This is a genomic window from Croceitalea rosinachiae (genome assembly GCF_031846445.1).
Classification (GTDB): domain Bacteria; phylum Bacteroidota; class Bacteroidia; order Flavobacteriales; family Flavobacteriaceae; genus Croceitalea; species Croceitalea rosinachiae.
This window is the reverse complement of record NZ_JAVRHR010000002.1, coordinates 519,041-576,711: the sequence shown is the minus strand read 5'-3', so window position 1 is coordinate 576,711 and position 57,671 is coordinate 519,041. Positions and strand designations below refer to the sequence as shown.

Genomic DNA, 57,671 nt, shown 5'->3' with positions numbered 1-57,671 from the left:
GGATGGCGATTTGGATGTTTATATATTGAACAACTCATACAAACCCTTAGCAGCTTTTGATCAACGACAAAATGAACGAGCAAAACGAAATCTTCTCGGAGGGGATAAACTCATGCGAAATGAAGGAAATGCATTTATTGATGTCAGTGAAGAGGCAGGTATCTATGGAAGTGAAATTGGCTTTGGATTAGGGGTAGCCATTGGCGATATTAACGGCGACAATTGGGAAGATATTTTCGTCTCAAACGATTTTTTCGAAAGAGACTATCTATACATCAATCAACAGGACGGTACATTTAGCGAGGAGCTTACCGATTATTTTCAATCCATCAGTCTCAATTCTATGGGTGCTGATATAGCAGATGTCAACAATGATGGCAAAAATGATTTGTTTGTCACGGACATGTTACCAAGAGACGACGCAAGAATAAAGTCAAAAATCACCTTTATGGATTGGAACAAGTCGGAATTCAATAGAAGATATGGCTACCATAACCAATTTTCTCGAAACGTATTCCAACTAAGTTCGCCCGAAGGGTATAAAGAAGTCGGTCGGTTGTCTAATCTTGAAGCTACGGATTGGAGTTGGGGAGCCTTGATTTTTGACTTAGACAATGATGGCTTAAAGGACATTTTTGTTGCGAATGGTATTTATCAAGATTTGACCGATTTAGATTATATCAACTACATATCAAATGAAGCGTTGATGAAAGGATTAATTTCTCAGGACGGGTTTGATTATGATAAACTTTCCAAACATATTCCGTCCAGTCCGATTCCAAATAACTTTTTTAAAAATGTGGATGGTTTAGCATTCAAAGAAGCCTCAAATGAGTTTGGGTTAGATCTAAAAGGTTTTTCAAACGGTTCAGCATATGGAGACCTCGATAATGACGGGGACTTGGATCTTGTTATCAATAATGTAAATGGGGTAGCCTCAATATATCGAAATAATACATCAGGAAACAGCATTAGCCTCATTTTGAAGGGAGAGACCAACAAATACGGTATCGGAAGCAAAATATTTATTCAATCAGATTCTAATGAGTATTATTATGAACAGCAACCTGTTAGAGGATTTCAATCGAGCATGGACACAAAACTTGTTGTAGGTCTCAACACAGCTGCACCGATTAATATTAAGATTCTATGGCCTGAAGGGAAAGTATCCGTTTTAAAAAACATCGATGTCAACCAAACCATTCAAATAAAGGAGTTAGAGGCAGAGGTTCCGAATTTGAAAGAAGTAGCATCAAAGGGTGAAACGATTTTTCAACCAATTAACTTATTGAATGTACAACACAAAGAAAGTCATTTTGTAGATTTTGATCGAGATCGATTTCTGTACCATATGGTGAGTGCCAAAGGACCAAAGCTTACGCTTACAGATTGGAATCAAGATGGCATTAACGATTTATTCGTTTCAGGTGGTAAAGAAGTATCCTCTCAAATCTTCGCTATTGGAGGTAAGTATGAAAGCCTAAAAATTGATGGTAATTTTGAAGCCACCGAAGGAATATTCCTTGACGTTGATGGTGATAAAGACTTGGATTTTATTATAGGTAGTGGCGGAGTAGAAACCGAAAAGGGCTCAAAAATTTTAAAAGACAAGCTCTACATCAATGAAGATGAGTCTTTTATAAAAAGTATCGATAATCCGTTTGGGTTAACAATCAATACCTCTTGTGTGGCCACTTCTGACTTTGATGGAGATGGAGATTTAGATGTTTTTGTGGGAGAAGGTTCAAGACCAACACAATATGGATTACCCTCTGACGGGTATTTGTTTGAAAATAAAGGAGAAGGTGCTTTTGAAGATGTAACCAAAACTTGGCTTCCGAGTCTAAAGGGAATTGGGATGATTTCAGATGCTATTTTCGCTGATATTGATGGAGATGGGCGCCAAGACTTGATTGTTACGGGAGAATTTATGGGTATTCATTGTTTTCTACATTCGGGACAAGCATTTGAACCAAAGGAGAATGGCCTTGATAATTTAAAAGGTTGGTGGAATACACTTCACATAACAGATTTAGATGCTGATGGCGATTTGGATATTGTTGCCGGTAATCATGGTCTAAACAGCATTTTTAAGGCCTCTATAACCCAACCCATCGCGCTTTTTGTCAATGATTACGATCAAAATGATTTTATAGACCCTATTTTGACCAAGTATAATAAATTAGGGGAAGCTGTCCCTTATGCCATTAGAAATGATTTAATTGACCAAATAGCATCCATAAAAAAAGTATTCCCTGATTTTAAGTCTTATGAAGGTGCAACTGTTCAAAAGATGTTTTCAAAAGATCAATTGGATAATTCTGTTGTAGCGAAGGCAACACATCTATCATCAATGCTTTTTATAAATCAAGGAGATGCAACTTTTGCAATAAAACCCTTACCAGCCGCTGCCCAATTGACTCCTATATTTGCCATCTCCTCAGGTGATTACGATCACGACGGTGATAAAGATCTAGTACTGGGGGGCAATCTTTTTGGAGTGAAACCACAAGCCGGTAGATATGATGCTACAGATGGAATCTATCTCAAAAATGAAGGAGGATTACAGTTTCAAGCGGAAGATGGGGGTTTTAAAGCCCCAGGCGAAATACGGGACATTGTAACCAAAGATAGCCTTGTCATCGTTGCTCGAAATGATGATACCGTATTGTTCTTTAAATTTTAATTTTTGATAATATGTTTATTAAGGTAGTAAGCCGTACTTGCTTATTAAACAGTTTATTTTCATCGGTTTTGCAAAGAGATTTAAAAATATTTTAATTCAAATCAATAATTTTTTCTTCTGAGATAAAACCTCCATTGGCCAATACACCTTGAATATTCAATTTTATGCTATCCAAATCTGTTATAGGAATGGTAAATATTACTTCTTTATTACTATCTAAACTAAGATTTGGGAACCAACCTATAACACCATAGTTTAAATATGATTCATTGGAATACGAACTATATAAGGGAACTACATATGAATCAGGCGTATCAAAAGTCATGGGATATTCAAAATCTAAATACCGATATGGCTTTTTAGAATTGTCTAAATAGTCACTTCTTGTAAAGATACGAATGGCTCCACCTGCACCTCTTACCCCTTCACCTAAACCAAACCTATTAATTTCAATATAAGCTATATCTGTAGTTCTTAACCTTTCTAATAGTGACAAATCATTTAATTTCAATATGGGACTTTGGAGGGGAGCACCATCTAAATAAATTGTCGGTAATGGCATGTTTGGCAGAGCATTAAGAATTATTGTTTCTCCAGACTCGTTATTTCGAATTTTAAAACCCTGTTGCATCCCCAAAAAAGAAATAACATTAGGCCATTTTTTCCTTTCCTTATCGTCAAATACAGTTACTTCACCAAAACTGAAATCTTGAAGGTTCTTAAGTCGTAAATCTTCCGTTCTCTTTTCAGAAACGACAACTTCTTCAAGCGTTATGGTTTTGCCGTCAAAAGGAAGCGTAAGATCTAGTTTTTCATCTTCAACTAAAACGGATTCGTTCTTTTTACTTTTTTTGGAAAGTATCTTACCAAACAAATCAATTTCTGGTATGTTGACCGGTGAGAATTCAAATTCACGATTAAAAAAGGGTTGTGTAAAATCGCCTCTATTATTTATCTCGCTGACTCGAAGTTTATCATTTTGGTATGGAAATAGGGAATCAATGGCATAGGTCATCCCTTCATTAAAAGACTGGAATTTTTTTAGGGATATTCCTTTATGCGGAAAAACAACCCAATTTTTTGCCCTTTTCTTCTTATTGACAACACTCACTTTTATCCCCTTCTCAAATTCAAATTTCGTTTTTGGTAGAAAATACATGATGTTTGCCCAATCATAAGCACTCCAACCTTGGGTCAACAATAACAAATCTAAATCTTTCTCGACCAAAACCCTCTCTTTGAAATAATAAGAACCGTCTTCTATCGCCGAGTTTAAGTAAGAACTTAGAATATTGAAAGAAGTAATACTTTCATCTGAATTATTTGAAATAGTTTGTTCAGGTAAAATCGAAATACTCAGATTGCCAACTTCATTGATGTCTTGGTAATTAAGACTAATTGTAATTGAATCGTTTTTTAGCTCTTGTTTATATGATTTTACGTAATTAACTTTAGATTTATTTGAATAAAAATAAAGTCGTTCCGCAAGGGGTAAATTTGTTTCATCTAAAACGGTTAAGATATTTACTCCTTTAAACAAATCACTTTTAGGAATATTATAGGCAATGGATGTTCTATCAAATTTAGGTAACCTTAACAATTTCAATTCACATCCATTGTGAATGGCCAATTTGTAATTATTTTCTTTTATCAAAGGCAATGAAACAGGGTTGGTATTCAAGTTAAAAAGTAAACTTTTTTTTCGATTTGATACGATTAATCCTAAACCACGCCCTTCTGCCATAGGTAGATTATAAATTTGTTCTATTCCATCGTATTTCATCGAAAGCTTGAACCTGACTCCCATTTTAGGTTTTACCAATACTTTTGCTAATCCCTTTTTATTTAATTTTATGATTTTCATGAGCTCATTCCGTTCGTTCAATAGTTTAACAGTAAGATTCGGTACAGCAAACCCATAATTGTCCTTAACCATGATTCCCAGAGAATTCAATGTGTTACCAATAAAGTGACCTCCCTCTGGCGTAAAGGATACCTCAAGGTCAGTGTTCAAATCCTTGATTTCCTGTGCTCTGTTTTTATTAATGTCTATTACGCTTATCACCTGTTCAAAGTTATTGGGTTCATCAAAATTTCTAGACCAATTGGTAAAGGCCTTGATGATATAACTCTTAAAATCAAAAAGCTCATCTATTTTAAAGGTGCCATACGTAGTACCATTCCTTACTTGAAGTAATTGTTCTTTAACAACTTTATTGTTTTCATCAACTATTTGAACGTATAAATTAGATGTATTCAATGCAGGCTTACTGGAAACCTTATCCATAATATATGCCTTGAAACCTAGCTGTTCCCCTTTAAGAAAATCGGTTTTATTTAGATGCAAATAGATAACTTCCCTTGGCAAAGACGTATATAAATTATATATGTTCAATAACTCTTTGTCTTTTTCGGATTGTGTATAGCTAAAATTTATTGCCAGAATAATAGCAATAGCACTTAATAATTTTTTTTTATTTAAGCAAAAGAGCTTCATAAGACAGTAGTTTTAACCATCAGAAAATCCATATGCAGGTTCAAAATTCAAAGCTTGTTTTTTGCCGTCTTCTGAGATTGATTTATAAATAGCTTCGACAATCATCATGTCTCGTTTGCCCATTTCACCTGGGGCTAGATTAGGGGCATCAAAAAGAATATGCATTGCAAAATCATCCATCTGTAATTTCTGTTGACTTTCTTGTTTAAAATTCAATCCACCATTTGAGGTTCTGCCGGCTAAGGGTATATAGGTACTTGCAGGGTCTAATTCAAACCATCCTCTCTCACATTTTGCATGTAACCGATTGGCATTGACATTGTGAGAGGTCATAATCGTGCCGAACGCGCCGCTATCGAATTGAAACTGTGCGGTAATGGTCTCATCAGTTTCTTTAAAATAAGCTGGTCGAGTACTAAATTCTTGGGCTGAAACCGAAATAGGATTTTCTCCAGTTCCATAAATAAGACTTTGAATGGCGTACACTCCCATATTAACTAAAGCTCCACCGCCAGAAAGTTTGCGATTTAGCCGCCATTGACCAGGGCTGCTGCCAGAATAATACCCGGCATCTGCCGATATGTATCGAATATTTCCAAAGGTTTTCTCACGAACAAATCTTTTTACTTCTTGCGTATAAGGCTCAGAATGGAGTCGATACCCCATACCTAATTTTACCCCTGCTTTCTTACAAGCATCAATAATGGCATCACATTCTTCAACATTCATGGCCATTGGTTTCTCACAAATTACATGTTTACCTGCTCGTGCAGCTCGTATTGAAAAATCGGCATGCATACTATTCGGTAACACCACATAAACTATATCAATAGCTTTGTTGTCTTTTATGGAATCGAAGTTGTCATAATTATAAATGTTCTCTTTAGGAATATTATATTTATTTACCCATATTTTTTCTTTTTCTGGGGTTCCGGTTACCACACCAGCTAAATAACAGTGTTCTGTATCTTGCAGTGCGGGGGCTAGTTGATAGGTGCTGTACCCACCTAAACCTACTAGGGCAATACCCAATTTCTTTTTATCTTGATTAGTACCCATTGCACAAGCCATAGGAACATTTGAGGCTAAGGTGATACCACTTGCCCCTAAAGCCAATGTTGAATTAAATTTCCTTCTATCCATTTTAATACTCAATTATTCTGAATTGTCTTAAAGATAGAAAACAATCATCTTCAATGAGTGGCATTTATAATTTCTTAAACAAAATCCTTACTTTTAAAGACGGACGAATTACAACCTGAAAAATGAAAAAATCACTTCTTGCGTTATCACTTTTGCTTTCATATGCTACACTTATTTCGCAATCAAGAAAGCTGACCCTTGATACTACGGTTACCACCCAGCATAGCGTAACTATTAATGGAGCTCCTATAAATTATACGGCTACTGCGGGCACGCAGCCGGTATGGGATGAAATGGGAGAGCCTATCGCATCGTTACACTATACGTATTATACTAGAAACAATGTAAAGGATAGAGCTTCAAGACCACTTTTAATTTCTTTTAATGGTGGGCCAGGTTCAGGTTCGGTTTGGATGCATTTAGCCTACACAGGGCCTAGAGTGCTTAAAATTGATGATGAAGGGTATCCAGTACAACCTTATGGCGTAAAACAAAATCCCTTCTCCGTTTTAGACGTTACGGATATTGTCTATGTGAACCCCGCCAATACCGGGTACTCTAGAACTATTCCTGAAACTGGTAAGAAAGTGGACAGAGAAAAATTCTTTGGAATCAATGCAGATATTAAATATTTGGCAGAGTGGTTAAATACCTTTGTAACGAGAAATAATAGATGGCGTTCACCCAAATATATAGTGGGCGAAAGTTATGGAGGTACTCGAGTTATGGGACTCTCTTTGGCGTTGCAAAACCAGCAATGGATGTATTTGAACGGGGTCATTATGGTTTCTCCTGCTGATTATAAACTTTACAACACAGGCGGAGCTGTCGAAAATGCAATAAGCTTACCTTACTATACCGCAGCTGCATGGCATCACAAAGCCCTTCCAGCCGAGTTACAACAAAAGGACTTATTGGAAGTTTTACCAGAATCTGAAAATTATGCTGTTAACACTTTAATTCCCGCATTGGCAAAAGGTGGTTTTATTGGTGAGACTGAAAAAAATTCCGTTGCTGAGAAAATGGCCTATTATTCCGGACTTTCTAAAAAAGAAATTTTAGACCAGAACTTAACGGTACCGGTTCAATATTTCTGGAAAAACCTTTTAAAAGAACAGGGGTATACCATAGGAAGGTTAGATTCGCGTTATCTTGGCATAGACCGTCAAATGGCAGGTATGCGTCCTGATTATAGCGCCGAACTCACCTCATGGTTGCATAGTTTTACCCCAGCGATAAACTATTACTTACAAGAAGAACTAAAATTTAAAACAGATATTAAATACAATATGTTCGGACCTGTGCATCCATGGAACAATGATGATGACGATACGAGGGATAATTTAAGACAAGCTATGGCTCAAAACCCTTATCTCAATGTATTGATACAATCTGGGTATTACGATGGTGCGACCACCTATTTTCAAGCTAAGTACACCATGTGGCAGGTTGATCCTAGTGGGAAAATGAAAGACCGATTTGAGTTTAAAGGGTATCGCTCAGGACATATGATGTACCTGCGAAGAGAAGACTTGCAAAAGGCTAATGATGATATTCGTGCCTTTATAAAAAGAACAGCGAACACTGGTAAAAGTGCCAAATATTAAATTTTGAGATAATGAAAAATCTACTAACCCTATTGCTTTTAATTTTGCCTTTGATCACGCTCAAAAGTCAAAAAATTCCTTCTGCAGATTGGCAAATAAAAACCGCCTTGATGGCAGTTCCTTTAGATTATAAAGATGGAGCTAAGGTATATGGTTATGACAAAGCTGGGAGTTTTGTAACTCTTAAAGAAGGTACTAATGATTATATCGCCTTGGCATCTCACCCAAAACAAAATAAATTTTCTACCGCAGCTTATCACAAAGAGTTAGATGAATTTATGGCACGTGGTCGAGAACTAAAAATGCAGGGGAAAGAGTTTCAAGAAATATTTGACATTAGAGAAGCGGAAGTAAAATCAGGAAAGTTAAAAATGCCCGATAAAACCACACTATGCGTTTTTACGGGCGAAGTGAACCCAGATACCAACGAAATTGACAATGGGTATGTGCGTTACGTTTTTTATGTGCCATTTGCTACCGGCGAAAGTACTGGCTTGCCCACTACCCCAACACCACCTGGTCATGCTTGGCTTATGAACCCTGGAACACATCGTGCTCATATTATGATCACACCTCCTAAAAAATAACTAAGTTTCTATGTTTTTAAAAAAGATTTCCTTGGTTCTACTCTTCGCATTTTTTTCTTTTTCAAATTCTGCAAAAGCACAAGATTGGGCAAACTTGGCTAAATATCAAGCTAATAATGAAAAAATTGGAAGTCCAATAGCAAATGAAAATCGGGTAGTTTTTATGGGTAATTCTATTACTGAAGGATGGTCAAAATCATTCTTCGAAGGTAAACCATATATTAATCGGGGTATAGGCGGTCAAACCACTCCCCAGATGCTACTTCGGTTTCGGCAAGACGTAATTGCATTAAACCCAAAAATTGTACTGATTTTAGCTGGAACCAACGATATTGCCGGTAACACGGGCCCAATGACCTTAGAACAGATTAGAGATAATATCTTATCAATGGTAGAATTGGCAGAAAGCAATGGTATTTTACCAATTGTCTGTTCCGTGCTTCCCGCTTATGACTATCCATGGAGACCTGGATTGAACCCCAATATAAAAATTCCTGAACTGAATAGCATGTTGTCTAAAATGGCTGAAGAAAAGAAAGTGCCCTACTTAGATTATTTTAAGATCATGGCTGATGACAGAAATGGATTGCCTAAAGAATTGACCACCGATGAAGTTCATTTGACTGAAAAAGGCTATGAGATACTCGGAAAACTAGCTGAAGAAGCTATTGATAAAAGCCTTAGTATGGTGAAATGAAAAAGCTTTTAAAACCTGCTTGTCTTCTTTTCAACGTACTAATGTTTATTACATTCTTTTTTGTGGGAATATCCTATGCGGGTATAATTGAGGCTGGTAAAGGGCAAATGTTGGCCGGCGGTGCCATAGTTTTGGGGTATGGGGTGATTTTTGCAATTGTTGCCTTCATTGCCTCATTCTTTATGACGTACAGATTGAGACATCAATTTATTGTAATGTCAAATATTGTTTTGACTTTGGTGCTTTTAACTTTCATAGTTTATTTTAGATATCAATATCAAGAAAGACAAGAACTAAAGAAAAAAGAGAACCATGCTCTTTCGACAAAAACTTTACCAATTTGGACTTGCATAGTGTGAATAGACTCATTAGTATTCTCATTCCCTTTAAAAACACCGCACATTTCTTACCAGAATGTTTAGATTCTATTTTAACTCAAACTTATCAAGATTGGGAAGTTATTGCGGTTAATGACCATTCTACAGATTCGAGTCTAGAATTAGTAAAATCGTACTCAAAAAAAGACTCTAGAATAAAGGTTTTTGATAATCAAGGTCTAGGAATCATTCCTGCCTTACAAACGGCTTATTCAAATTGTAAAGGGGAATATATTACCCGTATGGATTCTGATGATATGATGAAACCTAATCGATTAGAACATATGGTCAATTCTTTAAACGAATATGGGAGAGGTTACATATCAGTAGGACAAGTGCGCTATTTCTCAGAAAGAGGTATTAGTGATGGTTATTCTCGTTATGAAAAATGGTTGAATAAACTGACTTCAAACGGTAGTAATTATGCTGAAATTTATAAAGAGTGTGTTATTCCATCACCATGTTGGTTAGTATATCGTGAGGACTTTGAAGCCTGTGGGGCCTTTGGACCAAACCGTTACCCAGAGGACTATGATCTTACCTTTCGTTTTTATGAAAAAAGATTAAAAGTGATTCCTTGTACTGAAATTTTACATTTATGGCGTGATTATGATACGCGTACCTCAAGAACCCATGAGCATTATGCGCAAAACTATTTTCTAGATATTAAGATTCACTACTACTTAAAGTTAGATTATGATAGCAGACGCCCCTTAGCTGTATGGGGGGCGGGCTTTAAAGGGAAATCAATTGCCAAAGTTCTAATAAATAGTAAAATTCCATTTACATGGCTATGTGACAATCCTAATAAAATAGATAAAGAAATATATGGTCAGCCGCTTAACCATTTTTCAGTCTTAGCCAGTATGGACAAACCGCAAAGTATCATAACGGTAGCAAATGGGGATGCTCAAAATGAGATTACCTCATATCTGAGCGCCTTAAACCAGAAGTCGATGTCAGATTATTACTTTTTTTGTTGAAGGATATAGCACAAAATTATCAAACTCTTAACAGCTGACATTCTTGAGTCAAAAGAGACAATAGCTTATATTTACATAATTAAATTGAGGAATGCAGTTTAAACATCCAGAATTACTTTGGGCCCTTCTATTACTGTTAATCCCAATCATTGTTCATCTTTTCCAACTCCGTCGCTTTAAAAAAACAGCTTTTACCAATGTTGCGATGTTGCAAAAAGTAGTTGCTGAATCACGAAAGAGCAGTGCCATAAAAAAATGGTTGTTATTATTAAGTCGTTTAGCATTATTGACTTGTTTAGTACTTGCTTTTGCCCAACCATTTTTTGCTAATAAAAATGCACTCAAAGAAAAAGAGACGGTTATCTATTTAGATAACTCCTTTAGTATGCAAAGTAAACAGGACGGCCTAAGCTTATTGGATAAGTCAATTCAAGATATTTTAAAAACTGTACCGCCCACTTCTGAACTTACACTTTTCACAAATGATGAAACTTTTAGGGAAACCACCTTAAGTGCAATTCAAAATTCTCTTTTATCACTTCAACATACTGAAAAACAACTTTCATTTAACGAGATTGTATTTAAAGCTAAAAACTTTTTTAACAATGATGACTCAAGTATTAAAAACACCATCATAATTTCAGATTTTCAAAACCGCATAGGGTCATTAACTGAAACTGATTTTGAGGAATTAAATATTCACCTAGTTCAATTAGAAGCGGAACAAAGCCCTAATATTTCAATAGATTCTGTTTATTTGGGAAATACTCAAAACAATCAAGCTGATCTGCATGTCGTTGTATCTGGGCTTAAAAATGAAGAAAGTTTGCCAATTTCTCTTTTTAATGGCGATAGACTGATTGCAAAAACTGCTATAGTATCTAGCGGTAAACTAAAAAGTGAGGTGATCTTTTCAATACCAGAAAGAGAAAGAATCAAAGGACGCATAGTTATAAATGATAACGATCTTAGCTATGACAACCAATTTTATTTTAATGTTAATGAACAAGAAAAAATTAAAATACTTAGTATCAATCAAACCGATGCTGATTTTTTAAGTCGAATATTTACACAGAGCGAATTTGAGTTTTTAAGTTTTGATTTGAATGAGCTTGATTATAGCCAAATCGAAACACAGAACCTCATTATTTTAAATGGTTTAGAAGAGATTCCAACAAACTTACAGACCATATTAGAGTCATTTGAGCAAAATGGAGGGAATTTGGTCATTATTCCTGCAGCAAATAGCGATTTAGCATCGTACAATACCTTTCTTACCGGTTTTAATAGTTTACAACTACAAGAACGAATTGTTTTAGAACTCAATATTTCAGCGATTGCTTTTGAGCATCCTTTGTACAAAAATGTATTTGAAAAAAAAGTCACAAATTTTGAATACCCTAGTGTCAAAAACTTCTATAAGTCTAATAAAAAGGCTACCTCAGCAATTTCTTTTGCTAATGGTGAACCGTTTTTATTAAATACCGGAAACCTCTTTGTATTTACTTCAGCATTGGAAAAAGAAAACTCCAATTTTATAGCTTCCCCGCTTATAGTTCCCACATTCTATAATATGGGGCTGTTAAGTCTTAAGAAGAGTGAACTATATCTTAGCATGAATACCCAAAATCAAATTGATATAGCTGCCACTCTTGAAAAAGATAATATAGTACGTTTGATAAAAGATGATGCTGAATTTATTCCGAGGCAGCAATCTTTCGCAAATAAACTAAGCTTGGCTTTTGATGATAACCCAAATGAAGATGGAACTTATGTGGTAATCACTAAAACAGATACTCTAGGGCTTATCAGCTTTAATTATCCACGAGAAGAGAGCAATTTAACCTATCAAGATGCAAGTCAAATGGAAGCTGCATCGTTTCAAAATACAGTACCCAAACTTTTTGCAGAATTAGCAGAAGACAATTCAATTTACAACTATTGGAAATGGTTTGTTATTTTTGCCTTGGTTTTCGCTCTGGTGGAATTGCTGATTCAAAAATTTCTTGCATGAACATACTTCTTAAGTCTGCCAAAATTAGTGCTCCCTCTAACCCTTCCATTCATCAAAAAAAGAGGGATATTCTCATTAAAAATGGTACAATTGAAAAAATTGCTATGAATATTGCACTTCCTGGCAATACGAAAGAAATCGAACTAGATAACCTACATATTTCTATTGGTTGGTTTGATACCAGTGTAAGTTATGGCGAACCAGGTTATGAAGAAAGAGAAACTATTTCTGATGGTTTAAAAGTAGCAGCAAAAAGTGGATTTACAGATATTCTATTAAATCCAAACACAAATCCATTGCCCGATTCTGGTTCAGACATCATTTTCTTAAAAGATAGAGCCAATGGCAGCACAACTAATTTGCATCCCATTGGAGCGCTAACTGTAAATAGTGAATGTAAAGCACTTGCCGAACTGTATGATATGCAAACTATGGGGGCAGTTGGGTTCTATGACTATAAAAAGGCTCTCTCAAATAGTAATCTATTAAAAATTGCACTGCTTTATACCCAAAATTTTAATGGTTTAGTGTTCTCTTACCCAGAAGACGTAGCCATAAGCGGAAAAGGAATAGTTAATGAAGGTGAGGTTTCAACTCGCCTTGGCTTAAAAGGAATTCCTGCATTATCCGAAGAGCTTCAAATAGCGCGTGACCTCTTTATTTTAGGGTATACCGGTGGTAAACTACATATTCCCACAATTTCAAGTGCTGGGGCTGTAAAGTTAATTGCCGACGCTAAGAAAAAAGGACTTGACGTTACCACAAGTGTTTCAATTCATAATCTTTGCCTAACAGATTCGGAACTTGAAACCTTTGATACAAACTATAAAGTAAAACCACCTTTACGAACTAAGAAAGATAGCAATGCCCTCTTAAAAGGACTCCAAAACGGCACCATAGATTTCGTAACCTCAGATCACCGTCCTATGGATATTGAGGAAAAGCGAATGGAGTTTGACAATGCTCAATATGGTTCTATTGGTTTAGAAAGTGCCTTTGGCGCGCTCCATAATTTACTTGGTCTCGATGAAACCATAAGCTTACTTTCAAAAGGGAGGGAACGATTTGGAATTCCAACTCCAACTATTGAACAAGGGGCGATTGCCAATCTAACTTTGTTCAATCCAAATAGTACGTATTCTTTTAAAGAGGAGCACATTTTGTCAAAATCTAAAAATGCAATCTTTTTAGATCAGGAAATGAAGGGCAGTGTTTATGGCATTATCAACAAAGGCAAAATACACTTGAATGACTAAAGATGATGTCACAGCCGGAAAAACAGCAGCTATAGTTGCGTATTTAACTATTGTTGGTAGTTTAATTGCCATTACGATGAACCTTGAGCCAAAGAATGCTTTTGCTAGGTTTCATATTCGTCAGGCGTTCGGAATTCACCTATTTTTTCATGCTCTAGCTATTGGATTGACCTTTACCGGCATTGCTTATGCATCTTTAGTATTGTTCTTATTGTATCTATTTCTTTGGGGGTTTGGTTTTATGCAGGCTTTAAATGGTAACAAAAAGGAAATACCTATTGTAGGTAGCTATTTTCAAAAATGGTTTACATTTATTAGCTAAAATCAAATTACTTATACTTAAAAATGTCCCAAATTCCGCTTTCTCTAGAATATCTTATGCGTTCCCCTAAGCATAAAACGTTAGATACCCCTGTTCTCTTTATGCTTCATGGTTATGGAAGCAATGAAGAGGATTTATTCTCATTTTCAAGTGAGTTACCTGAAGAGTTATTTATAATTTCAGTACGTGCACCCTATGATTTGGAACCTTTTGGGCATGCATGGTATGCTATTAATTTTGATGCCCAAAATGGGAAATGGAGTGATGATGGGCAAGCCATCGAGTCACGAGATAAAATTATTGCCTTTATAGAAGAAGCTTGCACGGCATATGGATTAAATGGTTCTAGAATATCTTTATTGGGGTTCAGTCAAGGTACTATATTGAGTTATGCAGTTGCTTTATCATATCCTGAAAAAATCAAAAATGTCATTGCCTTGAGCGGTTATATCAATGAAGGTATTTTGGTGGAGGGCTATAAAAATAAAGACCATACCAATTTGAATATTTACGCATCCCATGGTCAAGTGGACCAAGTAATACCGATAGAATGGGCTCAACGTGCGCCAGCAATTCTTAATAAATTGGGAATTGAACATAGGTTTGAGGAGTTTCCCGTAGGTCATGGTGTAGCACCCCAAAACTTTTACTCTTTTTGTACTTGGCTGGAAAATATCATGAACTCAAAATAACATACACAAAATTGTACTATTCGGAATTTTGTTTTTAGTTTTAAAGGAATTAACCAAACTTAACTAAAATTGATGTCAAAATTCTTTATTCCCATTATTGCTGTTGGTCTTTTAGTTTCTTGCAATTCTTCTAAGAAGACAGATGCAGATACCATCAGTTCCAGTAAGGAAAAAGAAGGTCAAAGTTGGACTTACCTATTTGATGGTAGTTCCTTAGAAGGTTGGCGTGGCTATAATTCAGATAAGCTTCCGCCTGGCTGGGTCATAAAAGACAGCACACTTACTTTTGATACTCAATTAGGCTTAGAACAAGACTATACTGGTGGAGAAGATATTATTTTTGGCGCTAAGGAGTTCGACAATTTTGAACTATACTTAGAATGGAAACTACCTAAGGGCGGAAATAGTGGGATTTTTTATCATGTACAAGAAGGTTATGACGGTCCGCCGGTAGTATCACCTGAATATCAATTAATTGATGATGAGAACTATGCCAATATACATGATTTAACTGCTTATAATACAAGTCTTGGGTATACAAAAAAACCTAATGAATTAAAGCCTTTGCAGCGAACAGCTTCTGATTATGCAATGCACCCTGCAGATTCCACAAAAAAGAATTTATATCCGGCCGGAGAATGGAATTCTTCTAAAATAGTTTTTACCCCTGATAAAGTTGAACATTGGTTAAATGGCAAACAAGTACTTTCATTTATACCTTGGTCAGATGACTGGCACAAAAAGAAAAATTCTGACAAATGGAAAAACAGTCCTGATTATGGCAAATTCAAAACAGGGTATATCGGCTTACAAGACCATTCAAGTCCAATTTGGTTCCGAAACATTAAGATCAAAGAATTGTAATTATATCATACTTCAACCATGAAAAAAAGAGACTTCCTTAAAAAATCAGCCATCCTAGCATCATCTACTGCTGTGATGCCTTCTATTTTTTTAGCCTGTAAAGAAGAAGAAAAAAGTAAATCAATCGCTGCTCCTAAAATGGAAAGACTCAGAACGGCACATATTGGTGTTGGAAATATGGGGGGAGAAGATTTGAGGGATATTTCTTCACATGCAAAAGTTGATGTCGTAGCCCTTTGTGATGTCGATGCCTCTAATTTGGCTGCTGCTAAAGCCTTGCATCCAAATGCAAAGACTTTCACCGATTACAGATCGATGTTTGAAGAAATTAAAGATGAAATAGACGCTGTAATAGTGTCAACACCTGATCATACACATGCTCCCGCCTCATTAATGGCAATGAATATTAACAAATCTGTTTACTGCCAAAAGCCCCTTACGCACTATGTTTCAGAGGCACGTGAAATGAATAAAGTAGCCGCTGAAAAAGGATTGATAACCCAGATGGGCATTCAAGTGCATTCATTCTATGACTATAAACTGGCAACATTATTAATTCAATCTGGTATTATAGGAAAAGTGCATACGGTACGGGCCTGGTCACCAAAAAATTGGGGCTATGATGGTCCTATCCCAGAAGGGGAAGATACTGTTCCTGAAACGCTTGATTGGAACCTTTGGCTGGGAACATCAGCTGAAAGACCATATAAAGAAGGGGTTTATCACCCAGGTAACTGGCGTAAACTTATGGACTATGGTTGTGGAACTTTAGGTGACATGGGCGTTCATATTTTTGATACTCCTTATAATGCATTGGCATTAGACGTGCCAATTACCATCAAAAACGAGTGCAGACAATCCAATGGATTTGGGTTTCCAGAAAACAATATGGTGACTTATGAGTTTCCAGGCACGGCGTATACCGCTCAGACCTTAAAATGGATTTGGTCAGATGGACCTGGAGCTCCATCTGGGCACGACGATTTAGAACTGCCCGGTGCTGCAGTTCAAACTAATGATGAAAGTGAAGAGGCTTCTATGGAAGATAAAATGTCTTTAGAAACCAAAACTGCTTCTGAAGGTCAACTGCCTGAACAAGGTGCTATGTTTATTGGAGACAAAGGCCGCTTGCTCCTACCCCACTTTATGCAATTACCTCAAAAAATTGTTGATGGTCAATATGTTGATATATCTGCCGAAATAGAAGCTGTTGAAAAGGCCAATAACATGGGCAAACCAATTCGCGATTATGCTTCTGAAGGTCCAAAACATTACCATCAATTCGTTGATGCGTGCTTAGGTGAAGATGAATGTACGGCTCCATTTTCTTATGCCTCAAGGTTGACAGAAACTATTTTATTAGGTGTGATTGCAGGTCGCTTTCCAAATCAAACATTACACTGGGATAGTGAAAATGCTAGATTTTCTGAAGAAGAAGCGAATCAATATTTAAGCGGTGATTATCGAGTGTTTTAAAATACGCTTTTTACTTAATTGCTGCGGGTATATAGTAAGTGATCTAAGAGTGTGAAATCAACACTTAAATCGTCTTTGAGTTCATATTTAATAACTATATCACCCCAGTATTGACCATCAGAGAAGTCAGCAACGATCCATCTGTGGTTCATTACTTTGATTTTGTTGATTTTAAAGTCGCTTTGCATTCCTTCATAGGGTATTAAAGGATTATCACCTTTTTTTTCATTGGTTTCTAAAAGCTTGTCCTCAATATATCGGGTAGGTTTTTTCAAGTTCAAATGGTCGTAATAGGCCAAGGCATCATCATTGTTTTCCAATGAAAAATACTGCATATCCAGCACCATTAATTTTTCTTTTTGAACAGAATCTTTTAGCGTCTCTACTTCGCCCTGCAACTTTAGGATAGCTGCCTCATTTTCTTTCTGAATTTTATTACCGGTAACAAGTGAGTACAACAAAATGAGTGCCGCAAAAACAAACAGGTATAAAAAAATATTTTTTTTCATTTAAATCGTGATTTTTAAATTATCATACGCTAAAAACACATTTTCAGGCAAATTCTTTTCAACTTCCTCATGAAAGCCCAACAAATGGCTAATATGGGTAAAATATGTACGTTCTGCCCCTACTTCTTCGGCAAATTCTAAGGCTTCTTCCAAATTAAAATGAGAATGATGGGGATCAATACGTAGGGCATTCACTACAAGCACCTTACAGTTTCTAAGCTTTTCCATTTCTGATTCTTCCACTCGTTTTACATCAGTCAAGTACACAAAATCATGTATGCGATACCCCAAAACTGGTAATCGATTATGCCATACTTCAATTGGCGTTACTTGTAAACCAGAAAGCTCAAAAGAAGTTTCCTTGTCCACCAAGTTTATAGTTACTGCCGGGGCACCTGGATACCTATCCTCATTGGCAAAAATATAATCAAAGCGTCTTTTTAAAGCAATAACTACCCGTTCATGGGCATAAATTGGAATATCGCCTTGACGAAAGAAAAAGGGGCGAATATCATCAATGCCTGCAGTATGGTCAGCATGTTCATGGGTAAAAAGAATACCATCTAATTTTTCTATAGGATTGATCAATAATTGTTGTCTAAAATCAGGGCCGCAATCAATTACATAATTATAATCACCCCAAGAAACCAACACAGAAACGCGAAGCCTCTTATCCTTTGAATTGTTACTTAAACATACAGGATGTTTACTGCCTAAAATAGGGATTCCCTGAGAAGTGCCAGTACCCAAAAAAGTAACATTTAAGCTTTGTTTCATTTAAATCAAAATTATAACTTATTTGTGTAAAAGATTTTCTTAACTTCTTAACTTTGTTAACAACAAATGACTACCCATGAGCACTATTGCCAATAAGATTAAAGAGTTTGAGAACATACCCTCAATCAAGGCTAAAACGCTGCGAATAAATCTACAGCCTGATATCTACGGAACTTTTGCAGAGATAGGGGCAGGTCAAGAAACAGCACGTCATTTCTTTAGGGCCGGCGGAGCTTCAGGCACCATTGCAAAGGCGATGAGTGCTTACGACAAGTCATTTAGTGATGCAATTTATGGGGTCGAATCAGATGGTCGTTATGTAACCCAAGCTAGGTTAAAAACAATGCTCAAGCATGAAATGCGTTTAGTTGAAGAACGTATTGATAGAAAAAACAATCCTGATTACCTATTTTTTTCATACGCGAATACAGTTGCTACAATTGATTTTTCAAAACGCTTTAAAGGTCATGGCTGGATTGGGCTTCGGTTTCAATTAGACCCAAAACAAAAAGAGCATGATGAAATTATTCTGCATGTGCGTTTTAAACAGAATGAAGCACGATTACAACAAGAAACCCTAGGTATCCTCGGCGTAAACTTAATTTATGGAGCATTTTTTAAGTATCATAAGCCACGAAAATTATTAAAATACCTGTATGACCATATCGATAAGGATACCTTAGAAATTGACATGATCAATTTTACAGGTCCAAGTTTTAGTGATGTGGATAATCGATTGATGAGCCTTCAGTTGATTCGAAACGATATGACCGATGCAGTAATGTTTGGGCCTGATGGTAATAACCTGCTCCCAGCCTCAATCCTCTACAAGAAAAATATTTTAGCCCTGCGAGGTAGTTTTAGACCGGTGACCAAGGTCAATATGGATATGTTTCAAAAATCGTACGACATATTTGTACGTGAACAGACCGTTGATTATGATAATACCATTGTAATTTTTGAAATTACCCTATCAAACCTTAGAGCATCAGGTGAAATTGATGAACAAGATTTTATGGATCGAGCAGAACTTTTATGCTCTCTAGGGCATACGGTAATGATCTCAAAGTTTCAAGAATATTATAAGTTGGTAGAATATCTGAATAATTATACTAAATCGCGTATTGGTTTGACCATGGGTGTAAATAACCTGGTAGATGTATTTGATGAAAAATACTATCGTCATCTAAGCGGGGGTATTCTAGAGGCCTTTGGTAAACTATTCTTCAAAGATTTAAAGGTATATCTCTACCCAATGAAGGATGCAAATACTGGTCAGATAATGACCAGTAACAATGTGAAGGTCCATCCAAGAATGAAAGAATTGTACAAATTCTTTAAGTACAACAATAAAGTAATGGATATCATTGACTATGATCCGGATATTATGGACATTTTTTCACGCGAAGTACTCAAAAGAATTACTAACGGTGAAAAGGGATGGGAAGAAATGTTACCTGAGGGCATTTCCGAAATTATAAAAGAAAAAAACCTCTTTGTACGTAAAGAAATTGAGGCCGAAGAGGTAGAAGTTGATGAAGAATAAAATATGTATCCAATAGGTGTCAGTTCGAGTGATTTTTTGATAAAAAATCGTATCGAGAACTGTTTTAGAAACTAAAATTCTTATTCTCGATACAAATTTTACGTACTACGATTGTAAAACCGACTCGAATTGACAACATTTTATCAAAGGTACAACGGGTGAATTAGAGCACGATACTGCTCATACTTTATAAGTATTACCCTTCTAAAATCTGAGCCGCGTGATTTTTTGTTTTAACCTTTGAAATAACACGTTCCACTACCCCATCATTGACTATAAAAGTAGTTCTGTGCAATCCGTCATATTCCCTGCCCATGAATTTTTTAGGTCCCCAAACACCAAAAGCATCAATTACGGTATGATCTTCGTCTGCCAGTAACGGAAATTGAAACTCGTATTTATTTCTAAAATTGGTCTGTTTTTTTTCTGAGTCTTCACTGACTCCCAATAAGTGATACCCTTGAGATTGTAATTCGGCATAATTATCTCTTAGATTGCAAGCCTCGGCAGTACAACCAGGTGTATTTGCTCTCGGATAAAAGAAAACAACCAACTTTTTACCGCCGTAATCAGAAAGATTAATAGTATTACCGTCTTGGTCTTTTGATGAAAATTCAGGTACTTTATCGCCTGCTTTCAATGTATTCATATCAAAAATATTTTGTTTAGACTATTTTTGATAAAATTAAACAAAAATGACCAAACAAGATAAAGTTGACTTCACAATTAAAACGTTAAAAGAGCTTTATCCCACTATTCCAATCCCATTACAACATAAAGACCCATATACCTTATTAATTGCTGTTTTGATGTCTGCGCAAAGTACTGATGTTCGCGTAAACCAAATCACACCCTTATTATTTGAAAGAGCAGACAACCCTTATGATATGGTTAAAATGACCGTTGAAGAAATTCGTGATATTATAAGACCTGTAGGGTTATCACCCATGAAATCAAAAGGAATTCATGGATTATCCCATATTTTAATTGATAAGTATGACGGAAAAGTACCAAAAGAGATTGCACTGTTGGAAGAATTGCCAGCCGTAGGTCATAAAACGGCAAGTGTGGTTGTTTCTCAAGCTTTCGGAATTCCTGCTTTTCCTGTAGACACACATATCCATCGTTTGATGTACCGATGGGGATTTACCAATGGAAAAAACGTGGTTCAAACTGAAAAAGATGCAAAACGATTGTTCCCAAAAGAAATCTGGAACGATTTACACCTTCAAATTATTTGGTATGGCCGTGAATACTCTCCTGCACGCGGCTGGAATTTAGAAAAAGACGTAATTACCAAAACAATTGGTCGAAAATCCGTGCTTAATGAGTATTATAAAACTAAAAAAACCGCTAAATAGCGGTTTTTTTAATCTTTAAAAGTTTGTGGCCTAATTTAAGACCGTTTCAAACTTCATATTGTTGTAATCAATGACTCTCATTGACTTCGAGAATCCTAGCAAAAACGAAATTGTCTCAGGTTTAGCCTTTGCGATTCTACAAACTTTTTGTTCTTCAGAGTAAATTTCTTCCATATTCTAGCATTAATGTTATGATAGGATAACGCCGCTAAAATGGAAATATTGCTCTGTTCGACCTAATGCAGATTAATTCGTTAAAACGATATTATGCTTGTCAACTATCTTTCTAAGGTTGATCAAGGCATAACGCATACGCCCCAAAGCCGTATTAATACTGACACCAGTATTCTCAGAAATTTCTTTGAAACTCATATCCTTATAGATACGCATCATTAAAACTTCACGTTGATCATCTGGCAACTCATCAATCAATAAGGTCAAATCACTATCAATTTGATTCTTAATCAATTGTTTTTCAGCGTTTAACTTGTCATCTTTGATTACCGAGAAAATATTGAAGTCATCACTGCCTTCAAACTTGGGCATTCTTTTATTCTTACGAAAATGGTCTATGATAAGGTTGTGCGCAATACGCATCACCCAAGGCAAGAACTTACCCTCTTCGCTGTAAGAACCACGTTTCAGGGTTTTGATGACCTTAATAAAAGTGTCTTGGAAGATATCTTCAGTAATATCTCTGTCAAGTACTTTCGAGTAAATAAAGCTAGAAATTCTTTGGTTGTGGCGGTTGATTAAAACCTCAAGGGCTTTTTCGTCTCCATCAATATAATTCCTGACCAATATCGAGTCTTCGATTTGTAGTTCCATACAAATTACTTTTTGGTTAAAATTAGAGCCAATCCACCAGGGGATGTGACTTTGAGTTATTAGTATAATTTTAAAAAAGTAATTATTTCTGTATAGGCCTATCAGGTTTTTAATTACAGCTCAAATATAGTCCAATGCAATAATCTTGAAAAAACTATGTTGTGAGATGCGGATTTAATGATGTCAACTGCTCCAAAAATAGACATTAACTCACTTGAATCGTATCTTTGAGCAAATTTTTTCGATGAATGACAGCTATTAAAGACGTAAATCCTAAGGAGAATATTATCATAAAAGGTGCCAAACTGCACAATCTTAAGAATATTGATGTTGTTATTCCAAGAAATAAGCTTGTGGTCATCACTGGATTGTCGGGTTCGGGAAAGTCAAGCTTGGCTTTTGACACCCTGTACGCCGAAGGACAACGCCGCTATGTTGAAAGTCTTTCTTCTTATGCCCGCCAGTTTTTAGGCAAACTGGATAAACCCAAAGTAGACTATATAAAAGGTATTGCCCCGGCCATTGCGATTGAGCAAAAGGTGAATTCTACCAATCCGCGTTCTACAGTAGGCACCACAACGGAAGTTTATGATTACCTGAAATTGTTATATGCAAGAATTGGTAAAACTATATCGCCCGTCTCTGGTAAAGAAGTCAAAAAAGATAGGGTGACCGATGTAATCGATTACGTAAAGACTTTTGAAGAAGGTACTAAACTCTTATTGCTTGCCCCGATTGTTATTAAGGAGGATAGGGATTCTCTAAAATCACTGGAACTTTTTTCAAAGCAAGGATACGCTAGAATTAAATATAATGGTGACGTACTCAGAATAGACCAAGTGCCAAACGATATTGGAAAAGAATTTGATTTGGTCGTAGACCGTATTGTGGTCAAAAATGATGAAGATTTTCTGAACCGTTTGGGTAATGCTGTGGACAATGCCCTATTTGAAGGTAAGGGCAGGTGCGCTATCGAAAATTTAGAAACCAAGACGCAACAAGTTTTCAGTAATCAGTTTGAATTAGATGGCATGAAGTTTTTAGAACCCAATGTGCATTTGTTCAGTTTTAACAATCCATATGGGGCCTGCCCTAAATGTGAAGGCTATGGTGATGTCATCGGTATCGATGGAGATTTGGTAGTGCCCAATACGGCACTATCCATATATGAAGAAGCAGTTTTCCCTTGGCGAGGCGAAAGCATGAGCTGGTACAAAGACCAATTGGTGAATTCAGCCTATAAATTTGATTTTCCAATTCATAAACCTTGGTTTGAGTTGTCTGATGAGCAAAAACAATTGGTCTGGGATGGCAACGAACACTTTATCGGTATCCATAAGTTCTTTGAGCAATTAGAAGAAAAGAGCTATAAAATTCAGAATCGGGTCATGCTTTCGCGCTACCGCGGAAAAACAAAGTGTTCCGTCTGCAAGGGCAAACGACTTCGTGTTGAGGCTGATTTTGTAAAAATGAATGGAAAATCCATTTCTGATATCATTGAATTGCCCATTAAAGATTTGGTCGTCTTTTTTGAGGAAATGCAACTTTCAGAACATGACCAGACCGTCGCCAAAAGGTTGCTAAAAGAAATTACGACACGTTTAGACTACCTCAGTAAGGTAGGATTGAGTTATTTGACCCTTAACCGTAAATCAAATTCTCTATCGGGTGGTGAAAGCCAACGTATCAATTTAGCCACCTCATTGGGCAGTAGCTTGGTTGGTTCTATGTATATTTTGGATGAACCCAGTATTGGTCTGCACCCAAAAGATACCGAGAATCTGATTGATGTTCTAAGATCCTTGAGGGATTTAGGCAATACCGTTATTGTAGTAGAACATGATGAAGATATTATGAAAGCTGCTGATGAAGTTATTGATATAGGCCCTGAAGCCGGAACCTTAGGAGGTGAAGTGGTTGCGACGGGAACGATGGATGCCATTCTAAAATCAGATTCCTTAACGGCATCGTACTTAAATGGCGCTATGGAAATTGAAGTACCCAAGGAACGTCGAAATTCTAAAAACTACATACAGATAGTTGGGGCGAGGGAAAATAATTTAAAGAATATCAATGTCACCTTTCCTTTGAATATGCTCACTGTGGTTACAGGAGTTTCTGGAAGCGGAAAAAGTACTTTGGTCAAAAAAATATTGTATCCCTCCATATTAAAAGAGTCTGGAGGTTATGGTGAAAAAGCAGGACAGTTTACCAAAATTAAAGGAAAGTACAGCCAAATACAGCATGTAGAATTTGTGGATCAAAACCCTATTGGTCGGTCTTCACGATCCAACCCCGTTACCTATATAAAAGCATATGATGATATTCGTGCCTTGTTTGCTTCCCAAAAATTAAGCAAGATACGTGGGTATCAAGCCAAGCACTTTTCTTTTAATGTGGATGGCGGCCGCTGTGAAAAGTGCAAGGGCGAAGGCGAGATTACTGTAGAAATGCAATTTATGGCTGATGTACATTTAGAATGCGACGTCTGTAACGGTAAACGCTTTAAAAAAGAAGTACTTGAGGTGCATTTTGAGGGTAAGAGCATCAACGATATTTTAATGTTGACCATTGATGATGCCATCACTCACTTTAAGACTTATAAACAAGATAAGATTGTCAACAAGTTACAGCCCCTGCAAGATGTTGGTTTGGGCTATGTTACCTTAGGGCAAAGCTCCTCTACCCTATCTGGTGGAGAAGCACAGCGTATTAAATTGGCTTCATTTTTAGTGAAAGGAAACACCAAAGAAAAAGCCTTGTTTATTTTTGACGAACCCACAACAGGACTTCATTTTCATGATATCAAAAAATTGTTGAAGTCATTTGATGAATTGCTCGCCAAAGGACATTCGATTGTGGTCATCGAGCATAATATAGAACTCATTAAATGCGCGGATTATATTATTGACCTAGGCCCAGAAGGTGGTGCAAATGGAGGACATTTATTGGCTGAAGGTACCCCTGAAGAAGTGGTTAAAAGTAAAGCTTCATTTACGGCGAGGTATTTGGCGGAGAAGATATAGTAAAAGGAAAAAGAGGTTTCCTTATCGGTTCGACTCGTATGATTTAGTTGTGGAATCAACCGCAGGATGATTCCTCTTACAAATCAGCTATTGATTAATACTTTTATTTTGAAGTGGCACAAAACTACAATGAATTATATCTGTTGTTGGGCAAAGGTTTTATTCCGTTTTGTCTTTTTCTGTTTTATTTCCTTCTTCGAGTAAATACTTCTTGTTTTGGTCTAAAAGAAGTTGTCTGTTAGAATAGTCTCTACTTTCAAGCATGATCTGTTTGGTCACAGTATTTTTTAGAATTATATTTTCCGTTTGATCGATAATACCATTACTAATTACTTTTGCAGTTTCAGCATCAATAATTCCTTTGTCTTTAGCATCTTTTATTTTTTCGAGTACAGTAAGCGAATTTTCAACTCCTTTTAATCTTTGACCATGTCTATACGATTTGTTATTTGCAATTATATCCCAAAACTCTTTTAATATTTGTGCAATAAGATTTGCTGCCTTCTTAGGTATTTTCAAAATCAGGTTGATATCACTTCCACTGTCTACCATTGAAATTGAAGGATGACTATCAAATTTTTCATCTTCAACTTTATCGTAGAGAAAATATATGATTTCAATTAATTTTTCTAAAGATGAAATAATGTCTTGAAATTTATTCAACGCAATATTTTTCTCATCTACAATCTGCAAAATTAAATTTCCATTATTCTGAGCTCCCTTGATGTCAAAGTCATTATTGTCATCAAAAATATCCTTCGAACTCATTAATAAATTATCAATTAAGTCGAAAGTCGAAATCAACGATTTATGGAAAGAATAGAAATCGTTCAAAGTCATATTCGAAAAATAAGTTGATCTACTACTGTTTCCAGCAGTAGAAATCATTGAAACAAGACGTGAAAAATAATTTGTTTCATACATTTTGACCGCTTCAAATTGTTCAAATACTTTTTCTTTTTCAGGGTCAGTAGCGGCCTGGTCAAAACCTCCTTTTGAATCAACGACAAGTTTTAAGAGACTACTTTTTTCAATATTGCTATTGTCGAGAAAAGCAACTATTTCCTTGCTCATTAAGCGTTTTATAATTTCATTTAAGTTATTTCTTAATTCTAATTTCTGCATATTATTTCAAATTGTGCCTAATACATAGCTAATCGGAGTTTCAATTTCATTGTAGCCATTGATAACGAATTTCGTAGAAAATTCATACAAAAGTCAGTATAAAACCTGTAGAGTTCTCAAATAGTTTTTAACAGTTAGATTTCTCACACTCCTTTTAGTCGGTTCAAAATGACTAATTCGTGCTAAAAGTCATTTCGATACGAGTAAAGCAATTGAGAAATCTCAACAACAATTTTATCCCTATAATTTCGTAGCTTGTTTCACAGAAAATAACAATCACTTTTATGTATACCAAAAAGACCTATACCGCCTTTCAAATGGCCATTTGGACCCGCTTTGAAACCCTATTATTTCTTGTAATCATTCTTGCAGTGGTAGCTGCTTATTATTTTCTTGATTTGGCTTGGTTAAAAATTCCATGGACTCCCCTAGCCCTTATTGGTACCGCAGTTGCCTTTGTAATCGGTTTTCAGAACAACTCTGCTTACGGTCGTATTTGGGAAGCACGCAAGATTTGGGGCGGCATTGTAAATACCTCTCGCACTTTTGGCATGTTCGTTCAAGACATGCTGACCAATGAGCATACCGAAAAACCATTATCAGAAAAAGTTTTAAATGATGAAGTAAAGGAACTAACGTATCGTCATATCGCTTGGATGACCGCTTTGCGCCATGCCATGCGTGCCTCAAAACCTTGGGAAACTACAATGGGTCACAGAACCAACAGAGAATGGGATGCACGACCCCCCGAACATGATTCTGATTTGGCACAAGACCTAGAGCCCTATCTTACAAAAGATGATTTAGAGGATATTTTAAAAAAAGACAACAAACAAACGGCATTACTCTACCAACAGTCGCACCATCTTAGAAAGTTAAAAGAACAAAGTGTCATTTGGGAGTTTTCATTTTTACAGTTAGAATCCGTTTTAGAAGAGCTATTTACCTTACAAGGTAAAAGTGAGCGTATCAAAAACTTTCCGTACCCACGTCATTTCGCAACCTTAAACCATTATTTTATGTGGGTGTTCGTACTCTTATTGCCTTTGGCCTTAGTGCCACAATTTGGAGAAATTGGTAAAGAAATTGCAACAACAAACCCTTTAATCGGTAATTTGTTTGTTTGGCTAAGCGTGCCCTTTTATGTTATTGTTGCATGGATTTTTCATACCATGGAACGCATAGGGCGAACAGGTGAAAATCCTTTTGAAGGCACCGCAAATGATGTCCCTATTTCTACCATCGCCCGTGGAATTGAAATTGATCTCCGTCAGAATTTAGGGGAAGAAAAAGATGCCATTCCTGGTCAATTTCCAATGAAACATCATGTTCAATTTTAATCGTTAAGTCAATGAAAGTTTCTGAACCACCAGTTATAGTTGAACAACTTTTTAAAACCACAAGAGAAAACGTATGGAACGCATTGACCCAACTTGATGAAATGCGGCAATGGTTCTTTCCTAATATTGAAGCTTTTGAGGCCAAACCAGGTTTTAAAACCGATTTCACGGTAAAATCAGAAGAGCGCATATTTCCACACCTTTGGGAGGTTTTAGAAGTGATACCCCATCATAAAATGGTACAAGAATGGAAATATGGTGGTTATGATGGACTTTGCACCATAACCTTTGAATTATATAAGGATGCTGAAAACACCCTATTAAAGGTGACAGCTACAGTGCTTGAAGACTTTCCTGATGATATTCCAGAGTTTAAAAGAGAAAGTTGCGTTGTTGGTTGGAAGTACTTTATCAATGAAAGTTTAAAAGACTATATTGAAAATGAATTGCAATAAGGTTTAGAGCAGAAGTATGGGCAAAGAACCTATTCCAATAAAATTTCAAAATAAGAACAATCCGAAAGCCGGCTTTGATATTATCTTATTGGAAGATTTACTGGCCAGAACAGATTTAGATCACTCCCTTGAAGAAATTCAAAAGGTCGAGTTCTTTATTTTAATCTTGGTGACAAAAGGAAATGGCAAACATTCCATCGATTTTAAGGAATATAAAACCCAAAAAGGCACTTTACTCACCATAAGAAAAGACCAAATTCAAAAATTTCATATTTCGAAAGGACTCAAAGGAAAAGTGTTGTTGTTTACCAATGAATTTTTGGTCAGTTATTTAGAAAAGCAAGAAACCCAAAAGACCTTACAACTTTTTAATGAACTTTTGGGAGAACCTAAATTAGAACTCCCAGCAAAAATTCTTGAGAAAACGATTACACAGATTCAGAGAATCGAGCACGAGTATTTTGACGTTAATGATAAACATAGTTTGGGTATTATTAGAAGCGAATTACAAATATTAATTGCCAATCTTTTTCGTCTAAAATCCAGATACGACACTCCACTCTTCCATTATAAAAGATTAAATGATTTTATCAGGTTTCAAAATGAGGTAGAAGCCAATATTAATACCCTTCAAAAGGTATCTGATTATAGCGATTTATTAGGGTTGAGCAGCAAAACTTTGAACAAGATTACTAAAACGGTTATACATAAAACAGCAAAAGCATTTTTAGATGAAACCCACCTGAAACAAATAAAAAGGCAACTCATTAATTCTAAAGATTCTATAAAAAGAGTGGCTTTGACCACAGGTTTTGAGGAAACGTCTAATTTTTATAAGTTTTTTAAGCGGCATACCGGACTCACCCCAGAACAATTTAGAAGTACCTATAATTAATTTCCCTTTTTTATAGTCTTTCGCCTTTTATATATACCTGAAGTCTTCAGAGTTTCTTAGAATTTTGCTTTACCTAAAAAGATATACTAATGAAACAGCTATTATTAAGCTTATGTATTATAAGCATAAGTCTTGTTGGATGTAAGGAAACTAAAAAGACATCTGATGAAACCACCTTAGAACAAGAATCAGAGATACAGCAAGAAACCACTATACAATTATCAAACAAAGAGAAGGCTATTGCCGTGATTGAAAGTTTAGAGAACGGTAATCCCGAAGCCATGGCTTACATCAATCCAAATAAATACATTCAACACAATTTGGCTGTTGGTGATGGTTTGGAAGGCTTTGGTGCAGTAATGAAGAATGCGCCAGAAGGCGGTTTCAAAGCCAAAGTAATTCGAGCCTTGGAAGATGGGGATTATGTGGTATTGCATACACAATATGATTTCTTTGGTCCCAAGGTCGGTTTTGATGTTTTCCGCTTTGAAGAGGGATTAATTGTAGAACATTGGGACAATCTTGCAGCTATTACCCCAGTTAACCCGAGCGGACGAACACAGTTGGATGGTGAAATAGCCATTACTGATATAGAAAAGACCGAAGAAAACAAAGCAATGGTCAAAAGCTTTGTAACTGATGTTCTGATGAATGGCGAAGGTCATAAAACAACCAACTATATCAGTGCAACGGAATACCTACAGCATAATTCAGCAGTTGCCGATGGTTTAGATGGTTTAGGAGCAGCACTTAACTATTTCGCAGAGAATGGTTTGGTAATGGAATATGATACGGTACATAAAATCTTGGGTGAGGGCAACTTTGTTTTAACCATCAGTGAAGGTAAATTTGGTAAAGGTGACCATACGTCTTACTACGATTTGTTTAGGGTTAAAGATGGGTTAGTTGTGGAACATTGGGATGTTATTGAGACTATTTTGCCTGAGGCCGATAGAAAGAATGAAAATGGAAAATTCGGGTTCTAAATTGCCTTTTGAACTTTTGTTAAAAAGCCACTTGTAAAAAACACAAGCGGCTTTTTATTTTTTATTTAATTGAATATCAATATTTTAAAATTTAAAATATTTTTTGGCACGCTGTTTGGTATATACTAATCGGAAAGTAAATAGTTACTTCCAGAACTTAAAACCTTATAGTATGAAAAAGTTAGTACTTATTATTGCAGCGGTCTTTTTTGGCACAGCCATGACCAATGCAGAAACGCTAGAAGATAAGGTTGTTGTTAATACATTTCGTAACAGTAACTCCTTCATCTTCGCAGAAAACGGGGTAACCTTCTCAGTATATCCTGATGGTGAATTTGATTTCTTTATTAATAATCAAGTGAACGTTGGTGTTGGTGCAAGAGTTGGTAATGTTGGATTAACATTTAATTCTGGATTCAATTATAACCCTTTTGTTCAGTATGATGATTACGGAGCCATAATACAAGTTGAAAACGTACCTGTATTCTATGATTATTATGGTCGTGTTTCGCAAATTGGAGGTGTAGATGTATGGTATAGAAACGGATTGGTGAGACGTGTTGGTGGATTGAACGTTTTTTATAACGGTGGCGTATTCAGTCACTATACCGGATTCGTTAATGTTTATAACAGAAACTTTATCTATAGACCTCATTTTAGATGGTTTGCCAGACCAGCAATTGGGTTCTGTAATGTATGGACCACACCTTATAGAAGATGGTATAACCCAGTTCGTTACTCATGGTATAGACCTTATAGAAATAATGTAAGACGTGCCTATGTTAACCGAGGTAGGGAGTATAGATACAATAGAACGCGAAGAGCGAACATCTATAGAAACGATAACCGTGTTGCGGTCCGTGAAAATAGAGGTAGAAGAAATACTACCCTAAGAAATGATAGAGCTGTAGCTTCTAGAAACGTTGGTAGAAACAATAACAATGTGCGAAGAAATTCAAATGTTGGCAGAACCTCGAACAACAGAAGCACTACGGTTAGGAATAACAATGCTCGAAGAAGCAATACCGTAGCATCTCGTTCAACTAGAAAAAACTCTGTTGCAACACGCTCAAATAGAGGGAACAGTGTTACCCAAAGAAGTGTAACCCGTACTCCAAGAAGTACTACGGTCACCAAAAGGGAAGTAACCAGAACACCTCAAAAGCGAACGGTAAGTAGAACAAGTACTACTTATAAAAAGCCGCAGAGCCGAAGTGTTGCTAGCAACAGAAGTTCTCAAAATAGAACGAAAAGTGTACAGAGAAGTACACCTCAAAGAAGAACAGTAAGCAGAAGTACTTCAAACAACAGAAGTAGTTCAGCCACTTCAAGAACAACAAGAAGTTCTAGAAGACAGTAAAAATAGACCCTACATTAACGCGTAGGGTACCAAAGGAAGTTTTTAGGTTGGTTAGTTGTTACCCCGTAGTTGGATTTATCCGCTACGGGGTTTTTATTTAATCAAAAAAGAGGATAAAATTTTTCAACCTGTTTCGTCGGATGCCCTTCTTCGTTTCTACTAATCATAAAAGAACCGCCCCAAACGGTATCTGGATATTCCATAATTTGTTTAGTAATCTGTTTAATCGATGTAACGGTATTATTATCTATTGCCTCTGATATCGGCATCCATTTGACTTCGTCCATCCAATTCGGCGCTTTGAGTTCACCACTAACATATTGGGCTACAAAATAACTGCGCAATGTTGCAAATGGATGGTATTCGTATTTATAACTAAAATATCCGTGCAGCTTTAAATCGGTTATTTTAATACCATAATCTTCAGCTAGATTTTCCATACTTTCTTTTAAGAACTCACGTTTGGAGTAGCTAACAGAAGGCGGTGCCCAAACATAGTCTTCACGAGCCATCAGCATTTCATTTTTATCATTAATAATGATTAAGCGTTGCATGGTAAAATTGTGCGTTGGATCTCGATGTATGTTTTCGTCTTTATCTGTATTCCCAGCTATGGTCTGAGCAAAATTTTTGTTGGTAAAAACAACCAACACCAATAAAAAATAAAAAATTCTTGTTTTCATCATTTTGTTTTTTTGTTTGCTCAAATTTGAAATAATCACATTGTACTTTCTATCAAATTCATGAATCTGAAAAACTAAAAATGAAATTAAAGGAGTTATTATTTATTTTTCTGAAAAGCTAAAGGAGTCAGCCCCGTAATTTTTTTAAAAGCAGTATTAAATGAGGAGATACTATTAAACCCTGAATCATATGCTATACTTGCAATAGTCAAATTATGATGAGATTCTGATTTTAGAAGTCTTTTGGCTTCCTCTATTCGATATTCTAAAATGAATTGAGAATAGTTTACTTTTTCAATTTGATTGATGGCTTGGGAAAGTTCTTTTGCAGACACATTAACCTCTTCACTCAAAAGTGCCAATGAAAGTTCAGGGTTCAAATACAATCGTCTTTTTGAAAACTGGTATCTAATTAACTGTACTATTTGCATGGCTTCTTTAGAACCCAAAGTTGATTTTTCATATTTTTCAACTTGAACTCTGAATAAGATTGGGTTATTCAGCGCGCGAAGGGAATAGAAAATTATAAGTGCAGAAAAGAAAAACGACAATCCAATATAAAACGGAAAAATACCTTCAGAAATCAAAAAGTAAAATAATACAAACAACAAGTTTGAGCCTAAGAAATAACTCAACCAAACCTGCTTAACTTTATGATGTTTTGAACGTTCTAAAGACCTATTTCTAATGAACCATACCATGCTAAAAAAGCAATAAATAAATATGTGTATGGTAATAGAATTATAAAATAGGGCAAAAATTAATGAATAGTTTTCTGGTCCATTATTAGGAATAAACCAACAAATAGGCAACAATACCAAAAAAATGGCATAGTGCAGGTAATCCACTTTTTTTAATAAAGCCTTGTATTTAATAGTATATTTTACATACAACCAAATGGAAGGTCCTACACAAAATAATATGGTCAAGAAAAAATTACGGATCTGTCCATCTATTGTATAGAAATAATGGAAGACAGATTTTCCTATTCTTAAACTAAATGTCAATAAGTAAATGGCCAAAAAAAGGTTTGCCTTTGGTAACCTTTTGCAATTTATAAGTAAGTAAACAGCAAAAAAGATACCCAGAATTACCCCTATGGAACCAAGTAAGATTTCTATTTGTTGTAGAATTTCACTTTCCATTTCAAAAAATAACTTCTATTCTAATTAATCACCTATATGACGGCTAGTCATCAAAAAATCAAACATTACTTCGAAAACTGAACTTATTTAGTTCTTCTTAAAAGCTTTGCAATCAATATGGAAACGTCTTCTGAAATCTGAAATCTATGGAGTACCCCCAAATAAATCAGTAGGACAAATATTGACTTTAGTGCAATACTCAATAAAGGATGTAAACTCAAAGTCAAATAACTAAATAAGAAACCCAATAGTAATAGTAAGCCAAATACCTTTAATGTTGAATTGGAATAAGGTAGCATCCCGAATTTTAGTTTTACAAAAATCATTTTTATGCTATTGAATAAAAATATGGCAATAAAACTAGCTAAGGCTGCACCTTCAATCCCTAATAAGGGAATCAACCAAAGGTTTAACAAAATAGTTGTCAACGCAAAGCATATTCCAAACAACAGTACGGTTTTATAATATTTAGAGTAATACAAAACAGCATTAATATTGCCTAAAAAGGAATCAAAAACTTTGACCATTCCTATTATAAAAACAATGGTAAAACCATCTCTATACGCCTCCGGAATCATCAGATATAAATCGTCGATGTTCACAATAATTAAAATGAACAATAGCCCAGACGCAATTAATGAAGTCAACGATGTCTTCTTATAAAGGTTTTCTAGCTCAAAAAGATTGCCTTGATTTAAGTACTCCGCAGTCATAGGGTAGGTAATCTGGTTCATCGCGCGATTCGGAACACTTATCACAGTGGCTATGTAGACGGCCACCCCATAATATGCAACGTTTTCAATAGAAATAAACTGATTGATCATAAATTTATCTATCTCCATTAAAATAAGGGCAACCGAACCACCCAACACCATGAGCATACCATATTGTAAAATAACTTTGGATTCTTTGGGAAAGCTGAAGTTTAGCTTTGGCCTTCGAAGGCTAAAGGCATAGAGTTTCATTAGTATTGTTCGCAGAAGGTAAACCGCAACCAATGCCTTAAAAAAGAAAGCCAATGAGATGCTATCAAAATAGAGTAAAATCAGCAAAACTGTAATACATAATCGGGCAAAAACCTCTTTCATAAAGTTACCGAATACGGATTTCAAATGCACTTTACTCCAAGCAAAAAAGACCTCAAAATAGGCCATGGCCAAGCCTACCAGAAAAAAATACCAAACATAATCGGTTACTATAGCATTCTTTTGTGAAAGAAAAGCAGCTATGTCATCATAAAAAGCCCATGTGATACCAACAGCAGGAATCAAAACCAATAATGGTGATACTATAACTAGCGTTAAAAAGGCATTTTTTGAACCCTCCTCTTGGGCACTGTAGAATTTAACAAGTGTATTGTGTGCACCAAATGCAAAGAGGGGCATCAGAATAGCACCTGTTGCTAAAATGAAGGTAACCAGTCCATAATACTCAGGCTGTAAAATGTTCGTATAAAGAAAAAGTGTATTTACAGCGCCAAAAGTAAAACCAATAAAAGTGATGATAGTGTTTTGAAAAGACTGTTTTAAGACGATTCCCATGTGATGGCGTTGGCTAATTTTTTCGTCAGTTCACGACGACTGTATTTTTCAATTCCAATAGCGTTAGAAAATAGCTCTCCTTTTTGAAAAGCCTCGAACCACTCTAAAAGTACATTTTTTAAGTCAGATTTGTCATCCATAGTGAAGGTCGACCCTGATTTGGTTTTGTCCACCATCGAACTAGCTTCCCAATTTTTAGGTCCCAATGCCAATATAGGTCTGCGAGCGTTTAAATACTCAAAAAGCTTACCAGGAATAATCCCTTTAGTTTCTTCTGAATCAATTTCGAGTAGCAACAATACTTGGGACTTAGCTTGAAAAGTCAAAATTTCGGAGTGCGAAACATACCCCAAATCGGTAAAATGATTCGCTAACTGGTGCTTAGTCAAAGATTCTTTGACCCCATCTCCTACCACACCAATTAATTGGATAGCCAACTTTTTCTTGAAATCTGAATTCTCATCACATAACTCTTGCAGAACTTGCCATAAAACTGTTGGATTTCTATCTGTAAGGAGCGAACCTATATGCGAAATAGTAAATTTTTCATCTAGTTTGGTAGAAATTTTGTCACCATCAAAACCATTCGTAATTACCTCAACGGGCTTTGAAGTCAATTTTTCAAATTCTGTTCTCGTTGTATTACTTGTTACAACTACTTGATCGGCACTATTTAAAACTTGCTTTTCTAAAAACTTGTGCTTTTGTCTTGAGGCTTTAGTCAGTTTTAACTTTTTATGATAGCCTATGGAAGTCCACGGGTCTCTAAAATCAGCTATCCATTGTAAGTCAAATTTAACCTTTAGTTGCAATCCAATTAAGTGAACACTATGTGGTGGTCCAGTAGTTATAATAGTTTGAATCTTTTCTTCAGTAACCAATTTTGAGATTGCGTTAACTGATGGTTTAACCCAATACTTACGGGCGTCAGGAATAAAAAAATTGCCTCTAATCCAAAGCAGGCCTCGTTCCAAGAGCGACTGTTTTTGATGTTTTTGAATGATACCTGAACTGATTCGCTTAGTTTTTTTTCTTGAAAAAAATGAGGCTAATCCATAGGGCTCAAATATGCGTTGTTTGATCACCCGAATATGACCAGAAATTTCTTCTTCCAATGATTTATCAAGAATAGGATAGTTTGGGTTTTCAGGAACAAAAACAATAGGCTCAATATCAAATTCAGGTAAGTACTTTACAAACTTTAACCATCGTTGCACACCAGGACCGCCCGCAGGTGGCCAATAATAGCAAACAATGAGTACCTTTCGCATTAGTCCTTTTTCTTAGGTTTTCGAAAGGTAAAGGCTATTCCTGCCAAGAACAGTAATCCCAATAAAATATTGCTTGCCAGCGCGATTGTACTCCCCGTTTGAACCACTTCAGGTTCAAAAGAAAAAACAATCTCATGTTCGCCAGCTGGAACTTGCATTCCTCTTAGAGCATAATTTACATTGATATGTGACTTTTCTATTCCATCGATAGTGACTGTCCAGCCGTTTGGGTAATGCATTTCTGAAAATACAGCAAAACCAGCATATTTATTAGCAGCTATATACTTCAAATAATTTGGACGGTAATCTACTAACTGAATAGTGGCCAAAGAATCTAAATCGTATGACAAATTGGTTAAAGTCGGAAACTTTTGCCTATTAATAACTGCATCCGTTTTGGTGTTCAAAGTGTCCAATGCTTTGATTTCTTCGTCAGCATTATTTACTGGGGTAAGGTTTTGTACAAACCAAGCATTGCCATTGGCATCTTCGTTCAAACCTGGAAAACTTTTTCCTTCTTCATCTTGCTGAACGATATATTTTACATTGAGCATATTCAATACTTGAAGATTGTTCTTGTAAAGGTGAAACTCAACCAAATCTTGCATCTTTCGTGGTTTGGCCGCATGATAGCCCCCTAAGGACTTATGAAAATACGATACCCTAGAACCATTTAGACCCTCTTGCGGGTCAAAAACGCGATACACAGATTGGTCCCTTAATATTTCTTGATCTACAGCCGTAGGCTGAAAAGGCTGCTCCACAGCTCGCTGACGAACAAAATCATCACCATTCACATATCTTAGATTCACACCCACCAAATCAATGACCAATAAAAGTCCTATTAAAATGAATGCCAAGTTTTTCTTTACTTTCTCTTTCAAAACTAAAAATAGCGCACCAGCGCAGAGCAGAACATAAATTAAGGACCTTAAGGTGTCACTGACATAAACCGCTTCACGATCACTTCGAAGAATCTCTAGAGCAGCATCACCAAAATACCCTCTAAATCGTTCATCAGTCGCCCCTTCAAAATCAAAGAAACCTTTCATTAAGAAAATTGCAATAGCCAAACCTGCAGTCACAAAAACACTAAGTTTTAAGGCATTTAGTTTTACTTTTTGATCAATAGATTTTCTAAAGACTTCCTTTAATCCTAAAATTGCTAAAATGGGTACACAAAGCTCCAAAACAACTTGAATGGAGGATACTGCCCTGAATTTATTGTAAAGTGGAAAATAATCAATCATAAAATTGGTTAGTATGGGGAAGTTCTTTCCCCATGAAAGCAATAATGAAAGTATAACCCCACTTAATAACCACCATTTTTTCTTTCCCTTGACCAAAAACAAGGAGAGTATAAACAAAAAGAAAATTACTGCACCTAAATATGCAGGCCCAGCTACAATGGGTTGTTTCCCCCAATACAGATATAAGCCAGAAATATCAATTGCTTGCGAAGGTGGTACACCTTGATCTATAAAATATTGATATACTTTAGAATCCTTTCCTAAATCCTCTTTGCCTGAACCACCAAAAAAACGTGGTACAAATAAGTCTAAAGATTCAACAATCCCATAACTGTATTGGGTGATATATTCCTTATCCAATCCATTTCCGATTTCCTTTGGCGTACCATCAGAATCTATGGTCAATTCTGATTTTCCACGAGTACTCCAATCGGCATATTCTTTTGTGGCCATGAGTCCTGTTGCGTTTGTTGCTATGGAAAGTATAACTGCAACCAATAACAACCCTACAGAGCCAAAATAATGTTTCAGCTCCTTATTCCTAATTGCATAAATCAGGTATACTATGCCCAAAATCAATACCAATAACATAAAATAATAGGTCATTTGATAATGATTTGCACTTATCTCCAAGGCCATCGAGATTGCGGTGAGTAGAAAGCCCAAAAGATATTTTTTTCGAAAAACTAGAATAATTCCACCTAATACCATTGGTAAATAAGCTAGAGCATGAGCCTTGGCATTGTGACCAACCCCGAGAATAATTATTAAATAGGTTGAAAAACCGAAGCCTAATGCGCCCAGTATGGCCAGTCGATAATCAACTTTCATACAAAGCATGAGTATATAAAATCCTATAAAATAAAGGAAAAGATAATCTGCGGGTCTTGGTAAAAATCGAATCAAACGATCTAGCTTCTTTACGTAATCATGTGGATAATTCGCTCCTAATTGATAGGTAGGCATACCACCAAAAGCACCATTCGTCCAATACGATTCAATTCCTGTGGTTTCTTTATAATCATTACGCTCTTTGGCCATCCCCTTATACTGCGCAATATCTGATTGATAAATTGCTTTGCCTTGAAGTACTGGATAAAAATAGGCCAACGACGCAATGACAAAAAAACCTAGAACTAATAAATGGGTGATAATCGCCTTTGCAGAAAGCTTCATAGAATGTTATTGAGGACTCAAAGATCAGTCAATTTCCTCAAAATCTATATATTCTCCAACTTTTTTTGAAGGATTTGATTTCGGCACTGGCTGTTTGCCAACAGTAGTTTCTCCTTCTTTCGTATTTGTATTGCTAAAATCTTGGTAGTTGCCAAATTGTTGTCCAAATCGTTCTTCGGTTTTCTTAACTGCATAATTGAAAAGGCGTGGTGCGAGCCATTTCAGCAGTAATTTTATACCGTAGTATACGAATATGAGTATTAAAATCGTTTGTAATAAAACCATATTACTGTTTGCTATTGATTCAAAATTACACTGTAAGTCTCTAAAACCAATGATTCGTTTCATAAAATAGTATTAAAATCAGTCTATGGCATTCATAAATCGACTTTTTCTAGCTTTCATTTTACTACCACTGTTTGGTATTGCCCAATATACCGATGTGATCAATTCAAATAGACCAGGTCTATCTGTGAGTGCTTATGCCGTTGGTAAAAATGTTGTTCAAGCAGAATTTGGTTTTCTGTACGAAATGCGAGATAATGGCATTTTAAATCAAGATTCCAATATTTTTGGTGGTGATCTTTCATTACGATATGGGCTGTTATTGGAAAAATTAGAGGTCAATTATGAGGGTACTTATATTCGGCAAAGTCTCACCTTCAATAACTTTAATCTTGAAGAAACACGAACTGATTTTTCAAGAAATCGATTGGGTTTAAAATATTTGGTTTATGATCCTTTTAAAAATCCTGAAGCAAATAAACCCAATTTATATAGCTGGAGGGCCAATCATAAATTTCAGTTCAAAAATTTATTGCCAGCTGTTTCATTATACGGGGGAGCCACATTCAATTTAGGTGATAATCCGTTTTACCCAGAAGATGGCACTATCTCCTACCGCGCAATGATTGCAACGCAGAGTAGGCTTACCCCAAGATGGGTATTGATAACCAATGTTGCTTATGACAGAATTTCGACTGATTTTCCAGAACTGAACTATACAATTTCATTGTCACATGCGTTTCGAAATCCTAAATGGAGCATTTTTGCAGAACATCAAGGTATTGACAGCGACCGTTATTCAGATGCCTTGATCAGAACTGGTTTTGCATACCTCTTCAATCCTACTTTTCAAGCTGATTTTAGTGTAGGAGGCAGTTTTAAAAATACTCCCTCAAGAATGTTTGTTGCCACTGGTGTTTCTTACCGTTTAGATTTCCATAAAGATCAGCTGGTTCCCATTGAAGACCAAGATGCCATTGGAAAGATTAAAAAAGGGTCTATGAAAAAGAGCAAGCCGAAAAAAGTAAAGAAAAAGAAACGCAAGAAAAAGAAAGACAATATTGATTTCTAAGTTTTTCATCTGTCGGTTTAATTACTAATATTGTATTTCATTTTAAGTGTCAATTCGAGCGCAGTCGAGAATGGCACTATTTTTATTTTAAACATAGGTCTCGACTGCGCTCGACCGGACATTTCGAAATAATAAAAACGGAATGGTCACCATCAAAGAAGTTACTTCAAAATCTGATTTCAAGGCATTTGTAAAATTCCCTTTTTCCTTATACAAGGATAACCAATATTGGGTGCCGCCGATTATTAAAGATGAATTAGAAACTTTTGACAAGTCTAAAAACCCTGCTTTTCAAAATGCCGAAGCCAGCTTCTTTCTAGCCTATAGTGACGGCAAGATTGTGGGACGTGTTGCTGCCATTACAAATTGGATTGAAGTGAACGAGCAGCAACTTAAAAAAATGCGCTTTGGGTGGTTTGATTTTATCGATGATTTCGAGGTTTCAAAAGCATTGCTTGAAAAAGTCTCAGAAATAGGGCAACAGCATCGGTTGAAATATATGGAGGGTCCTGTGGGCTTTTCAAACCTTGATAAAGTAGGTGTCCTCATCGAAGGGTTTGAGCATATCGGTACCATGATTACATGGTATAACCATCCCTATTATCAATCACATTTTGAACATCATGGTTTTGTCAAAGAAAAAGAATACTTAGAAAATAAATTCTTATTTGCCAATGCTGACCCCAAAGTCTTTACTAAGGCCAATATGCTTATTAAAAAACGCTATGGCTTAAAGGAAATGAATTTTTCGAAAAGCGAAGCCATAATGCCTTGGGTCGATAAAATGTTCGACCTTTTTAATGAGAGTTATTCTAGTTTGGCCTCTTTTGTTAAAATAACCGATGTTCAAAAAGAATACTTCAAGAAAAAATACATCAGTTTTATCAATCCTGAGTACATCAAATTTGTGGTTGACAAAGAAGACAAACTGGTTGCTTTCGCAATTGTCATGCCCTCGTTTTCAGAAGCTCTTCAAAAAGCAAAGGGAAAACTATTCCCTTTCGGGATATTTCATCTATTAAGAGCTAGAAAACATAGCAAAAATGTAACCTTTTATTTGATTGGTGTACATCCAGATTATCAAAACAAAGGGGTCACAGCAATCATTTTTAATGAATTCTATAAAACCTTTAATGAAAAGGGTATTGTAAACTGCATTCGCACCCCTGAATTAGAAGAAAACACAGCAATAGCACAAATATGGAAGCATTTTGATCCTCGTACGCATAAAAGAAGACGTACTTATCGCAGAGCTTTGTAGAATGGATTAATTGCTAAAGATTCACTGGATTTTAGTATGAATTGCTAGTTGCTTCGAATACTCCGACATAAAGAAATAACCATTATTCACCCATAGCGGCGGCAACTGCTGCCGATAACCTTTTATAAGTGCCATTCTCTAATCGCTCTCTAATAGTTGAAAAAGCCTCTAGAGTTTCTGCCACATCTTGTAACGTATGAGTCGCAGTAGGAATCATTCTTAACAAAATCAACCCTTTAGGTATCACCGGGTAAACTACTATAGAACAGAAAATACCATGATTCTCACGAAGGTCTTTCACCAAAGCCATAGCTTCAGGAATACTACCATTTAAATATACGGGGGTCACACAGCTTGTAGTAGTGCCAATATTGAACCCACGTTCTTTTAAACCATTTTGCAATGCGTTCACATTCTCCCAAAGCTTGTTTTTTAGCTCTGGCATCGTACGCAACATGTCTAAACGTTTTAGTGCTCCTTTTACATAAATCATGGGTAATGATTTAGCGAACATCTGTGAACGTAAATTATATTTTAGGTAATCTATAATTTCTTTGTCAGCAGCTAAGAAAGCACCTATACCAGCCATAGACTTAGCAAATGTGGCAAAATAAACATCAATATCATCTTGAATGCCTTGCTCCTCACCCGCTCCGGCACCAGTTTTACCTAAAGTACCAAAACCATGGGCATCATCTACCAATAACCTAAAATTATATTTTTTCTTTAAGGCAACAATCTCTTTAAGAATACCTTGTTCCCCGCGCATTCCAAAAACACCTTCAGAAATTACTAGTATTCCACCGCCAGTTTCTTTGGCCATTTTTGTTGCACGCTCAAGATTCTTCTCTAAGCTTTCAACATCATTATGCTTAAAAGTAAATCGCTTACCAACATGTAAGCGCACCCCATCAATAATACAAGCATGACAATCAACATCGTAAACAATAATATCGTCTTTAGCTACGAGTGCATCAATAGCGGACATAATCCCCTGATATCCAAAGTTTAAAAGATAAGCAGATTCTTTATCAACAAATTCAGCAAGTTCTTGCTCTAACTGCTCATGAAAATCTGTGTGACCACTCATCATTCGAGCACCCATCGGGTAAGCAGAACCGTGTTCATATGCCGCATCACCATCAACTTTTTTAACTTCTGGAAGATTTGCTAAGCCCAAGTAATCATTGACACTCCAAGTAATTACCTCTTTGCCTTGAAACTTCATTCTGTTGGATATTGGTCCTTCCAACTTTGGAAATACAAAATAGCCTTCGGCCTGCGAAGCCCACCTGCCCAAAGGGCCTTTGTTCTCAATAATCCTATCAAATAAATCTCTCATCTTCCCTAAAATTAATTCAATTGCAAAAATATGTATTTTATTGAACCATGCAATGACATATTTTCAAACAGAAAAGCAACGATCACGAGATCGTTGCTCTGTATTATAAGCCGTAGCATTATTATTTTATGTACTGAATCTCTTTTGGTGATTCTGCATTTTTAGCATCAAAAAAGCCTTGATTCTGCATCCATTCGTCGCTATAGATTTTACTCATGTATCGAGAACCATGATCCGGAAAAATAAGAACTACATTACTATTCTTATCAAATTCTCCTTCAGTATTGTATTGAATTGTAGCTTGCATAGCAGCTCCACTGGTATACCCAACGAACATTCCTTCTGAATGGGCAATTTTACGCGCCATGTGTGCACTTTCGGCATCTGTAACTTTGATATATCTGTCTATACTATTGAAATCAGTTGCCTTGGGAATTAAATTTTTACCCAATCCTTCTATTCGGTATGGATAAATTTCTTCATGATCAAATTCTCCTGTTTCATGGTACTTTTTCAGTACAGATCCATAAGCATCAACTGCCAAAACCTTGATATCGGGGTTTTGTTCTTTTAAAAATCGAGCCGTACCAGAAATAGTTCCTCCAGTTCCACTACAAGAGACCAAATGAGTAATATTCCCATTGGTCTGCTTCCAAATCTCAGGTCCAGTAGTATTATAATGAGCTTCAATATTCAACTCATTAAAGTATTGATTTATGTAGATTGAACCAGGTGTTTCTTTATGTAATCGTTTGGCCACCTCATAATAAGAACGAGGATCATCAGCAGCGACATGCGCAGGGCATACATAGACTTCTGCGCCCATAGACCGCAACATATCGATTTTATCTGGAGATGATTTTGAGCTTACGGCCAAAATACATTTGTATCCTTTTACCATACTGGCCATGGCCAAACTAAACCCAGTATTACCAGATGTAGTTTCAATAATGGTACTATCAGCATTTAAAAGCCCTTTTTGCTCTGCTTGTTCAATAATATGAACTGCAATACGATCTTTCGCAGAATGCCCAGGGTTAAAAGCTTCAACCTTAGCGTAAAAATTACCAGTAAGGCCTTCTGTGATTCTATTCAATTTGATAAGGGGCGTATTACCAACTAAATCTAGAATGCTATTGTAGGCATTAATATTGTTATCCATAGTCAAGTTAGGTCATGCAATACGCCATAAAAACCGCGAATTACAGCTGCAAAAATAATCATTTTTTATTTTATCGGATTTTTCCTTCCAAATCTAAAATAAAGGCATATTCTTTAACTGTTTCTTTTAAAGCTTCGAAACGACCGGAAGCACCACCATGACCGGCTTCCATGTTTGTATACAGAAATAACTGTTTTGTATCAGTTTTGTATTCCCGAAGTTTGGCTACCCATTTTGCTGGTTCCCAATACTGTACTTGCGAATCATGAAGTCCTGTTGTCACCAACATATTTGGATACTCTTTCGCTTCAACATTGTCGTAGGGGGAATATGATTTCATATAATCGTAATATTCTTTTTTATGTGGATTGCCCCACTCGTCATACTCTCCAGTAGTCAGTGGAATACTATCATCTAACATGGTCGTTACAACATCAACAAAAGGTACTTGGGCAACAACGCCATTATAAAGTTTTGGTGCCATGTTTACCACTGCACCCATTAAGAGTCCACCAGCAGAGCCACCCATAGCATATAAATGTTCAGATGTAGTATAATTCTCGGCAATTAAATGTTTAGAAACATCTACAAAATCAGTAAATGTATTCTTCTTGGTTAAAAGCTTACCATCTTCATACCAGGGTCTCCCCAAATATTCTCCTCCACGAACATGCGCAATGGCATACACAAAGCCTCTATCCAATAAACTTAATCGTACTGTTGAAAAATAAGGGTCTATTGTGGCTCCGTAAGAACCATAAGCATATTGCAACAAAGGACTGGTTCCATCAAGTTTGGTGTCTTTATGATAAACCAATGACACTGGAACTTTGACACCGTCTCGCGCCACTGCCCAAATACGTTCAGATTTATAGTTCTCTTTCCGAAATTTACCCCCCAGCACTTCTTGTTCTTTTAGAATTTTTTTATCCTTCGTCCGCATACTAAAGTCAATAATAGCATAAGGTGAAGACATGGCATTGTAGAAATAACGTAAAGTTTCGGTATCAAAATCTACATTGGTCATACCGCCGGCAACATAAGTTTCACTCTCAAAGGGTAAGTAATAACTCTCAGAACCATCCCATCTGACAATTTTCATTTTGTTCAAGCCAAGTTCACGTTCAAAGAGCACATAATAATCTTTAAAAATTTCTATATCCTCTAACAAAACATTTTTCCTATGAGGAATAAACTCTTTCCAATTTTCATGCGAAGTACGCTCTTCATCAACCACCATGAGTTTAAAATTGATGGCATCATTTTTATTGGTCAAAACATAAAAACTATCATCATAATGCGATATAGAATATTCAAGTCCTTTTGTTCTTGGAGAGAAAATCTTGAATTTTCCCTCAGGATTATCAGCTCTCAAAATTTGATATTCCGTTGTCAAAGTACTACTAGAGCCAATCACTAGATACTTTTTCGATTTCGTTTTGTAGACAAAAGTGTTGTAGGTATCGTCTTCTTCATGAAAGACCAATTCATCTTGTTCCACTGAAGTGCCTAAACGATGCTTGTATATTTTATCGGAACGAAGTGTAACAGGGTCTTTTTTAGTATAAAAAAACGTTTTATTGTCAGCTGCCCAAACAGCACTCCCAGTAGTATTTTCAATTTTATCTGGATAAATATCCCCTGTGGTCAAGTTTTTTATTTGAATATGATATTGCCGCCGTGATACAGTATCAGTGCCAAAAGAAGCCAATTGATTATTTGGACTAATAGAGACTCCTCTAAGGTTAAAATAGTCATTCGCTTTGGCCAGCTCATTACAATTGAACATCACCTCCTCTTTTGCATCTAAAGACTCTTTCTTTCTAGAATAGATAGGATATTCTTTACTTTTTTCGAATCGTGTAATATAGAAATAACCATTTCGCTTATAAGGAACCGACTCATCATCTTCCTTTATGCGGGATTTCATTTCTTGAAATAATTCTTCTTGAAAAGCTTTAGTATGGGCTGTATTTTCAATGTAATAGGCATTTTCTGAATCTAAATAATCAATTACTTCTTGATCTTCCCTATTATTAAGCCAATAATAATTGTCAATACGCACATCCCCGTGTATGCCTAATTCTTTTGGTGATTTCTTAGCTTTTGGAGCTTTTGTTATCATAAGTTTTTTATACATCTCGTTACAAGAGTTCGCAAAAATAAGGTAGATAGAGCAAAGAAATAACTTAAAGCAAAATGATTTCAACTGATTCGGTTGGGTTCAATTTGTTAATTTTGATTTCATAAACTTATAGCAATACAATTATGTTTGGAGATTTAATGGGAATGATGGGGAAGCTCAAAGAAACTCAAGCCAAGGTTGAAGCGACTAAAAAGCGTTTGGATACAGTTTTGGTTGATGAAAATTCATCAGATGAGCTTTTAAAAATTACGCTCACCGCAAATAGGGAAATTAAATCGATTTCAATTGATGATTCTTTACTTGAGGACAAGGAGCAATTAGAAGATTACTTACTTTTAACCATAAACAGAGCCATTGAAAAAGCGACAAAAATCAACGAAACGGAATTAGCTGCCATAGCTAAGGATGGAATGCCCAATATTCCAGGAATGGATTCTCTTTTTAAATAAACTATATAAATTTTATTGAATTATCTTTTTTGTAACTTTAATAGCATCTAGTTGTACAAAATGATAGAGATAAAAAAAGTGGAACATGGAGGTTATCAATTCTTGCTAAAATCTAAAGCTGGTAGCGTCTTACTGCGAAGCATATCTTTTGATAACAAAACTGAAATTACTGAAGTGGTTGATCGTTTGAATCAAAACTATACTAAAAAACTCCTATTTGAACGTAAGACCGATTATAAAGGACAGTTTCAATTTTATTTAAAAAATAATAAGGGCAAAGTAATTGGGCATAGTCAACCTTATAATTCAGAAGCCGGAATGGAAAACGGCATTAAAAATCTGACCAATAGTATTTCAAATATTAAATTGATTTAAGAATACCTAAGGTCTTATCGTGCATTTCGTCCGTATAATCTAAATGCGTGACCATTCTAAGTTTTCCTTGGCCCATACCGATTATCGAAATTTGGTGAGTTGAAAGTTTAGTCATAAAATTCTCTGTGGTCAACTTTGATTCATTGATCTCGAAAATGATGATATTGGTCTCAATCGGCTCCACCTTTTTGATAAAATCCAATTCATCCAAGACCTTACCTAATTCTTTAGCTTTTACGTGATCAGAATCTAGTCTATCAATATTATGGTCTAAGGCATAAATTCCCGCTGCTGCTAAAAATCCAGCCTGGCGCATACCTCCACCTAAAACTTTACGAACTCGAATGGCATTATGAATTAATTCACCATCACCTACCAAAACGGAGCCTACGGGGCACCCCAAACCTTTACTCAAACAAACACTAATAGAATCAAAAAGTCGCCCATATTGTTTTGGGTCTTCACTATTTCTAACCAGAGCATTCCATAACCTCGCCCCATCTAAATGATATTTTAAATTGTGTTTCTTGCAAACAGTTTTAATCTTTTTAAGTTCTTCAAAATCCCAACATGCACCACCCCCTTTATTCGTAGTATTTTCTATGCAGACTAAACTAGTTAAAGGGCTATGATAAAAATCCGGCGGATTTATGGAGGTTTCAACTTGCTCCACTCTCATCATTCCTCTATGACCATCAACCAATTTACAAGACACACCACTATTAAAACTTACTCCACCTCCTTCATAATTATAAACATGAGCGTACTTATCACAAATCAATTGCTCCCCGGGTTGGGTATGTAATTTTATTGCCGTTTGGTTAGTCATACTTCCACTAGGAAAAAATAATGCCGCTTCCATACCGAAATAATGAGCCACCTTTGCTTCTAAAGCATTTACTGTTGGATCATTTTTAAATACATCATCGCCAACTTTTGCAGACATCATGGCATTTAGCATACCCGCATTTGGTCTAGTGACCGTATCACTTATCAGGTTTATTTCCATGTATTTTGAACAGTTACGGAATTTTAATTAAAACAAGCCATGCCAATTGGTGAACCATCTGGAATTTTTGGTGCGTCAATCTTCTTTTTATATCCTTTAGGATTACCAATAAAACCCTCTACTTCTCTATTCATCAAAATCGCAGTAGGATTAGTGAGCTTGTCGCCAAAATACGTTTTTAAGCGCATCATTTCAAAAAGCACTGTTTCGGTTACTTGAGGAAAACTGTCATCATGACTTGCTAAATGCATTAATTCTTGCAGTACTTGCCAGTTTACAATTTTTTGTATTTCACCATGATAACCTTTAGACTGCTTTGATTTTACCGTACTATCAAGTAAAGTAGTAATGACATCTGATAAGCTTAACTGGCTCTCATCTAAAGCTTTTTGTTGTACCAGCCTATTGGCTCGTTGATGATGCAATAGTAAGCTTAAGCTTGCATTACTAGCAGTTTCTGCCACACTAAAAGGATCGAAAGCCACTCCTGTTTTACCTTTGAATGATTCTCTTGTTCTTAAGTAACCTATACTTCTTGGGGGGAAAAGCATTAACTTAGACTCGGGTATGGCTAAAACCTCAGGTTCCAAAGTTTTTAACATGGCTTTTAAGGCATCTTTTTGAGCTTCAGCAGAAACAGATTTTACTGAAAGTTGTCCGTCATCTTTTATTTTGTAATTATAATCTAATCCTCCAATTACTTTAGAGGCCCCCTCGATTTGATACCGATGCAAAAAATATAAAGGCACAAATACATCTTCCAAAACGGAATACGGCTCATTATTTCTAATATTATCAGCTGAAAAATTGGCGATGGCCACTTCTCTTATTTTCAAAATATCATTTAGTTCATCACTTGCATTTTTACCATTATCCCATAGATGTCCCAATACATGGGCACTACCCATCGGTCGGGCATCCCTGTCAGATATGTATCGTAAACCATCTTGTTGAGCCTTTGCTAAGATTTTCTTAAGCCCATCAGTTTCATCTTCTCCATTCTTAAAATCAGCATATGAATAGGCGACGGTAACTTTATCCCAATCTCCAATTCCGGTGTCATAGGCATTTGAGAAATCTATTTCACCATTGTTGAGTTCAAATTGCGGATGTGGATAGTCCATAACAGATGCTCTTCCGTTTGTACTAGCTGCAAAATTATGAGCAAACCCTAAGGTATGACCAATCTCATGAGCTGATAACTGTCGAATTCTGGCCAAGGCCAATTCTAACATTGGTTGATAATTATCATCGCGTTCAGCAAAGGGTTTGTTCATTAAAGCCTGCGCAATTAAAAAATCTTGACGAATTCTTAAACTACCTAAACTTACATGGCCTTTCATAATTTCACCTGTACGTGGGTCAGTTATACTACTGCCATAACTCCAACCCCTAGTTGAGCGGTGTACCCATTGAATGACATTGTAACGAACATCCAACGGATCTGCATCATCAGGAAGCATTTTTAATTGAAATGCGTCTTTATAACCAGCAGCTTCAAAAGCTTGGTTCCACCATCGCCCTCCATCCAATAGCGCAGAACGTACGGGTTCTGGAGTACCGTTATCTAAATAATAGATTATGGGTTCTACAGCTTCGCTAATTTCAGCATCTGGATTCTTCTTTTTCAAACGATGTCTTGTTACGAAACGCTTTAATATAGGCTCTTGAACAGGCGTTGAATAATCATAATATGACACAGGATAAGAGCCACAACGAGGATCAAATTCTCTTTTCTGATAATTATCATCGGGCAATTCAATAAAAGAGTGGTGTTGCGCTACGGTAACCAACCCGGCATTAGGCGTCACAGAGCGAATATGTCCTCCCTTTGGTTCTCCTTTAAATGTGAGTGTTACGTCAAACTCAATATTCTTAGGGAAAGCTTTAGTGCGATCAAAAGCAAAAGCACTCTTTGATTTATCCAAACTATAAGACCCTTGTTCCGTTCTTTTTAGTCGGGCAGACACACCATGTGCATCTCGCATGAGAAAGTCGGTCATATCAATTAGATAATTACCTTTTGACTCTTCGGCAATAGAAAATCCATGCAATACTGATTTGGCAAACGCCTGCTCAACAGATTTTCGTTCTAATTCATTCTCAGAAAGTGCCCTGAATTTAAGATTCGGTTGTACCAAGAGTAACTTCTTACCAGCTTTTTTAAAGAAAACAACTTGTTCATTGCCTAGTTGTCCTCGATCTAATCCTATATCATTACTTCCTATTCCACTGCTCAACGAATACACGTAAAGAAACTCTTTTTCCAATTCATTTACTTCTAAATAAATTTTATCACTAGAATCGTCATAATAAAAATTGAAATACCCATTAAACTTTTGAAAGTCTTTGGTCATTTCAAAGTTTTGAGCACTAAGGTTCAATAGCGTGAATAGGCTTGCGGTTAAAATGGCGTTGATTTTCATATCATGTTTTATATAAGCTTTAAAAATATGGAAAAACAACTATACTTTAACGTTTCAGGTCTATTTACTGTCACATTTCGAATTTCTTGAAAACCCCCATAAAACAGTAATCAATCTGTAATTGGAACCGCCTATTATTATAAGATTCTTAGCTATATTTTGTTCAGAAACCCTTATATTTTAACAAAAGGATTTATGAACATAGAAACAGGAAAAACCATATTTGAATCATATCATAAAAAAGAAGGACTATTAGATGAGGTATTCGATAAAACTGGTGAGGCCAAATCGGTTTATCAAAAACTCTTTGATATTTATGGTGAACATTCCATTTCAGACTATGTAAATCTCAACAATAAGGCAAAAAAATCATTTTTTAATCAAGGAATTACTTTTCAAGTCTACAGTGATAACGAGACTAAAGAAAAAATTTTTCCTTTCGATTTATTTCCTAGAATTATTGATGCACAAGAATGGAATATCATTGAATCTGGTTCTATTCAGCGTAGTCGTGCTCTCAATTTATTTTTATGGGACATTTACCATGATAAAAAAATAATAAAAGACAAAGTAGTTCCTTTAGATTTGCTGAGCTCCTCAGCAAATTATTTACATCAAATGATGGGAGTTAATCCGCCAAACGGAATTTACAACCACATTTCAGGAACAGATATTATAAAACATTCCGATGGCAACTACTATGTTTTGGAGGATAATATCAGATGTCCTTCTGGGGTCAGTTATGTTATTTGCAATAGAACGGCATTAAAAAGAGCTTTATTTGGGGTCTTTAACCACTATCAGGCACATACCGTTACTAATTATGCCGAAAATTTATTGGATATTCTTGAGAGCGTTAAGCCACACGGAGTTGACAACCCTACTTCTGTAGTCATAACCCCAGGAATGTTTAATTCTGCTTATTACGAGCATTCTTATTTGGCTAAGGCCATGGGAGTTGAATTGGTAGAAGGGCGAGATCTTTTCGTTGAAAATGATTTCGTCTATATGAAGACTATAAATGGTCCTGAAAAAGTTGATGTTATTTATAGGCGTATTGATGATTTATTTATTGATCCATTGGAATTTAAACCTGATTCTTCTTTAGGAGTACCCGGCCTTTTCGCCGCTTATCGAAAGGGAAATGTTTGTTTGGCAAATGCGCCAGGCACTGGAGTAGCTGATGACAAGGCCATTTATACCTACATGCCACAAATCATAAAATATTATTTAAATGAAGACCCTATATTGAGCAATGTACATACGTATCATTGTAGTAGGCCTGATGAACTAAAATACGTACTTGAAAACGTTGACAAGTTAGTGGTCAAGCCTGTTGATGAAGCGGGAGGTTATGGAATTTCTATAGGCAATAAGTTAACCAAAGAAGAAATTAAAGTCGTACAAAACCAAATTAAAGAGAGCCCGAGAAAATACGTTGCCCAGCCAATCTTATCGCTTTCGGTTCATCCAACCTATATTGAAGAGAATGAGTCTTTTGAACAACGACATATTGATCTTAGAACTTTTACACTTTTAGGAAAAGATAAAGAATTTGTACTAAAAGGAGGTTTAACTAGAGTTGCTTTGCAAGAGGGAAATCTAATTGTTAATTCATCACAAGGTGGTGGGTCTAAAGATACCTGGGTACTAAAAAAATAACTATGCTATCGAGAGTTGCTGATAATCTTTTTTGGATGGGTAGATACATTGAACGTTCAGAGCATATAGCTCGATATCTCAATGTAAATTACTTTTCATCGCTAGATGCGCCTAACGAAATATCACAATCCCGTGATTTTGTTTTAAAATCTATGCTTTTCATGCTTGGCGAACCTGCACATGAACATGAAGTTCTTAATGAAGAAAAAGTGCTTTTTGATATTGGTTTAAACCCAGAGAGCTATTATTCTATTATCAACAACGTCAAAGCAATACGAGAAAATGCCAATAGCGCTAGAGATTTAATTTCCAACGAACTATATGAATCAATTAACAAGTACTATCATTTTATACTGAATTATGATAAGCAACTATTTGTTAAAAAGGGGCTTTATGACTTCACGGTAAATGTAACAGAACAAGCGCTGATTTTAAGAGGGAAAATAAGGGCTTCATTGCTTCATGATGAAGTTTACGCTATTATCATGATGGGCATTAATATTGAAAGAGCCACCCAAATTATACGTATTACCAATGCAAAATACCATGATGCTACTTTAGCCACCGGTAGCTATGGGGATACGGTTGGAAATAGCTTTGAATGGATTACACTTTTAAAATGTGCTGAAGCTTATGACATGATGCGACGTCATTATAGAAAAACCCCATCAAGCATTTCTACATTAGAATTTGTAATATTAAACGGAGATTGTCCTCGTTCGGTAATGAATAGTCTAGATCAAATTTGTAAGCATATCAATGTTCTCGATAAAACCAAGTATCCAACAAAAAATTCAACCGCCTTTTTGGTAGGGAAATTGAGGTCTGAGTTTCAATACATGAAGGTTGAGGAAATTGAAACAGACGTAAAAGGTTTTATAGAACGTATTCTTAGAAAATTATTTGAAATTAGTAAGCAAATGGAAGAAGAGTTTTTTAAATATTAGACTACCTTAACCTTCTAATTTTTAATTATAATGTCTTTGAAATACGAGATAGTCTACAAAGCCAAGAACACCTATGAAAACACCATATCTGAGGCATTTTGGCAATTTTTGATTGTTCCTGAAGAAAATGAGACACAAGAACTAGTTGAAAGTGAATTCAATGACAGTCATGAGACTATTAACGAATTATCAATAAATGGACTGGGTTTTAAGGTGATTAGAATTCGGCCGAGAAAAGAAATCAATACCATTTCGTTCTCAGCGCGTTTTGTGATTTTTAAACAAAATATAAATCCATATGATTTTAAACTAAATTACTCTCCCAGCGATGATTACGAGGAAATTCAAAAATTAGACTTTCAAAGCGAGCATGAACCCTATCTAAGGAAAACAGTGTTAACCAAACTGCCCGAAAAATATAAATCTATTTATGTTTTTTATCCCTTAACATCTGTATTTGAAAATTTAAAGTCATTAACCAATTGGGTTTTTAATAAGCTTTTTTTTAAGACTGGTGTAACGGACGTTCATACGACTCTTCAAGAGATTATTGAGAAAAGGCATGGTGTGTGTCAAGATTTCACTCATTTGTTTTGCGCGATTTGTAGAGAAAATAGTATTCCCGCTAGATATGTTTCTGGATATCTACACCAAGGAAATGGGTACTTTGGAGATTCACAAATGCATGCTTGGGCCGAAGCTTTTGTTCCTAATGTTGGTTGGATTGGCTTTGACCCTACCAACGATATTTTGGCTGACTCAAACCATATAAAAGTTTCACATGGAAAAGATTATAATGATTGTTCTCCTTTAAAGGGTATTGTATATGGTGAAGGAGGCAATGAAACAACATACACCGTTGAAGTACAAGCTTCTCAACAGCAATGAAACATCCCAAAAAAGAAATGTATTTTTGCCGGAAATATTCATGAATGATAACTACAGATCAACATAAAGGTCTTATGGATCGCCTTGGTGCGTTAAGGAGGTATCTTTGACATTGATGCCAAACTTATTGAAATAGAAAATGAAGAAGAGAAAACTTTAGAACCAGGTTTTTGGGATAATCCGCAAGAAGCCCAACTTCAAATGCAATCCATTAAATCGAAGAAAAAATGGGTGCAAGATTACAATTCGGCACAAACTTTGGTTAATGATTTAGAGGTATTACTTGAATTTCAACAAGCTGGAGAGGTTGATGAGGAAGAAGTAACCCAAAAGCACAATCAAGCGGCCGAGATTATTGAAAATCTAGAGTTTAAGAATATGCTCTCTGATGAAGGAGATGAGCTTACTGCTGTGCTTCAAATAACCGCAGGTGCTGGTGGCACAGAAAGTTGTGATTGGGCTGCAATGTTAATGCGGATGTATTTAATGTGGAGCGAAAAGAACCGATACAAGGTAAAAGAACTCAATTATCAAGAAGGTGATGTAGCAGGAATTAAAACTGTTACACTTGAAATTGAGGGAGAGTATGCTTTTGGCTGGCTAAAGGGAGAAAATGGTGTGCATCGTTTGGTGCGAATTTCCCCTTTTGACAGTAATGCCAAAAGGCACACTTCTTTTGCATCAGTCTATGTGTATCCACTAGTTGATGACACTATAGAAATTGATGTGAATTCAGCGGATATTGAAATTACAACCGCGCGTTCAAGCGGTGCTGGTGGGCAAAACGTAAACAAAGTAGAAACCAAAGTTCAGTTGGTGCATAAGCCAACTGGAATACAAATATCTTGTTCTGACTCTCGCTCGCAACATGATAATAGGGCAACGGCAATGAAAATGTTGAAGTCTCAACTATATGAGATTGAACTTAGAAAAAAGCAAGAAGCAAGGCAAGAGATAGAATCCTCAAAAATGAAAATAGAATGGGGATCACAAATTAGAAATTATGTCATGCATCCGTATAAATTAGTAAAAGATGTCAGAACGACCCAAGAAACCGGTAATGTAGATGCTGTAATGGATGGTGATATCAATCAATTTCTGAAAGCATTTTTAATGATGATGGGGCAGAAAGAATAATAAGCAGTTCGTCAAATTTTCTATTTGATTCAACAACAAATCTATTTAACAAACAATTAACCCATAAAGATTAAACCTTGGGGTAATTTCGAAATCTTAAATACAATGAAAAAGCTAACTACATTTACTTTTTTAGTTCTTTGCTTAATTGGAACAGAAATGGTATCCGCTCAATTTCGAAATAATAATCGTTATGGGAGGCAACAACGAACATCCATACCACAAGCTCAAGCTACGCCTGAAGAACCAAAACCTAAAACCGCGGACGAACTCGTTGACGAGCAAATGCCAAAAATTACAGAATCATTGGAACTTGATCCTTTTGAGGAAGCAGTTGTACGTTCAACCTTGGTAAAATATGTTACAAAGCGATTAGAGCTTCAAATTTTGAAGTTAGAACCTAAAAAAATGCAAGAGGAGTTTGAAAAGCTTGGAGAACAACAAACTGAAGAGCTTAAAGCAGGCCTGCCAGAAGATAAATTTGAAGCTTATTTAGAACTTCAAGAAAATCGCTTCAAGACTAAAAAGAAAAAGAAGAAAAAGAAGAAAAACAAAACCTAATATGCAAAAACTGTTTCTTGGGTTGTTACTGTTAGTAAACTCCTTTTTATCTGCTCAACGACCACAGAGTTCCAGCTCGATAAAAGTAAAAGGAACGGTTATAGATAAAGACTCCGGTAAGCCCTTAGAATATGCAACGCTCATCTTACAAAGTGTTCGCAACTCAGAAAATATAACAGGAGGTATTACCAATGAGAATGGTGAATTTAACATTGAAACCAAACCAGGTATGTATAACATATCCGTTGAATACATTTCATATGCTACTTACAAAAAAGACCGACAGTTACTGCGGGCTACTACTGATTTAGGTATAATCTCATTGTCAATCGATGTTTCTCAACTTGATGAGGTCGAGGTCATTGCAGAAAGAACTACTGTTGAGCTACGATTAGACAAAAAAATATATAATGTAGGTTCTGATTTAACCGTGAGTGGTGGCACTGTTAGTGATGTACTCGACAACGTTCCCTCTGTTTCTGTTGATGTGGAGGGTAATGTACAGCTAAGAGGTAATGATGATGTACGAATTTTAATTAATGGTAAACCATCTGCCATAACAGGACTTAACAGTGCAGAAGCACTTCAACAACTACCTGCTGAATCCATTGAAAAAGTTGAAGTTATCACTTCACCATCTGCACGGTATGATGCAGAAGGGTCGGGAGGAATCATTAATATTATTCTCCGAAGAAGTAAATTACAGGGTCTAAATGGGGCCATTACCACAAATTTGGGCTACCCGACCAGAGCGGGTCTTAATGGAAATATTAACTATAGAACTGGTGATTTGAACATTTTCACCAATGCCGGATATAACTATAGAAAAGGTCCAGGAAATTCATTTACAGATACCGATTTTTTTGACACAGCGGGTAATTTTACAAATAGTATTACAGAAACTCGTGAATTTGAAAGAATACGTAAAGGATTTAATATCAACTTTGGTGTTGAATGGTACGTTAATGAAACTTCTTCTATTACACAGACTATTTTTATCAGAAATTCTGACAACAGTAGCGAGACCACAAACAACTTCTCGCAGCAAGATGTTTTTGGAACAATCACATCTGGTTTTCGTTTTGATCCTGAAACTGAAGATGATAAAACATTTCAATATGGCATAAACTATGACAAGCAGTTTAATGGTGATTCAGACCATAAACTAACTTTCGCGTTTCAATATGAGACCAGCGATGAATTGGAAGAGTCTTTGATCGTTCAAAATGGTTTCGATAGTGAGAGCGTGCGAACTGATGAAGACCAACAGCGCATATTTATGCAAACAGATTATGTGGTACCAATTGGAAAAGGTGGGCAATTTGAAATCGGTTATCGTGGAGATTTTAATAAATTGGACACCGACTACGATGTTGCTTTTATTTCACCAACATTAGATGAGCTTGGAATAACAAATCCGAGCAATCTTCTCAATTTTAAAGAAACCATCAATGCCTTTTATACTCAATATGGAACAAAGATCAATAAGCTTTCTTTTTTAAGTGGATTACGTTACGAGTCTACTCGATTGATTATTAATCAAATTGAAACAGGTGACTTTAATCGTAATAATTTTGATGGCCTTTTTCCTACATTGAACCTTAATTTTGAACTTAGTGAGAAAGAGAGTTTTCAATTAGGTTATAATAGAAGAATACGGAGACCACGTTCCTTTTTTCTTAACCCATTCCCGTCAAGATCAAGTCCAACAAACCTTTTTCAAGGTAACCCGAACTTGACACCTTCTTTTTCAAATCAAATTGATCTTGGTTATTTAAAACGCTACGAAAAATTGACGTTAAACAGCTCCATTTATTTTCAAAGAGCTACAGATGTAATCACATTTATCACAGAAGATACCGGAGAGAATACCGTATTTGATGGAGAGGAAGTAAGTATTCTGAGACGGACACCGGTAAATTTGGCCAAAAACGATAGGTATGGTTTTGAGTTTAACACTAATTACCGTCCTTTAAGAAAGTGGAATATAAATGGGAATATCAACCTTTTTCAATTGGTAACAAGAGGGGATTTCAATGGCCAAAATTTTGATGCAGAAAATCTTAGTTGGTTCGCTCGTTTAAATAATAAAATCACCTTACCGTCAAATATAGATTGGCAAACCCGTCTTTTTTACAGAGGACCAACAGAGAATGCACAATCTAAAAATCAAGGTATTCTTTCAATGAGCTTGGCTTTTAGCAAAGATTTGTTCAAAGACAAAGCTTCTTTAGCAATAAGCATCAATGATGTTTTCAATAGCCGTAAAAGAGTAACTGAAACACGAACACCATTTTTTAATACAGATAGCGAGTTTCAGCGCAGGGTAAGAAGTTATAATTTATCTTTCACCTACCGATTCAATCAGAAGAAGAAACGTAGCCAAGGACGTGGCGGTGATGATGACAATGGCGGTGGAGAAGAATTTGGAGCATAAAAAAGGAGCCAATTGGCTCCTTTTTCTTTAATGCTAT

At 36.0% G+C, this 57,671-nt stretch carries 48 protein-coding genes (1 of these 48 cut by a window edge); 30 read left to right on the top strand and 18 right to left on the bottom strand.

Translation table 11 applies throughout. The annotated features are described in order from the left end of the window. Positions 1-2,686, top strand: the 3' portion of a protein-coding gene (locus RM706_RS10345; protein ID WP_311351124.1) for a VCBS repeat-containing protein. It extends 548 nt beyond the left edge of the window; only the last 2,686 of its 3,234 coding nucleotides appear in the window; the start codon falls outside the window, past its left edge; the stop codon is at positions 2,684-2,686. A gap of 91 nt (positions 2,687-2,777) precedes the next feature. Here the strand turns inward: RM706_RS10345 and RM706_RS10340 are convergent, their stop codons facing one another. Both RM706_RS10340 and RM706_RS10335 read right to left on the bottom strand, forming a co-directional pair. Next, positions 2,778-5,183 carry a hypothetical protein gene (locus tag RM706_RS10340; RefSeq protein WP_311351122.1) on the bottom strand — a complete coding sequence of 802 codons (2,406 nt, stop codon included), beginning with the start codon at positions 5,181-5,183 and terminating at the stop codon, positions 2,778-2,780. 12 nt (positions 5,184-5,195) lie between these two features. Next, positions 5,196-6,326 carry a Gfo/Idh/MocA family protein gene (locus RM706_RS10335; protein WP_311351119.1) on the bottom strand — a complete coding sequence of 377 codons (1,131 nt, stop codon included), beginning with the start codon at positions 6,324-6,326 and terminating at the stop codon, positions 5,196-5,198. Between the two features lie 122 nt (positions 6,327-6,448). On the opposite strand from RM706_RS10335, the gene RM706_RS10330 reads away from it, so the two are divergent. The 11 genes from RM706_RS10330 (at position 6,449) to RM706_RS10280 (ending at position 17,201) form a co-directional block, all read left to right on the top strand. Beyond that, positions 6,449-7,933 (top strand): S10 family peptidase, encoded by a 1,485-nt coding sequence (locus RM706_RS10330; protein WP_311351117.1) that lies wholly within the window; start codon positions 6,449-6,451, stop codon positions 7,931-7,933. Positions 7,934-7,944: 11 nt separating this feature from the next. Then, the gene (locus tag RM706_RS10325) at positions 7,945-8,520 is read left to right on the top strand and encodes a hypothetical protein (RefSeq protein ID WP_311351115.1); all 576 of its coding nucleotides are present in this window, start codon (positions 7,945-7,947) and stop codon (positions 8,518-8,520) included. A gap of 10 nt (positions 8,521-8,530) precedes the next feature. Continuing rightward, positions 8,531-9,217: an SGNH/GDSL hydrolase family protein gene (locus tag RM706_RS10320; RefSeq protein WP_311351112.1), complete on the top strand. Its 687-nt coding sequence runs from the start codon at positions 8,531-8,533 to the stop codon at positions 9,215-9,217. After that, positions 9,214-9,576 (top strand): DUF6077 domain-containing protein, encoded by a 363-nt coding sequence (locus tag RM706_RS10315; protein ID WP_311351109.1) that lies wholly within the window; start codon positions 9,214-9,216, stop codon positions 9,574-9,576. The genes RM706_RS10320 and RM706_RS10315 overlap by 4 nt, the downstream gene beginning before the upstream one ends. Next, positions 9,573-10,577, top strand: coding sequence for a glycosyltransferase family 2 protein (locus RM706_RS10310; protein ID WP_311351107.1), 1,005 nt, complete (start codon positions 9,573-9,575; stop codon positions 10,575-10,577). Before RM706_RS10315 ends, RM706_RS10310 begins: the two co-directional genes overlap by 4 nt. Before the next feature lie 91 nt (positions 10,578-10,668). After that, complete coding sequence (locus tag RM706_RS10305) at positions 10,669-12,591, top strand: BatA domain-containing protein (protein ID WP_311351105.1); 1,923 nt, start codon at positions 10,669-10,671, stop codon at positions 12,589-12,591. Beyond that, entirely contained in the window at positions 12,588-13,847 is a 1,260-nt protein-coding gene (locus RM706_RS10300) for a dihydroorotase (protein ID WP_311351103.1), read from the top strand. The genes RM706_RS10305 and RM706_RS10300 overlap by 4 nt, the downstream gene beginning before the upstream one ends. Then, complete coding sequence (locus tag RM706_RS10295) at positions 13,840-14,169, top strand: hypothetical protein (RefSeq protein WP_311351101.1); 330 nt, start codon at positions 13,840-13,842, stop codon at positions 14,167-14,169. Before RM706_RS10300 ends, RM706_RS10295 begins: the two co-directional genes overlap by 8 nt. Before the next feature lie 23 nt (positions 14,170-14,192). After that, positions 14,193-14,861 carry an alpha/beta hydrolase gene (locus tag RM706_RS10290; RefSeq protein ID WP_311351099.1) on the top strand — a complete coding sequence of 223 codons (669 nt, stop codon included), beginning with the start codon at positions 14,193-14,195 and terminating at the stop codon, positions 14,859-14,861. Positions 14,862-14,933: 72 nt separating this feature from the next. Further along, positions 14,934-15,725 carry a 3-keto-disaccharide hydrolase gene (locus RM706_RS10285; RefSeq protein WP_311351096.1) on the top strand — a complete coding sequence of 264 codons (792 nt, stop codon included), beginning with the start codon at positions 14,934-14,936 and terminating at the stop codon, positions 15,723-15,725. An 18-nt stretch (positions 15,726-15,743) separates the two neighbouring features. Continuing rightward, complete coding sequence (locus RM706_RS10280; protein ID WP_311351094.1) at positions 15,744-17,201, top strand: Gfo/Idh/MocA family protein; 1,458 nt, start codon at positions 15,744-15,746, stop codon at positions 17,199-17,201. A gap of 14 nt (positions 17,202-17,215) precedes the next feature. Here the strand turns inward: RM706_RS10280 and RM706_RS10275 are convergent, their stop codons facing one another. Further along, entirely contained in the window at positions 17,216-17,710 is a 495-nt protein-coding gene (locus tag RM706_RS10275; RefSeq protein ID WP_311351092.1) for a hydrolase, read from the bottom strand. Continuing rightward, the gene (locus RM706_RS10270) at positions 17,711-18,487 is read right to left on the bottom strand and encodes an MBL fold metallo-hydrolase (RefSeq protein WP_311351090.1); all 777 of its coding nucleotides are present in this window, start codon (positions 18,485-18,487) and stop codon (positions 17,711-17,713) included. Between the two features lie 76 nt (positions 18,488-18,563). Between RM706_RS10270 and RM706_RS10265 the strand changes: the two genes are divergently transcribed. Next, complete coding sequence (locus tag RM706_RS10265; protein WP_311351088.1) at positions 18,564-20,033, top strand: nucleotidyl transferase family protein; 1,470 nt, start codon at positions 18,564-18,566, stop codon at positions 20,031-20,033. Between the two features lie 196 nt (positions 20,034-20,229). Here RM706_RS10265 and bcp read toward each other — a convergent pair whose 3' ends face one another. Next, the gene (gene bcp / locus RM706_RS10260; protein WP_311351086.1) at positions 20,230-20,682 is read right to left on the bottom strand and encodes a thioredoxin-dependent thiol peroxidase; all 453 of its coding nucleotides are present in this window, start codon (positions 20,680-20,682) and stop codon (positions 20,230-20,232) included. A gap of 46 nt (positions 20,683-20,728) precedes the next feature. On the opposite strand from bcp, the gene RM706_RS10255 reads away from it, so the two are divergent. Continuing rightward, positions 20,729-21,394 carry an endonuclease III domain-containing protein gene (locus RM706_RS10255; RefSeq protein WP_311351084.1) on the top strand — a complete coding sequence of 222 codons (666 nt, stop codon included), beginning with the start codon at positions 20,729-20,731 and terminating at the stop codon, positions 21,392-21,394. Positions 21,395-21,640: 246 nt separating this feature from the next. Here the strand turns inward: RM706_RS10255 and RM706_RS10250 are convergent, their stop codons facing one another. Beyond that, on the bottom strand, positions 21,641-22,222 hold the full coding sequence (locus RM706_RS10250; RefSeq protein WP_311351082.1) for an RNA polymerase sigma factor: 582 nt from the start codon (positions 22,220-22,222) through the stop codon (positions 21,641-21,643). Between the two features lie 248 nt (positions 22,223-22,470). On the opposite strand from RM706_RS10250, the gene uvrA reads away from it, so the two are divergent. After that, a complete protein-coding gene (gene uvrA / locus RM706_RS10245) occupies positions 22,471-25,248 on the top strand; it encodes an excinuclease ABC subunit UvrA (RefSeq protein WP_311351080.1) in 2,778 nt (925 codons plus the stop codon). Positions 25,249-25,407: 159 nt separating this feature from the next. Here the strand turns inward: uvrA and RM706_RS10240 are convergent, their stop codons facing one another. Further along, positions 25,408-26,373, bottom strand: coding sequence for a hypothetical protein (locus tag RM706_RS10240; RefSeq protein WP_311351077.1), 966 nt, complete (start codon positions 26,371-26,373; stop codon positions 25,408-25,410). A 284-nt stretch (positions 26,374-26,657) separates the two neighbouring features. Between RM706_RS10240 and RM706_RS10235 the strand changes: the two genes are divergently transcribed. From RM706_RS10235 to RM706_RS10215, 5 genes are all read left to right on the top strand, one after another. Then, the gene (locus RM706_RS10235; RefSeq protein WP_311351076.1) at positions 26,658-27,713 is read left to right on the top strand and encodes a bestrophin family protein; all 1,056 of its coding nucleotides are present in this window, start codon (positions 26,658-26,660) and stop codon (positions 27,711-27,713) included. 11 nt (positions 27,714-27,724) lie between these two features. Continuing rightward, on the top strand, positions 27,725-28,168 hold the full coding sequence (locus tag RM706_RS10230; protein WP_311351074.1) for an SRPBCC family protein: 444 nt from the start codon (positions 27,725-27,727) through the stop codon (positions 28,166-28,168). Between the two features lie 16 nt (positions 28,169-28,184). Next, positions 28,185-29,063 (top strand): helix-turn-helix domain-containing protein, encoded by an 879-nt coding sequence (locus RM706_RS10225; RefSeq protein WP_311351072.1) that lies wholly within the window; start codon positions 28,185-28,187, stop codon positions 29,061-29,063. Between the two features lie 89 nt (positions 29,064-29,152). After that, a complete protein-coding gene (locus RM706_RS10220) occupies positions 29,153-30,049 on the top strand; it encodes a nuclear transport factor 2 family protein (protein ID WP_311351070.1) in 897 nt (298 codons plus the stop codon). A gap of 172 nt (positions 30,050-30,221) precedes the next feature. Then, complete coding sequence (locus tag RM706_RS10215; RefSeq protein ID WP_311351068.1) at positions 30,222-31,409, top strand: hypothetical protein; 1,188 nt, start codon at positions 30,222-30,224, stop codon at positions 31,407-31,409. Positions 31,410-31,510: 101 nt separating this feature from the next. On the opposite strand, the gene RM706_RS10210 is transcribed toward RM706_RS10215, so the two are convergent. From RM706_RS10210 to RM706_RS10185, 6 genes are all read right to left on the bottom strand, one after another. Continuing rightward, entirely contained in the window at positions 31,511-32,092 is a 582-nt protein-coding gene (locus RM706_RS10210; protein ID WP_311351066.1) for an NUDIX hydrolase, read from the bottom strand. 98 nt (positions 32,093-32,190) lie between these two features. Further along, a complete protein-coding gene (locus tag RM706_RS10205) occupies positions 32,191-33,237 on the bottom strand; it encodes a helix-turn-helix domain-containing protein (RefSeq protein ID WP_311351064.1) in 1,047 nt (348 codons plus the stop codon). Between the two features lie 83 nt (positions 33,238-33,320). After that, the gene (locus tag RM706_RS10200) at positions 33,321-34,778 is read right to left on the bottom strand and encodes a lipopolysaccharide biosynthesis protein (RefSeq protein WP_311351063.1); all 1,458 of its coding nucleotides are present in this window, start codon (positions 34,776-34,778) and stop codon (positions 33,321-33,323) included. Beyond that, positions 34,763-36,049, bottom strand: a complete 1,287-nt coding sequence (locus tag RM706_RS10195; protein ID WP_311351060.1) for a glycosyltransferase family 4 protein — start codon at positions 36,047-36,049, stop codon at positions 34,763-34,765. The genes RM706_RS10200 and RM706_RS10195 overlap by 16 nt, the downstream gene beginning before the upstream one ends. Beyond that, the gene (locus RM706_RS10190; RefSeq protein WP_311351058.1) at positions 36,049-38,475 is read right to left on the bottom strand and encodes a hypothetical protein; all 2,427 of its coding nucleotides are present in this window, start codon (positions 38,473-38,475) and stop codon (positions 36,049-36,051) included. The genes RM706_RS10195 and RM706_RS10190 overlap by 1 nt, the downstream gene beginning before the upstream one ends. Before the next feature lie 24 nt (positions 38,476-38,499). Beyond that, on the bottom strand, positions 38,500-38,823 hold the full coding sequence (locus RM706_RS10185; RefSeq protein WP_311351056.1) for a DUF4834 family protein: 324 nt from the start codon (positions 38,821-38,823) through the stop codon (positions 38,500-38,502). Between the two features lie 22 nt (positions 38,824-38,845). Here RM706_RS10185 and RM706_RS10180 point away from each other — a divergent pair, with 22 nt between their 5' ends. Together RM706_RS10180 and RM706_RS10175 are read left to right on the top strand one after the other, a co-directional pair. Beyond that, positions 38,846-39,832 (top strand): transporter, encoded by a 987-nt coding sequence (locus tag RM706_RS10180; RefSeq protein ID WP_311351054.1) that lies wholly within the window; start codon positions 38,846-38,848, stop codon positions 39,830-39,832. Between the two features lie 142 nt (positions 39,833-39,974). Continuing rightward, positions 39,975-41,093 carry a GTP cyclohydrolase gene (locus RM706_RS10175; RefSeq protein ID WP_311351052.1) on the top strand — a complete coding sequence of 373 codons (1,119 nt, stop codon included), beginning with the start codon at positions 39,975-39,977 and terminating at the stop codon, positions 41,091-41,093. Between the two features lie 82 nt (positions 41,094-41,175). Here the strand turns inward: RM706_RS10175 and capB are convergent, their stop codons facing one another. From capB to RM706_RS10160, 3 genes are all read right to left on the bottom strand, one after another. Next, on the bottom strand, positions 41,176-42,435 hold the full coding sequence (gene capB, locus RM706_RS10170; RefSeq protein ID WP_311351050.1) for a cysteate-C-fatty acyltransferase: 1,260 nt from the start codon (positions 42,433-42,435) through the stop codon (positions 41,176-41,178). A gap of 121 nt (positions 42,436-42,556) precedes the next feature. After that, positions 42,557-43,597 carry a cysteate synthase gene (gene capA, locus RM706_RS10165; RefSeq protein ID WP_311351048.1) on the bottom strand — a complete coding sequence of 347 codons (1,041 nt, stop codon included), beginning with the start codon at positions 43,595-43,597 and terminating at the stop codon, positions 42,557-42,559. A 70-nt stretch (positions 43,598-43,667) separates the two neighbouring features. Further along, positions 43,668-45,722, bottom strand: coding sequence for a S9 family peptidase (locus tag RM706_RS10160; RefSeq protein WP_432264972.1), 2,055 nt, complete (start codon positions 45,720-45,722; stop codon positions 43,668-43,670). 143 nt (positions 45,723-45,865) lie between these two features. Here RM706_RS10160 and RM706_RS10155 point away from each other — a divergent pair, with 143 nt between their 5' ends. Then, positions 45,866-46,192 carry a YbaB/EbfC family nucleoid-associated protein gene (locus tag RM706_RS10155; RefSeq protein ID WP_311351043.1) on the top strand — a complete coding sequence of 109 codons (327 nt, stop codon included), beginning with the start codon at positions 45,866-45,868 and terminating at the stop codon, positions 46,190-46,192. A 60-nt stretch (positions 46,193-46,252) separates the two neighbouring features. Then, positions 46,253-46,567 (top strand): YegP family protein, encoded by a 315-nt coding sequence (locus tag RM706_RS10150; protein WP_311351041.1) that lies wholly within the window; start codon positions 46,253-46,255, stop codon positions 46,565-46,567. On the opposite strand, the gene RM706_RS10145 is transcribed toward RM706_RS10150, so the two are convergent. Continuing rightward, entirely contained in the window at positions 46,554-47,576 is a 1,023-nt protein-coding gene (locus RM706_RS10145; protein ID WP_311351039.1) for a threonine aldolase family protein, read from the bottom strand. The genes RM706_RS10150 and RM706_RS10145 overlap by 14 nt on opposite strands. A 23-nt stretch (positions 47,577-47,599) precedes the next feature. Beyond that, complete coding sequence (locus RM706_RS10140) at positions 47,600-50,002, bottom strand: zinc-dependent metalloprotease (RefSeq protein WP_311351037.1); 2,403 nt, start codon at positions 50,000-50,002, stop codon at positions 47,600-47,602. 195 nt (positions 50,003-50,197) lie between these two features. On the opposite strand from RM706_RS10140, the gene RM706_RS10135 reads away from it, so the two are divergent. From RM706_RS10135 to RM706_RS10110, 6 genes are all read left to right on the top strand, one after another. Further along, positions 50,198-51,664, top strand: coding sequence for a circularly permuted type 2 ATP-grasp protein (locus RM706_RS10135; RefSeq protein WP_311351035.1), 1,467 nt, complete (start codon positions 50,198-50,200; stop codon positions 51,662-51,664). Between the two features lie 2 nt (positions 51,665-51,666). Beyond that, positions 51,667-52,611 carry an alpha-E domain-containing protein gene (locus RM706_RS10130; protein WP_311351033.1) on the top strand — a complete coding sequence of 315 codons (945 nt, stop codon included), beginning with the start codon at positions 51,667-51,669 and terminating at the stop codon, positions 52,609-52,611. A 30-nt stretch (positions 52,612-52,641) separates the two neighbouring features. Beyond that, positions 52,642-53,499, top strand: coding sequence for a transglutaminase-like domain-containing protein (locus tag RM706_RS10125; RefSeq protein ID WP_311351031.1), 858 nt, complete (start codon positions 52,642-52,644; stop codon positions 53,497-53,499). A 44-nt stretch (positions 53,500-53,543) separates the two neighbouring features. Further along, positions 53,544-54,636 (top strand): peptide chain release factor 2 gene (gene prfB / locus RM706_RS10120; protein ID WP_311351029.1). Its coding sequence is split into 2 segments (ribosomal slippage): positions 53,544-53,606 and positions 53,608-54,636, totalling 1,092 coding nucleotides; the frame shifts between segments, so codons are not numbered across the junction. Between the two features lie 105 nt (positions 54,637-54,741). Continuing rightward, positions 54,742-55,197 carry a hypothetical protein gene (locus RM706_RS10115; protein WP_311351027.1) on the top strand — a complete coding sequence of 152 codons (456 nt, stop codon included), beginning with the start codon at positions 54,742-54,744 and terminating at the stop codon, positions 55,195-55,197. Position 55,198: 1 nt separating this feature from the next. After that, a complete protein-coding gene (locus tag RM706_RS10110) occupies positions 55,199-57,634 on the top strand; it encodes a TonB-dependent receptor (protein ID WP_311351025.1) in 2,436 nt (811 codons plus the stop codon). The last annotated feature ends 37 nt before the right edge of the window (positions 57,635-57,671 follow it).

Coding starts and splice junctions, on each gene's coding strand:
- RM706_RS10155 (WP_311351043.1), top strand. CDS start 45,866: ATGTTTGGAGATTTAATGGGAATGATGGGGAAGCTCAAAGAAACTCAA.
- RM706_RS10130 (WP_311351033.1), top strand. CDS start 51,667: ATGCTATCGAGAGTTGCTGATAATCTTTTTTGGATGGGTAGATACATT.
- capB (WP_311351050.1), bottom strand. CDS start 42,435: ATGAGAGATTTATTTGATAGGATTATTGAGAACAAAGGCCCTTTGGGC.
- bcp (WP_311351086.1), bottom strand. CDS start 20,682: ATGAATACATTGAAAGCAGGCGATAAAGTACCTGAATTTTCATCAAAA.
- RM706_RS10320 (WP_311351112.1), top strand. CDS start 8,531: ATGTTTTTAAAAAAGATTTCCTTGGTTCTACTCTTCGCATTTTTTTCT.
- RM706_RS10340 (WP_311351122.1), bottom strand. CDS start 5,183: ATGAAGCTCTTTTGCTTAAATAAAAAAAAATTATTAAGTGCTATTGCT.
- capA (WP_311351048.1), bottom strand. CDS start 43,597: ATGGATAACAATATTAATGCCTACAATAGCATTCTAGATTTAGTTGGT.
- RM706_RS10180 (WP_311351054.1), top strand. CDS start 38,846: ATGGCATTCATAAATCGACTTTTTCTAGCTTTCATTTTACTACCACTG.
- RM706_RS10270 (WP_311351090.1), bottom strand. CDS start 18,487: ATGAAACAAAGCTTAAATGTTACTTTTTTGGGTACTGGCACTTCTCAG.
- RM706_RS10125 (WP_311351031.1), top strand. CDS start 52,642: ATGTCTTTGAAATACGAGATAGTCTACAAAGCCAAGAACACCTATGAA.
- RM706_RS10140 (WP_311351037.1), bottom strand. CDS start 50,002: ATGAAAATCAACGCCATTTTAACCGCAAGCCTATTCACGCTATTGAAC.
- RM706_RS10330 (WP_311351117.1), top strand. CDS start 6,449: ATGAAAAAATCACTTCTTGCGTTATCACTTTTGCTTTCATATGCTACA.
- RM706_RS10150 (WP_311351041.1), top strand. CDS start 46,253: ATGATAGAGATAAAAAAAGTGGAACATGGAGGTTATCAATTCTTGCTA.
- RM706_RS10145 (WP_311351039.1), bottom strand. CDS start 47,576: ATGGAAATAAACCTGATAAGTGATACGGTCACTAGACCAAATGCGGGT.
- RM706_RS10235 (WP_311351076.1), top strand. CDS start 26,658: ATGTATACCAAAAAGACCTATACCGCCTTTCAAATGGCCATTTGGACC.
- RM706_RS10250 (WP_311351082.1), bottom strand. CDS start 22,222: ATGGAACTACAAATCGAAGACTCGATATTGGTCAGGAATTATATTGAT.
- RM706_RS10195 (WP_311351060.1), bottom strand. CDS start 36,049: ATGCGAAAGGTACTCATTGTTTGCTATTATTGGCCACCTGCGGGCGGT.
- RM706_RS10230 (WP_311351074.1), top strand. CDS start 27,725: ATGAAAGTTTCTGAACCACCAGTTATAGTTGAACAACTTTTTAAAACC.
- RM706_RS10265 (WP_311351088.1), top strand. CDS start 18,564: ATGAGCACTATTGCCAATAAGATTAAAGAGTTTGAGAACATACCCTCA.
- RM706_RS10280 (WP_311351094.1), top strand. CDS start 15,744: ATGAAAAAAAGAGACTTCCTTAAAAAATCAGCCATCCTAGCATCATCT.
- uvrA (WP_311351080.1), top strand. CDS start 22,471: ATGACAGCTATTAAAGACGTAAATCCTAAGGAGAATATTATCATAAAA.
- RM706_RS10205 (WP_311351064.1), bottom strand. CDS start 33,237: ATGGAAAGTGAAATTCTACAACAAATAGAAATCTTACTTGGTTCCATA.
- RM706_RS10160 (WP_432264972.1), bottom strand. CDS start 45,722: ATGATAACAAAAGCTCCAAAAGCTAAGAAATCACCAAAAGAATTAGGC.
- RM706_RS10115 (WP_311351027.1), top strand. CDS start 54,742: ATGAAAAAGCTAACTACATTTACTTTTTTAGTTCTTTGCTTAATTGGA.
- RM706_RS10285 (WP_311351096.1), top strand. CDS start 14,934: ATGTCAAAATTCTTTATTCCCATTATTGCTGTTGGTCTTTTAGTTTCT.
- RM706_RS10255 (WP_311351084.1), top strand. CDS start 20,729: ATGACCAAACAAGATAAAGTTGACTTCACAATTAAAACGTTAAAAGAG.
- RM706_RS10240 (WP_311351077.1), bottom strand. CDS start 26,373: ATGCAGAAATTAGAATTAAGAAATAACTTAAATGAAATTATAAAACGC.
- RM706_RS10220 (WP_311351070.1), top strand. CDS start 29,153: ATGAAACAGCTATTATTAAGCTTATGTATTATAAGCATAAGTCTTGTT.
- RM706_RS10215 (WP_311351068.1), top strand. CDS start 30,222: ATGAAAAAGTTAGTACTTATTATTGCAGCGGTCTTTTTTGGCACAGCC.
- RM706_RS10315 (WP_311351109.1), top strand. CDS start 9,214: ATGAAAAAGCTTTTAAAACCTGCTTGTCTTCTTTTCAACGTACTAATG.
- RM706_RS10185 (WP_311351056.1), bottom strand. CDS start 38,823: ATGAAACGAATCATTGGTTTTAGAGACTTACAGTGTAATTTTGAATCA.
- RM706_RS10305 (WP_311351105.1), top strand. CDS start 10,669: ATGCAGTTTAAACATCCAGAATTACTTTGGGCCCTTCTATTACTGTTA.
- RM706_RS10290 (WP_311351099.1), top strand. CDS start 14,193: ATGTCCCAAATTCCGCTTTCTCTAGAATATCTTATGCGTTCCCCTAAG.
- RM706_RS10225 (WP_311351072.1), top strand. CDS start 28,185: ATGGGCAAAGAACCTATTCCAATAAAATTTCAAAATAAGAACAATCCG.
- RM706_RS10300 (WP_311351103.1), top strand. CDS start 12,588: ATGAACATACTTCTTAAGTCTGCCAAAATTAGTGCTCCCTCTAACCCT.
- RM706_RS10210 (WP_311351066.1), bottom strand. CDS start 32,092: ATGAAAACAAGAATTTTTTATTTTTTATTGGTGTTGGTTGTTTTTACC.
- RM706_RS10110 (WP_311351025.1), top strand. CDS start 55,199: ATGCAAAAACTGTTTCTTGGGTTGTTACTGTTAGTAAACTCCTTTTTA.
- RM706_RS10275 (WP_311351092.1), bottom strand. CDS start 17,710: ATGAAAAAAAATATTTTTTTATACCTGTTTGTTTTTGCGGCACTCATT.
- RM706_RS10135 (WP_311351035.1), top strand. CDS start 50,198: ATGAACATAGAAACAGGAAAAACCATATTTGAATCATATCATAAAAAA.
- RM706_RS10335 (WP_311351119.1), bottom strand. CDS start 6,326: ATGGATAGAAGGAAATTTAATTCAACATTGGCTTTAGGGGCAAGTGGT.
- RM706_RS10325 (WP_311351115.1), top strand. CDS start 7,945: ATGAAAAATCTACTAACCCTATTGCTTTTAATTTTGCCTTTGATCACG.
- RM706_RS10295 (WP_311351101.1), top strand. CDS start 13,840: ATGACTAAAGATGATGTCACAGCCGGAAAAACAGCAGCTATAGTTGCG.
- RM706_RS10175 (WP_311351052.1), top strand. CDS start 39,975: ATGGTCACCATCAAAGAAGTTACTTCAAAATCTGATTTCAAGGCATTT.
- RM706_RS10200 (WP_311351063.1), bottom strand. CDS start 34,778: ATGGGAATCGTCTTAAAACAGTCTTTTCAAAACACTATCATCACTTTT.
- RM706_RS10190 (WP_311351058.1), bottom strand. CDS start 38,475: ATGAAGCTTTCTGCAAAGGCGATTATCACCCATTTATTAGTTCTAGGT.